Below are 54,378 nucleotides of genomic sequence, written 5' to 3'. Positions count from 1 at the left end.
TGCGCTGCTGGGCATATTCGGCGGCCGCGTCGCGCTTCTGCGCCGGCAGGTAATAGGAGCCGTCGACCACGACGATGTCGGGCGCGTCGAGCCGCTCGGCCAGCCATTGTGTGGAGACGAAGATGTCGTTGCGGGCCATGCGCGTGTCCTCGAAAGTGAGTCTGTTCTCAGGATGTTATGGCGGGAGGCTCAAGCGAGCGAGATACGCACGCGCCGGTTCTGCTTGCCCTTCTTCTCGACATCGGTGACCAAGACGGCGCCGATCTCCGAGGTATTGCGCACATGCGTACCGCCGCAAGGCTGCAGGTCGATGCCTTCGATCGAAACCAGCCGGACCCGGCCCGAGCCACGCGGCGGCTTGACCGACATGGTCTTGACCAGGCCAGGATTGGCGTCGAGTTCCTCGTCGGTGATCCAGCTTTCGCTGATCGCGGCGTTCTTCGCCACGAGCGCATTGAGCTTCTCGGTCAGCTCGGCCTTGTCGAGCCCGCCTTCGGGAATGTCGAAATCGAGCCTTCCGTCGCCGTCGCTGATCGCGCCACCGGTGACGGGGTAGGGCAGGACGACGCTGAGCAGGTGCAGCGCAGTGTGGATGCGCATGCGCTTCAGCCGGCGCTCCCAGTCGAGCCTGGCGACCAGGGCCTCGCCGACGGCCGGCGCCGCCTGGCCTTCGAGCGGGACATGCAGGATGCGGCTCTTGTCCTCGGGATTGTAGATCGCCGTGCCGATGGCGATTTCAGAACCATTGCTACGGACCAGGACGCCGGCATCGCCCGGCTGGCCGCCGCCGGTGGCGTAGAATACTGTCCGGTCGAGCTCGATGCCGCCGCGCTCGTTGATCGCGACGACGGTCGCGGGCGTTTCGCCAAGATAGGCATCGGCTCGGAACAGCAATTCGGTCGGCATTGCGATCTCCTTCTTCGCCTGAACTTATCGCAGGCAAGCCCGAGCCGGGAAAGACGGTGGAGGGCGAAGCAGGAGCGCCGCCGGCGGGGCTTCCGCTGCGGGCTTCGCATCACTAGGGTCCGGCGCAGGATTGCCATGGCATGGAGACCGCTCGCGATATGACCATGCCGCGTATGCAGCCGCAGGACGGCGTCGCCTGGGTGACCGGGGCGAGCTCTGGCATCGGCGCGGCCGTGGCGCTCGAGCTGGCGCGGCGCGGCTGGACGGTCGCTGCGACAGCGCGACGGCTCGACAAGCTCGAAGCACTGGCACTGGGTGCGGACGGGCTGCCGGGGCGGATCGTCGCCCATTGTGGCGACGTCGCCGATCCGATGGCGATGGCGGCCGTGGTCGAGGGCATCGAGAGCGTGCACGGGCCGATCGCACTCGCCTTCCTCAATGCCGGTATCGCTCCGCGCAACGGGCCGGGCCTTATCGATATTCCCGCCTTCGAGCAGGTCTTCGCCGTCAATCTCATGGGCGCGGTACGCGGCATGGCCGCGGTCGCCGAGCGCATGGCGGTGCGGGGCAAGGGCCAGATCGCGGTCAATGCCTCGCTGGCGGGCTATCGCGGCCTGCCGGGCGCTGCGGCTTACGGCGCCTCCAAGGCGGCGGCGATCCATCTCTGCGAAGCCTTGAAGTTCGATTGCGACCGGCACGGCATCCGGCTGCAGCTGGTCAATCCCGGCTTCGTCGATACGGCGATGACCCAGCGCAACAGCTTCCCGATGCCGTTCATGGTCTCTCTCGAGGAGGCGGCGGCCCGCATCGTCGACGGTTTCGGGCGCGGCGGCTTCGAGATCACCTTCCCCCGCCGCCTCGCCTGGCTGATGAAGGGGCTGCGATTGCTGCCCTATCCAGCCTATTTCTGGGCAATGCGCCGGATGGCCGGCGAGCATCGCGGCGGGCGACGGGACGGGGCGGTGTAGCCGGAGATGACTCTTTCCCAATGGCTTGGGTCATAGAGCTCAGAATCCGGGTGAGGATGATTCGAACCGCGCCTCGAGCCAGCTTACGCCGAAGCCAGTGATCGCCGCTGCATCGACCAGCACGGACGGGGCTGCGCCGACCAGACCTTGCCGCCCTCGGCCGCTGGCGAGGAACTCAGTCACGATTCCCGCAAAATAGTCCTCGGCCAGCCCTTCGACAATCGGGTCGCCGGTGTCGAATTCCTCGATCATGCGCCATTGCGTGCCGGTCGGTGTCGCAAGCGGAACCTCGATCCGCCTGATGCGCTTGCCGGGGATGTCAGCCAGATGCTCGGCATGGTGCAGCAAGGTCAGCGTGTCGAGCGGAGCGCCGAGCATCAGCACCTTGCCGTTGGCCTCGACCAGCTTGGCCAGCGGCGAGCCTTCGCCATAGCCGTAGTCGAGCGGGTGAGCGGCGGTGAACCAGTCGGCCTTCGCCCCGAGCGCGACGAGGGAGGCGCCGGGATTGCCACTGCGCCGCGCACCCGGCGTCGTCCGCAGGAATTCCGGCAGCACGCCGTTGTCGCGGATCGCGCGCGAGCGCTGCGGATCGAAGGGTGGGATGTGATCGCGCCATTGCGGCGGCACGCGCCCATCTGCGTCGACCAGATCCTCGTATCGCGCTTCCCAGTCGGCATAGGCGAGGACGGTGCCGCCCGGCCCCACTGCATCGGAGAGCGCAGCGATGATCGTGTCGGGGCCGTCGAGCAGGCGGCCGACCCTGCTGACGGCGGCATGGACCATGACGGCATCGCCGGAAACGAGGCCGAGCTTGGCGAGATTGGCGGCGAGCGCAGTGCGCGTGACGAAGGAGGCGGGAGGCAGCGTCATGGTGACCGGCTATTCCGAACGAAGGGCGGAGAAGGCATCGAGCGCCCGCCGGCGACCGAAGTCGAGCGCGATGATCGGTTTTGGATAGTCCCGGTCGAGGACGATCCCGGCCTGTTTCAACGCGCTTGCCGTCGCCTCCCATGGGCGATGGATGAACTTGTGGTCGAGCGCTGCCAGCTCCGGAACGAAGCGCCGGACGTAAACTCCATTGGGGTCGAATTTCTCGCCTTGGGTCACCGGGTTGAAGACGCGGAAATAGGGTGCTGCATCGGCGCCGGAACCGGCGACCCATTGCCAGCTCGCTGGATTATTCGCCGGATCGGCGTCGACCAGTGTGTCCCAGAACCAGGCCTCGCCGACGCGCCAATCGGTCAGCAGGTGCTTGATCAGGAAGGAAGCCGTGATCATCCGGACGCGGTTGTGCATCCAGCCGGTCTGCCAGAGTTGGCGCATGCCGGCATCGACGATCGGATAGCCGGTCTGCCCCTTCTGCCAGGCCGTCAGCGCGGCCTCATCCTTCTCCCACGACATCGCGTCGAAGCGGCGATTGAAGTTGGCTGTCGCGAGGCCCGGATTGTGGAACAGCAAGTGATAGGAAAACTCGCGCCAGCCAATCTCACTGAAGAATTTTTCGGCGTCGGCGGCCGAGCCCCGCGTATTACCCGTCTCCAGCGCCGCCTTGGTCGCATGCCAGATCTGACGCGGGCTGATCTCGCCGAAGCGCAGATGAGGCGACAGCCGCGAGGTCGAGGACCTGTCCGGTCGGTCTCGGCCGTTGCGGTAGTCCGCGATCGCGTCGTCGAGGAAGCTGCTTAGCCGATCATGCGCCCCGTCCTCGCCCGGCGTCCAGGCGTCGCGCAATCCGCCAGCCCAGTCGGGTGCGCTCGGCTCGAGGGCAAGGTCCGCGACCGTTAGCATCTGCTTGCGAAGCGCTGCCGGCAGCTTCGCCTTGCTCAGCTTGCCTGGCGTCGGAAGCGGCGCCGACGGCTCGCCGCGTTCGCGCGCGGCGCGCCAATAGGGCGTGAACACCTTGAACGGTCCGTCGGCCTTCGTTGTGACCTGCCAGGGTTCGTTGAGCAGATTGGCGTTGAAGCTCTCGACCGCGACTCCCGCCTCGCTGAGCGTGGCCTTGAGTTCTTTGTCGAGCGCGATCGCGGCGCCCTCGTAACGGCGATTCCAGGCGACGAAGCCGATATCGGCTTCTTGCACGATGCGTGGCAGCAGCTCGGCTGGATCGCCACGCAGGATCAGCGATTCGCCGCCCTTCGCCGTGATGGCGTCAGACAACACGGTCAACGAGCGTGACAACCACCAGCGGGCGGCGGCGCCGATCGGCCGGCGCCCTGCCGACGTGTCGAAGATGTAGAGGCAGATCAGCGGGCCGTGTTCGATCGCCGCTCTCAGGGCTGGATTGTCGGACAGGCGCAGATCGTCGCGGAACCAGAGCAGGGCAGGGCGTTCGGTCACTCGATGAGGCCTTCTCGATGCGATGCTCTGATACGCCGTTGGAGTCGGATTGGTTGCATGGCGCAAAGGGATAGTGGCGCCGCGAGCCGCCGCGGTCGTGATAGATTGTGTCGGCTGCGCGCAACAGAAGGGGGATGGGCTCATGGCGACGCCGGAAGTAGAGGCCTTAAACCGGCGCATCGCCGCGCTCGAAGCGCAGCTTGCAGCCTTGCTGCAGGCGGTCAATGTCGGCCGTGGCGGTACGGTCGCGATCACGGCCCCGGCCGGGCTGTCGATCACCGTCGGTGGCACCTGCACGATCAGTGTCGGCGCCGAGCTGGCCCTGACGGTCGGAAGCAATTTCCGGACGGCGGTGGGCTCGGCCTATGTCGTCAATGTCGGCGCCGGCATGCGAACGACGGCTGGCACCGGCATCGCCCTCGTTGCAGGCACCGCTCTCAGCATGAACGCCAATCGCGAGATCAGCCTGGCGACCCGCGCTTTCGAGGTCGCGGCGGCGGTCAGCATCGATCTCGACAGCAGCAAGGATTTCGAGATCGCCAGCGGCAAGGCGCTCGTGATGAAAGCTGCCGACAGCATCCTGCTCGATGCGGGGTCGGCGGAGCTCAACCTGAAGAAGGACGGCTCGGTTGATCTCAAGGGCAAGGATGTGACGATCCGGGCGAGCGGCAAGATCAACGCTACCGCGAGCTCGGACGTCGTGATCAAGGGTTCGAAGATCAAGCAGAACTGAGCCGCGGCTCAGTCGCCTCCGCCTCCGCCGCAACCACCGCCATCGCCCCCGCCACCGTCAGAGCTACCAGCGTCGGAAGAACTGCTGCTGTCTCCAAATCCGCTGGTGCTGCCGTCGAAGGAGGAGCTCGAGAAGTCGCCGCCACATTGCGTGCCGCGATCGCCGTTTCGCCGCAGTGCCTCGCAATCCGGGGCGTAGACGAAGCCGTTGGCGATCTTGAGCTTGGTGTCGAGCGCGAAGAGCAGGGGAAGCCTGCTCGGCTGGCGTGGGTCGATGTTCTCGTCCTGGCAGCACTGCCACCAGACGCGGCGTAGCGCAGAATTGTCGCGTGGCGCGCCCTCGCGCAAGGCGACAGCTGGCGTGTGATGCAGGAAGCGCCCGAAGGCTCCGTCGCAGAACCGACCGTAATCGCGGGTGTAGAGGATGAACTCGTGCCAGAGGTCGTCAGCGACCTGCGACGGCATCGCGACGTCGCGCCGTCCGGAGTTGAGATAGGCCAGGAAGAACTGCCTGAGGCCCTCGGAAACCAGTGCGGTTTCCTTGCGCGTGAAGCTCCGGTGGTGAGTCGCGAGCTTGTCGAGCAACCCGCGCGGCCACGCATAACGGCGGATGAACTCGGCCCTGCGCAGTCGCCGATATGAAGCGTAGGTCTTGCCCGCGACGATCAGGAGGACGACCCCCACCACCACGCTAATGATGATGGCGGGGGGCGTCATGATATCGATGCTCGCGTCAGTGCGCTTGCGGTGCGGTCTGTTTAGGCTCGGCCGCCTTCTTCTTGCTGCCGAGCGAGGCGAGCCAGCGCACCACGACGTAGAACACCGGGGTGAACAGCAGGCCGAAGGCGGTGACGCCGATCATGCCCGAGAACACTGCGACGCCGAGCACCTGGCGCATCTCCGCGCCGGCGCCGATCGAGATGGTCAGCGGCAACACGCCCAGGATGAAGGCGAGCGAGGTCATCAGGATCGGCCGCAACCGGGTCTTGGCCGCCGCGATCGCGGCATCGCGCCGGCTCATGCCCTCGTCTTCGGCCTGTCTGGCGAACTCGACGATCAGGATCGCGTTCTTTGCTGCGAGGCCGACGAGCACGACGAGGCCGATATCGACCAGCACGTTGCGGTCGAAGTCCATGTAGCCGACGCCGACCATCGCCGCGAGGATACACATCGGCACGATCAGGATGACGGCGAGCGGCAAGGTCCAGCTCTCGTACAGCGCCGCCAACAGCAGGAAGACGAACACCACTGCGAGGCCGAAGGCGATGATCGCGGTGTTGCCGGCGAGCTTCTCCTGCAGCGCGATCTCAGTCCATTCGAAGCCAAAGCCGGCCGGCAGCACCTGGGCTGCGATCTTCTCCACCGCCGCGATGCCCTGGCCGGTCGAGTAGCCGCGCGCCATCGACATTTGCACCTCAGCCGCCGGATAGAGATTGTAGCGCGGCACGCGATAGGCACCGGTCGTGTCGGAGAAGGTCGCGACCGAGCCGATCGGCACCATCTCGCCATCGGCATTGCGCGTCTTCAGATCGGCGACGTCGCGGATGTCGAGCCGCTGGGGATTGTCGGCCTGCGCCGTCACGCGGAAGGTGCGGCCGAGGATGTTGAAGTCGTTGACATAGGCGGAGCCCATATAAACCGACAATGTCTCGAACACGCGCGTCACCGGGACGCCGAGCATCTCGGCCTTGGTGCGGTCGATATCGGCGTAGATCTGCGGCGTCCTGGTCGAGAACAGGGTGAAGGGCTGCTGGATGCCGGGAGACTGCCCGGCGGTTCCAGCCACGGCCCAGGTCGCGCCTTCCAGCGCTGCCAGGCCCTTGCCACCGCGATCCTGGACATAGCCCTTGAGACCGCCGCCATTGCCGATGCCGGGAACCGCCGGCGGCTCGATGATCAGCGCGAAAGCCTCGCCGATCGAGAACAGCTGGGTGCGCAGGTCGTTGAGGATGCCCTGCGTGGTCAGGCCGGCCTTGGCCCGTTCCTTGAAGTCGGTGAGGGTGACGAAGGCGACGCCGGCATTGGGCGCCAACGTGAACGTCGCGCCGTCGAGGCCGGCGAAGGCGACGGCATGGGCGACGCCCGGCCGCGACAGCAGCACATCGGTTGCCTTGCGGATGACCGCATCGGTCCGCGGCAATGAGGAGCCGGGCGGCAACTGGAAGACGGCGATGAAGTAGCCGCGGTCGAGCTGTGGCACCAGCCCGGTCGGAATCGCAGCCAAGCGGTTGCCGGCGACCGCGATCAACGCGGCATAGATCAGCAGCATCACGACGCCGAAGCGGATCAGGCGCGAGGTCAACGCGCCATAGGCGCGCGAGAGCCAGTCGAAGCCCTTGTTGAAGTACTTGAAGAACCAGCGCAGCGGCGCGCTGAGGGCCGCGAGGAACCCCTTCGGCTCCTCGTGGCTGTGCGGCTTCAACAGGATCGCCGCCAGGGCCGGCGACAGGGTCAGCGAGACAAAGCACGAGATCGCCGTCGAGGCTGCGATCGTCACCGCGAACTGCTGGTAGAACGTGCCTTGCAGGCCGGTGATGAAGGCGGTCGGGATGAACACGGCGCAGAGCACGAGCGCGATTGCGAGCAGGGCGCCGCCGACCTCGTCCATGGTCTTATGCGCCGCGTCGACCGCGCTCATCCCTTGCGCAAGGTAGCGTTCGACGTTCTCGACGACGACGATCGCGTCGTCGACGACGATGCCGATCGCCAGCACGAGCGCCAGCAGCGAGATCGTGTTGAAGGAGATTCCGACGGCGCTCATCACCAGGAAGGTGCCGACCAGCGAAACCGGGATCGCGATGATCGGGATGATCGCAGCGCGCCAGGTTTGCAGGAACAGGATCACGACGATCACGACGAGCGCGATCGCCTCGAGCAGCGTCGTGACCACGGCCGAAACGGATTCCCTGATGAACTCCGTCGGGTTGTAGACGATGGTGTGCTCGACGCCGGCCGGGAAGCTCTTCGACAGGTCCTGCATCGTCTTGATGAGGGCTTCCGAAGCCGCCAGCGCGTTCGTACCCGGGCGCTGGAAGACGCCGATCGCGACGGCTTCCTTGTTGTCGAGATAGGAGTTGGAGAGGTAGTCCTGCGCGCCGAGCTCGACGCGGGCGATGTCGCGAACACGGATCGTGCCGCCAACGGCATCGGCGCGTACGACGATGTTGTAGAACTCGTCGATGCTGGTCAGGCGCCCGAGCGTGTTGACCGAGAGCTGGAAGGCGCCGTCCGAGGTTGCCGGTGGCTGGTTGATAGCGCCGGCCGCGACCTGGATGTTGGCGGCACGGATCGCGGCGACGACGTCGCCCGCGGTCAGGTTGCGCGCCGCGACCTTGGCCGGATCGAGCCAGACGCGCATCGCATAGTCGCGTGCGCCAAAGACCTGGACGTCGCCGACGCCCTCGACGCGGGTCAGTACGTCCTTGACGTTGAGGGTGGTGTAGTTCGAGACGTATTGCTGGTCACGCGAGCCGTCGGGCGACAGCATGTGGATGACCATCAGGAAGTCTGGCGAGGCCTTGCGGACCTGCAGGCCGAGCGTGCGCACTTCCTGCGGCAGGCGCGGCTCGGCGGCCGAAACGCGGTTCTGAACGAGAACCTGGGCCTGGTCGACGTCGGTGCCGGCCTTGAAGACGACATTGATCGTCACGCGCCCGTCGCCGGTCGACTGCGACGAGATGTAGAGCATGTCGTCGACGCCGTTGACCTCCTGCTCGATGGGCGCGGCGACCGTCGAGGCGACGACCTCCGCCGAGGCGCCGGGATAGTTGGCAGTGATCGTTACGGTCGGCGGCGCGATCTCGGGATATTCTGCGATCGGCAGCGTGCGCAGGGTGATGGCGCCGGCGATCGTCAGCAGCACCGAGAGCACGGTCGCGAAGATCGGCCGGTCGATGAAGAAATGGGCGAAGCGGAACATGCTTTGGTCCTGGCCAAAGAGGGCAGGGCGGACGGAAAATACCGTCCACGCTTGGCGCGGCCTGTCGAGGCCGTCAGTTGGCGGCGGCGGCCTTGATCTCGGTCGGCTGCGGCGTCACCGCGACGCCCGGACGCACCATTGGATTGGCGATGCCGTTGACGATCACCTTGTCGCTCGCGGTGAGACCCTTGGTGATGACGCGCAGTCCGTCGCTGATCGCGCCGAGCTGAACCGGCTTCGGCACGACCTTGTTGTCCGCGCCGACGGTCAGCACGATCTTGTTGGCCTGGTCGGAGACGATGACGGCGTCAGGCACCAGCAAGGCGTCGCCCTCGCCGGCGAAGAGCCGCAGGCGCCCGAAGGTTCCCGGCGTCAGCTGCCCGTCGGCATTTGGGAAGACAGCGCGGGTGCGGATCGTCGCCGAACGCGCGTTCAGCGCGTTGTCGACGAAGTCGATCTTGCCTTCCCGGTCCCATTTGGTTTCGCTCGAAAGCCGCACGCGCACCGGCGTGCCGGGCTTCCGCAAATCCTGCGACTTCGCATAGCGAAGATAGTCGGCCTCGGAGGTGTCGAAGACGAACTTGATCGGATCGACCGCCACGATCGTCGTCAGCAGCGTTGCGCCCGACTGGCCGCCGGCGATCAGGTTGCCCTGGTCGACGCGCTTATTCGAGACGCGGCCGGCGAGCGGAGCGCGCACCTGCGTCCATTCGAGATTGAGCTCGGCCGTCTTCAGGTTGGCTTCGGCCGCCTGCTGGCCGGCGATAGCGCCGTTGAGGTTGGCGCGGCGCTGGTCGATGTCGCGGGCGGTGATCGTGCGGTTCTGCGTCAGCGCCTCAGCGCGCTCGACCTCGTTCTGCGAGAGGTCGACCTGGGCCTTGGCGCGCGCGACTTCGGCCCTGGAGGCGTCGACGGCGAGCTTGTAGGGCCGCTGGTCGATGGTGAACAGCAGGTCGCCGGTCTTGACCAGATCGCCGTCGCGGAAATGGACCGAATCGAGGAAGCCGGAGACGCGAGCCCGGACCTCGACCTGTTCGCTGGCCTCGAACCGGCCGGTGAACTCGTCCCAGTTGGTGACGCGCTTGGCGAGCGGAGTGGCGACCGTGACCGGCGGAGCCGGCGGTGCGCCTTGAGCGAGCGCCCCGGCGGACAGGGCCGGAAGCAGGACCGCCAGGGCGGCGAGGGCCCGGCTGGAGCGGCGGATCATGTGAAACTCCGAAAATGCGGGCGCGGCGCAACCTTCACGGTTTCCGGCCGATTGCGCAACAACCCCATCGGACTGACGATTGTCAAGTTTCTTCACTCGACAATTTTGGCGTTATTTTCATCTGCCACCGGTCATTGCCGCTTTCGGGAGCCGCAAAGCCGAGCAACGGATGCTTGATGGCGGCGGGCCGAAGCTCTACCTGAGGGACGCGCGCGCCTGCGTCAGTAGCAACACCTCGTGGAAGTCGTCTCATGAATGCGCATGTCCGCCCCGCCGACCCGAAGAAGCTGATCAAGGGCGCGACCGGCGACTGGGAGATCGTGATCGGTCTCGAGATCCATGCTCAGGTCACCTCGAACGCCAAGCTGTTCTCCGGCTCCTCGACCGCCTTCGGCGGCGAGCCGAACGCCCATGTCAGCCTGGTCGACGCGGCGATGCCGGGCATGCTGCCGGTGATCAACGAGGAATGTGTGCGCCAGGCGGTCCGCACCGGACTCGGCCTCAATGCCGCGATCAACAAGCGCTCGGTCTTCGACCGCAAGAATTACTTCTATCCCGACCTGCCGCAGGGCTACCAGATCAGCCAGTTCAAGCATCCGATTGTCGGTGAGGGCGAGATCGCGGTCGATCTCTCGCCGACCGAGCAGATCAGCGTCGGCATCGAGCGCCTGCATCTCGAGCAGGACGCGGGCAAGTCGATGCACGACCAGCACCCGACCATGAGCTTCGTCGACCTCAACCGCTCGGGCGTCGCGCTGATGGAGATCGTCTCCAGGCCCGATCTGCGCTCGGCCGACGAGGCCAAGGCCTATGTCTCCAAGCTGCGCACTATCCTGCGCTATATCGGCTCCTGCGACGGCGACATGGAGAAGGGCAACCTGCGCGCCGACGTCAACGTCTCCGTCCGCAAGGTCGGCGCGCCGCTCGGCACGCGCTGCGAGATCAAGAACGTCAACTCGATCCGCTTCATCGGCCAGGCGATCGAGGTCGAGGCCCGCCGCCAGATCGGCATCATCGAGGATGGCGGCACGATCGACCAGGAGACGCGGCTCTACGATCCCGGCAAGGGCGAGACCCGTTCGCTGCGTTCCAAGGAGGAGGCGCACGACTATCGCTACTTCCCGGATCCCGATTTGCTGCCGCTCGAATTCGACGATGCCTTCATCGCCGAGCTGAAGGCGCAGCTGCCCGAGCTGCCGGACGCCAAGAAGGACCGCTTCATCACCCAGTATGGCCTCTCGCCCTACGACGCCTCGGTGCTCGTCGCCGAGCGCGAGCAGGCTGACTATTTCGAGGCGGTTGCAAAGGGACGCGACGGCAAGGCCGCCGCCAACTGGGTGATCAACGAGCTGTTCGGCCGCCTCAACAAGGAGAGCAAGGACGTCGTGGCCTCGCCGGTCTCGGCAGCGCAGCTTGGCGGCCTCGTCGACCTGATCGGCGAAGGCGTGATCTCCGGCAAGATCGGCAAGGACCTGTTCGAGATCCTTTGGACCGAAGCAGGAAGCGGCCCTTTGGATCCGCGTGAGATCGTCGAGACCCGCGGCATGAAGCAGGTCACCGACACCGGCGCGATCGAGAAGGCGGTCGACGAGATCATCGCGGCCAATCCGGACAAGGTCGAGCAGGTCAAGGCGAAGCCGACCATGCTCGGCTGGTTCGTCGGCCAGGCGATGAAGGCCTCGGGCGGCAAGGCCAATCCGCAGGCCCTGAACGAGATCCTGAAGAAGAAGCTCGGCATCGAGTGACGCAACCCGGTCTCATCATCCGCGACGCGACTGCGGCCGATCTGCCGGCCGTGCGTGGACTTTTGGTCGAGACCTGGCACGCCACCTATGACGGCATCTATGGCTGGCAACGTGTCGCCGAGATCACCAATGCCTGGCACTCGCTCGATGCGCTCTCCGCCCAGCTCGGCCGCGACAGCGGCATCTTCCTGATCGCGCTGCTGGGCGAGGAGATCGTCGGCACAGCTTCGGCGCGGCGGGAGCCGGACCGGGCCGCGATGCTGACGCGGCTCTATGTCTCGCCGGCCCGGCAGGGCGCGGGCATCGGACGCACGCTCCTGCAGGTCGCGCTCGCCTGTTTTCCCGAGGCGCCGGTGGCGCGGCTGGAGGTCGAGAGCCAGAACGAGCTCGCCATCGCCTTCTACGAGCGAATGGGCTTCTTCCTGCAGCGCCAGGCCCGCTTCGACGGGCGCGAGGACACGCCCAACACGCTGATCATGGCCAAGCGTCTGGTGACGATCTGAGGCCGCCTGGCGAATTCCCCGACGGAGACGACGATGACTGAGACTGCTGCGCTTGCCGGCGTCACCATGCGCGAGGCGCGCCGTGAGGATACCGCGCGGATCGCCACCCTGATCATGCAGGGCGCGGCCGAGCAATCGCGCAGCGGCGAGGAAATCGCCACGGAGGCGAGCCATCCATTCTATCTCGATGCCTTCGACGAGGTCGCAGCCAGCCCGTACAACACGCTCTTCGTCGCCGAACTCGACGGCGAGGTGGTCGGCACTCTCCAGGTCACGGTGATCCCCGGCTTGATCAATCGCGGTCGCAAGCGCGCCAAGCTCGAAAGCGTCCATGTCGATCCGGCTTTGCGCGGCCGCCGCATCGGCGAGGCGATGGTCGCTCACGCGGTCGAGTTCGCCCGCCAGAGCGGAGCGGGCCTGGTCGAACTCACCTCGAACAAGTCGCGCGAGGCGGCGCACCGCTTCTACCGGCGTCTCGGCTTCGACCAGAGCCATGAGGGCTTCAAGCTGGAGCTGTGACGGCGCAGCCTGCATGCCGCGTCCGCGTGGAGCGCGCGGGCGCGGTTCTTACAGGAGCGCCGGTCGAGACCTAGATGTCCCGTCGACCCGTAATAACCCGCGAGGACTGGGACATGTCAGCAGTGCAGGGCAAGCCGATCGATCTCCATTACTGGCCGACACCGAACGGCTGGAAGATCACCATCATGCTCGAGGAAGCCGGGCTGCCCTACACCATCATCCCGGTGAACATCGGCAAAGGCGAGCAGTTCAAGCCGGAGTTCCTGGCGATCTCGCCGAACAACCGCATGCCGGCGATCGTCGATCCCGATGGGCCGGACGGCAAGCCGATCTCGGTTTTCGAATCCGGCGCGATCCTGCAATATCTCGGCCGCAAGACCGGGAAGTTCTATCCGGCCGCCGAGCGCGGCCGTGTCGCGGTCGACGAATGGCTGTTCTGGCAGATGGGCGGATTCGGCCCGATGCTCGGCCAGACCCACCACTTCCGCATCTATGCGCCGGAGAAGGTGCCCTATGCGATCGATCGCTACACCAACGAGGCGAACCGCCTCTACGGCGTGCTGAACAGGCGCCTCGAGGGCCGCGACTACATCTGCGACGACTATTCGATCGCCGACATGGCCTGCGTCGGCTGGGCCCGGGGCTGGGAGCGCCAGGGCCAGGACATCACGCAGTTCCCGAATGTCGGCCGCTGGCTCGACACCGTTCTGGCGCGGCCCGCAGTCCAGCGCGGGCTCAAGGTCGCCGAGGAACTGCGCAACCCGGCCGGAATCTCGACGCCGGAGGAAAAGGCTGTTCTGTTCGGCCAGAAGGCGCGCTGAAGCGCCGACTGGGCACTGCCGTCATGCTCGCCCTTGTGGCGAGCATCCACGTCTTGAACACCGAATTTCGTCGTCGAGGCAAAGACGTGGGTGGTCGGGACAAGCCCGACCATGACGCGGGGAGCGCGGTGCGATCAGTTCGACCGCGACCACTTCACAGAACGGCAGATCAGCCCGCCGAGCACACAGCCGGCGGTGGTCAGGGTGTCGCCCGAGAGCGACATCGTGCCCGAATAGGTCTTGCCGTCCTCGGGGTTGAAGGCGCTGCCGTTCCATTTGCCACCGGCCGCCGGCTTCATATCGTAGAAGATGCGCTGGCCGAGCTTGGCCGGTCCGCTGGCGTCCTTGAGCCAGGAGATCGTGCCGCATACCGCCTCGCCGCATTTGGTGAAGCGCACCTTGGACGCGCCGGTATCGCGCAGCCAGGTGCCGGTGACGTCCTGGGCTGAAGCGGGGATGGCGAAAGCGAGCAGCAGGCCGGCGGCAGTCATAGTCAGGCGAATGGCCATGGCGTTCCTCCTCGGTTGCGGCGATCTCCGTCGCCATATGGTTCAGATGTAAACTATATCTGAGCCCGCGCCGGCTTCAAGATGCCTTCTCACATGACCTCGGCAACCGCGATGACCTTGGGGCAAGGTGAATCCGAAGTTGACGCCTCCGCCGGGGCCGAATTTGGAGCCCATTGTAATCATTGAAAAATTCGACGCGCGAACCTGAATCGAATCTTGCTTTAACCGCTCGTTTGCGACTCGTTGAGCTTCGATTCATCGCAAATTTTAGCGGAGTCTTTTACCGGCCGGAACGAACCTCTCCTCACAAGCCGCGGCCTCCAAACGGGCCGGCATCGAAGGAAAACAGGGGTATTTGTCATGGCACGCATGGAAATGAGCGCGATCCCGGCCTCGCTGGCGATCCCGATGGAAGCATCCGCCGACGCCTATTACGAGCTTGGCCTGATGCATGCGTCCGGCCGCTCCGGCCCGGTCGATTTCGTCGCCGCGCAGACCTGGTTCAACGTCGCCTTCGCCAAGGGCTGCGCCCGCGCCGCAACGCATCGCAGCGAGCTGGCACTGGAGATGAATCGCGACGAGGTCGCCGAGGCCTTACGCGAGGCGCGTAGGTTCCTGACCCGGCACTGAGCTTCAGGCACGCAGCCGCGCCATCGTCAGCGCATCGACGTAAGCGCCGGCGCGGAAAGCGAAGGCGCGCAGGAGCCCTTCGGGTTCGAAGCCGAACTTGCGGTAGAGCGCGATCGCCGCCGCATTGTCGGCATAGACCGTCAATTCGAGCCGCTTCAGGCCGAACCAGTTGTCGGCAGCATCGACAAGTTCGCCGAGCAGCGCCGTGCCGACGCCGGTACCGTGATGATCGTCATGCACGCCGATGCCGATATAGGCGACATGTGCCCGCCGGCCGCGATAACGTTCGAATCCGGCCTGGCCGATTAGCTCGCCATCGCGCAGCGCGACGATGTTGAGCCCTTCAGTATCCGGATTCTCCAGCCAACGCCGCGTCACTTCGGCCCGTTGATAGGGCAGGCGCAAGGTCCCGGCGCGAAAGCCCGGCAGATTGACCAGCGCTGTCAGCGCGTCCAGATCATCGCTGTGCGCAGCCCGGATCAGCAGCCGGCTGGAGCCGGGCGGCTGTTCCGCTTCATTGGCTTGATTGGTTCTTCCAAGGGGCATGTCTGCTCTCCGAGACAACCGTGAGAGCCGAATTCCACCGAACCCTGCTCGCCATGGCAGGGTTTGTGGGGATGATCGCGGCGCGCTTAGCGCAATGCCGATCCCGCACACCCTTCCAGGTGCGTCGACATCAGGATTACGAGGGCGGTTGCGGCGATCATGTCGCTGATCATAACGGTAGATCGTGCGCCGACAAGGCCGTCGCAGCCTTGTGGCACGGGGAGGGCGCCGCTATAAGCGCGCCGCATTCCCTGATTTTCCCGCAAGGATAATAACGATGGCTGTCCAGCGTACCTTCTCCATTCTCAAGCCCGATGCGACGAAGCGCAATCTCACCGGCGCGGTCAACGCGGTCATCGAGAAGGCCGGCCTGCGGATCGTCGCGCAGAAGCGCATTCAGATGACCACGGCGCAGGCGCAGACCTTCTACGCCGTTCACAGCGCTCGGCCCTTCTTCGGCGAGCTCGTCGAGTTCATGACCTCCGGCCCGGTCGTCGTGCAGGTCCTCGAGGGCGAGGACGCGATCGCCAAGTACCGTGAGGTCATGGGCGCGACCAACCCGGCCAATGCCGCCGACGGCACCGTCCGCAAGCTCTTCGCTCAGTCGGTCGGCGAGAACACCGTGCATGGCTCGGATGCGCCAGAGACCGCGGCGATCGAGATCGCGCAGTTCTTCGCGGGCAACGAGATCGTCGGCTGAGCCGGCTTTCAGTCCCCTGAAACGAGAAGGGCGGGTCCGATGGACCCGCCCTTTTTTGTTTCGCCAATGAGGCGTCTCAGAACCCCAGGTCGAAGGCGTAGCTCGCCGAGATGCCGAAGGTTACGGAGTCGCGGTCGCCGAAAGCCTTGACGATCGGTGCCTTGGCGGCGTCGCCCATCAGGCGCTTGTACTCGACATAGGCGGTGGTCTGCAGCTTGTCGGACCAGTGATAGGTCGCCTGCGCAATCGCGCCGACCGAATGGACGCCGGCATTGTAACGCTGCAGGAGGCCGCCATTGCCGGCGGTGACGCCGCCGAAATAGGTGCGGACATAGTCGGCGCCGACGATCGTCATGCGCGGGCCGACGCCGAGCGACCAGGCGCCGATGCGCTGGAAAACGTCGACCTTGGCCTCGGCTACCATCGCATCATGCGCGACGATGCCGCGGCGCAGGTCGACGCGGGTGCGCAGCCAGGAGGTCGGGTAGAACTCGATGAAGGCGCCGGCCTCGGCGCCGAACTTGGTGTCCGGCACGCCCATGGCGCGCAGGGCAACATTGGTGTCGGCCTTGCGCTCCCAGAGCAGGTTGCCGGAGAAGCCGACGCGCCAGGCCTGGCCCGAGAAGAAGCCGATGCTGATCGCATCATCCTCGGAGGTCCACCAGGTGCTCTTGGTGCCGCGGCCCAGCGAGATCACCGGCCGCGGCCGGAAGACGTAGTCGTTCGAACCGCTATAATCGGGCTGGTAGCGCAGGCCGGCGCCGAGCGTCAGGTGCCAGTTCTGCACCGGCTCAGGCGATGTGTACTGGCTGTACTGCGAGGATTGTGCCTTCGCCGGGGCGCTCAGCGCCAAGGAAAGACAGGCGGCCGCAAGGCCGGCAAGGAACGCAACGCAACGCATCGTCAGAACTCCGGCGCCTGAGCGCCTTGGACTACTCGGATATGTGCAACTTGAATCATTAGTCTTAACCCGGAGTTGACGAGCGCCTGCCTGCGACAACGCTGCTCGTATGGCTGATGGCCCGGCCGAATCCCCAGCCGCCGGAGACTGGCACCTTGCCCGGTTGCAGGCTGGCAATGCAACCGCCCCGCTTCCGCAGACACTGGACCTGTTCTAGGAAGGGGGCATGACAGAGCTTCCTCGCATCGCACGCCTGCCCTCGGTCTGCCCGCATGACTGCCCCTCGGCCTGTTCGCTCGAGGTCGAGGTTATCGACGGCAAGACGATCGGCCGCGTCCGCGGCAACAAGCGCCAGAGCTACACCGACGGCGTGATCTGCGCGAAGGTCGCCCGCTACGCCGAGCGCATCCATCATCCGGACCGGCTGCTCCATCCTCTGCGGCGGGTCGGGCCGAAGGGCTCCGGCGCCTTCGAGCGCATCTCCTGGGGCGAGGCGCTCGGTGAGATCGCCGAGCGTTTCCTGGCGATCGAGGCCGAGCACGGCAGCGAGGCGGTCTGGCCCTATTACTACGCCGGCACCATGGGGTTGGTGATGCGCGACGGCATCAATCGCCTGCGCCATGCCAAGCGCTATTCCGGCCAGTTCTCGACAATCTGCACCACCACCGCCTGGACCGGCTTCATCGCCGGTACCGGCAGGCTCGCCGGGCCGGACCCGCGCGAGATGGCGAAGTCGGACTGCGTCGTGATCTGGGGCACCAATGCTGTGCACACCCAAGTCAACGTCATGCACCACGCCATCAAGGCGCGGAAGGAGCGCGGAGCCAAGATCGTCGCGATCGACATCTACCGCAACGCCACGCTCGACCAGGCCGATCTTGCACTTGTGCTCAAGCCCGGCACGGATGGTGCGCTCGCCTGCGCCGTGATGCATGTGCTTTTCCGCGACGGCCACGCCGATCGCGACTATCTCGCTCGCTTCGCCGATGCACCCGACGAGCTCGAAGCGCATCTTGCCACCCGCACGCCGGAATGGGCGGCGGCGATCACCGGCCTCTCAGTCGCCGAGATCGAAGAGTTCGCCACGCTTGTCGGGACGCGCAAGAAGAGCTTCTTCCGACTCGGCTATGGCTTCGCCCGTCAGCGCAACGGCGCGGTCAACATCCACGCCGCCTCCTGCATCCCGACCGTGACCGGCGCCTGGCAGTACGAGGGCGGCGGCGCCTTCCACTCGAACAGCGGCATCTACAAATGGCGCAAGGGCCTGATCGAGGGGCTCGACAAGGTCGACCGCACTGTGCGCCAGCTCGACCAGTCGCAGATCGGCCGTGTGCTGACCGGCGATGCCGAGGCGCTGCGCCAGGGCGGACAGGTCAGGGCGCTGTTTATCCAGAACACCAATCCGGTCACAGTTGCCCCCGAGCAGGAGCTGGTGAAGCGCGGCTTTGCCCGCGATGACCTCTTCACCGTCGTGCACGAGCAGTTCATGACCGAGACCGCGCTGATGGCCGACATCGTGCTGCCGGCAACGCAGTTCATGGAGCATGACGACCTCTATCAGGGCGGCGGCCACCAGCACATCATGTGGGGCGGCAAGCTCGTCGATCCGCCGGGCGAATGCCGCTCGAACCATGAGGTTATCTGCGCTCTGTCTCAACGTCTCGGCGCCGAGCATCGCGGCTTTACGATGACGCCGCGCGAGATCGTCGATTGGACCTTGCAGGAGACTGGCCGCGGCACGCTCGAGGAGCTGGTCGCCAATGATTTCATCGACGTGCAGCCGGATTTCGAGACGGCACATTATCTGAACGGCTTCGGCTGGCGCGACGGCAAGTTCCGATTCAAGCCGGACTGGACCAACGTCCCGAACAGCAATGCCGGCCTCGTCGGCCCGCACGAGACGCTGCCCTCGCTGCCCGATCATTGGGGCGTGATCGAGCAGGCGGATGAGGAGCATCCGTTCCGGCTCGCCACCAGCCCGGCTCGCAACTTCCTGAACTCGAGCTTCACCGAAACGCCGACTGCCAGGAAGAAGGAGGGCACGCCGACGCTGATGCTGCACCCGGACGATGCGGGCGCGCTCGGTATCGCGGCTGGCGATCATGTCACCGTCGGCAACCAGCGCGGCACGGTCGAGCTCGACGCGGTCTTGTTCGACGGGTTGGTGCGCGGCGTCGTTATCGCCGAGTCGATCTGGCCGAACGGCGCTCATCGCGGCGGCCGAGGCATCAACACCATCACCGGCGCGGATTCACCGGCGCCCTATGGCGGCGCCGCCTTCCACGACAACAAGGTCTGGATTCGCAAGGCGGTGTGACCTTTGCGTCATTGCTTTTTCGCTGGTGCTGTGGACGATCCGCGCCGCGCGACGGCACAGCCTGTCGAGTGGGGATTCGGGAGTCTCCCGGGCTCAGCCGCGGAAACGGACAATGCAAGCGATGATGAAGCGGCGGGTTGGGGCGGTCGTCTGGGCCGCGGGATTGTCCTTGTTGATGTCTGCCGGTGCGGCAATGGCCGCCGGCAGCACGAGCGCGCTGCCGGCGCCGGATCCGACGGCGAAGAACCTGACGCCTTACATGATCCAGCTGCGCGCCTTCGATGCCTGCCTGGTCACCCAGTCGCGGCTGATGAGCACGACGCGCGAGGCGGTGCACACCCCGTGCAGCTGCTACGCGAAGGGCACGGTCAACGCCATGACCAAGGATGAGCTCCAGGCCTTCCGCGACACCGGCTATTTCAACGACTCGGCCCGCGAGAAGGGCTACGACTTCATCGACCGCTGCAAGCTGAAGCGGCCTTGAGCACAGCGCGGCTCATGCCGCGCTCGCTGCATCGGCGTTGAAGTAGCGCTCGCGCATCCGGCCGGCATAGGCGACCAGGTTGGCGTGGTCCTGCAGCGCGTCACGCAGGGGCGAGTCGAAGACCTCGCACAGCCCGGCGATCATGAAGGCACCGAGTGTCGCATCGGCGCCGCTCGGATCAGGGCCGGTGAGATAAGGGTTTCCGCCGAGAATGCCGGCGAGCGCCTCCAGCGCCCGCTTTGCCAGCGCGAGCCGCTCCGCGTCGCTGTGCCGGCCCATGCCGTGGCCATGCAGGCTGCGGCGGACCTGGCGCTTGATCATGGCGACGACCAGCGGCCGCAAGGGCGCCGGCACGGCGTCGAAGAAGCGCCGCGGCCCACGGTCGAAATTGGCGGGATTAGCCCAGCGCTCCTGCACCACCATCCAGTACATGTGGTCCTCGAGCATCTTCTCGACGGCCCAGGCGGTACCGCGCTGCTCGGCGGAGAGGCCCTTGTCGAAGTCGATCCCGTGCGCCTGTTCCAGATGCACGCGGATGAAGGTCGTGTCGGGGACGATCTTGTCGCCGTCGCGCAGCACCGGGAACTTGCCTTTCGGCGCCTTCTGCAGATTGCCGCGAACCCGCCGGTAGGGCAGGCCGGACATCTCCATCAGGATGATGCCCTTCATGCAGAACGGGCTGGGGTCCGGTTGACCGAAGGCGGGCCCGAACACGTGAAGCTCCAGCATTTGTCTTCCCCGGCCAATGCGTTTCGGTATGCAGCATGCGCTGCTGCCACACTCCTGACATTTGATGTCAGGGCGAGTAGAGCAAGATCACCTTACGCCATCTCTCTCTAAGCGGAACCTCGCCATGCAGCGCGCTGAACGCTTGCTCGATCTGATCCAGGGGCTGCGCCGCAGGCGTCGACCCGTCACCGCCGAGACGCTTGCCTCCGAGCTCGATGTCTCGGTCCGCACCGTCTATCGCGACATTGCCGCCCTGCTGCGCCAGGGCGTTCCCGTGCGCGGCGAGGCCGGCATCGGCTATGTCCTCGACGCCGGCTTCGATCTGCCACCGCTGATGTTCTCGCCCGACGAGATCGAAGCCGTGCTGATCGGCATGCGCTGGCTGTCCGAGCGCGCCGACCCGACGCTGGCGCGTGCCGCCGAGGACGTGGTCGCCAAGGTCGCGGCGGTGCTGCCGCCGCACTTACGCCCGATCCTGCTCGACGGCGCCTTGTTCGCGCCGGCCTATTGCAAGGATTCCGCGATCGTCGACCAGGTCGATGCCGCGGCGATCCGTGCCGCCATCCGCAATGGCCGCAAGCTCGACATCAGCTATCGCGACGAGGCTGGCGCGCAATCGCAGCGGATGATCTGGCCGATCGGCATGACCTTCTTCGACCGGGTCCGCGTCGTCATTGCCTGGTGCGAGCTCAGGCAGGCCTTCCGCCATTTCCGCACGGACCGCATCGCCGAGCTCACCGCTCGCGAGGAGCGCTACCCGGCCCGCCGCGCCGACCTGTTCCGGCGCTGGCAGAAGGAAGAGCAGGAGGCCGCGGCGAGGCGGGCAATGGAGCAGCCGAATCTCCGAGGCGAGCCGACAGCGGTGGCGTAGTCGGACAGCCACGCGTCGAAGCGGGGCTTTACGGCGCTTTCCGTTCGTCCAGTGCGCGCAGGCTTTCCGCGGCGGGTGCAAGGCCGGCCTGTGCGGCCTGCTCATACCAACGCCGGGCTTGCGCCAGGTCTTGTGCGCCACCTTGGCCCTTCTCCAGCAAGATGCCGAGATTATACATCGCGGTCCTCTCGCCGCCTTGTGCGGCCTTCTCGAACCAGCGCCGCGCTTCCGGCAGGTCCTGCTGGCCGCCCAGGCCGCCCTCCAGCATGGCGCCGAAGTTGCTCATCGCCCTTATCTCGCCGGCCCGTGCTCCCGCCTCGTACCAGCGTCGCGCCTGCGGCAGATCCTCCGGCCCGCCCGCGCCCATGCGCAGCATGTCGGCGAGATTGTTCATCGCGCCCGAATGGCCGGCTTGAGCACTTCGCTCGAGCCAGAGCCGGGCTTGAGGTCGGTCCTGCGGCCCGCCGCGCCCCTGTGCCAGCATGATGGCAAAGTTGTTCATGGCCTCGGGAGCGGTATCCTTGAAGAGCTCGGCGATCCAGCGCCGGGCACTTGGCAGGTCGCGGGGCATGTCCGGGCTCTTGATGCGGTCGAACTGAAGCATCACGCTTCGTTCGCCCTCTTGGGCGGCCTTTTCGAGCCAGCGCCGGGCTTCCACTTCGCTCTGCGGCCCGCCCAGCCCGCTTTCGAGCAGCCGCGCCGAATGATACATGGCGTCGTCGTTGCCGGCCTTCGCTGCGGCGTCATACCAGTGCCGTGCATCCGGCAAGCTCGAAGGGCCGCCGAGCCCACCCTCCAGCATCCGGGCGAAGTCGTACATCGCCCAGGCATATCCGGCTTTCGCTGCCTGCTCGTACCAATGCCGCGCCTGCGGCAGGTCTTGTGGCCCTCCCTGGCTCCTGTCGAGCATGAGGGCGAAGAAATACATCGCCTCCGGATTGCCTGCCTGTGCGCCCTTCTCGAACCAACGCCGAGCCTCCGGCCGGTCCTCCACGCCATCAAACCCAAGCCTCAGCGACTTGCCGGCCTTGACCATGGCCGTGACATGACCTGCATCGGCCGCTTGGCGATAGGCTGCGAGCGCCTCTTCACGGCGCCGTGCACGATCATAGGCGCGGCCGAGTTGATAACGCAGTCGGCGAAGGTCCGGCCGTTCCTCGACGGCAGCCCGGCAAGCGACGATGGCGTGATCATCGCGGCGCGAAAATGCTCGGCCTATGGTGCTCGCAATGTCCGGGACCGCGTGAACTCGTTCTGTATCATCCGGATCGCCGGCGAGCGCGTCGCAGCTGCGCACATTCGCGTTGTCCTCAGCGGACGAACCGTGGGGCGATCCTTGCGCCAGCACCGCGCTGGCATAGTCGGAGAGTGGCTCCCGCAGCGTATACGCCAGCAGGCACGCGCTGATTGCGAATGATATCCAGGATACTGCACCTGAAATCCGAGGAGATATCGCCAAGTCCGCCCCCCGATACAACGCTCGGTTGCGGTGATTGCATCGCTACATGCCGGCTGTCGAGGCGACTTTGCCGGGATAGTTAGCGGCGGAGCTATGAGGTCGGGTCTATCCGCTCAGTTCAAATTAATCTGGCGGTAACGGGCCTCTAGGCGCTCAAGGCCGCCCCGTCTTCCAGCCTGGCCGCCCCGGACGCCACAAGCGCGAGCCCCTCCGGATAGATCTTGTGCTCCTGCTCCAGCACCCGCGCTGACAGGCTCGCCTCGTCGTCGCCGGGCAGGACAGGCACCTTCGCCTGCAGGATGGTCGGCCCGGCATCGAGCTCGGGCACGACGAAGTGAACCGTGCAGCCATGCTCGGCGACGCCTGCCTCGAGTGCCCGGGCATGGGTGTGCGTGCCGCGGAAGTCCGGCAGCAGGGACGGGTGGATATTGATCAGCCGGCCCTGCCAGCGCGTCACGAACCAGGGCGTCAGCACCCGCATGAAGCCGGCGAGCGCGATGAGCTCGACCTGGCCCGCTCGCAGCACGTCGTCGAGCGCACGCTCGAAGGCTTCGCGATCTTTGCCGAAGAGGCGGTGGTCAACACTGGCCGTGGCGATACCGGCGGCGGCAGCTCGCTCCAATCCGCCGGCATCCGGCAGGTTGGCGGCGACGAGCACGATCTCGGCCGGGAAATCGGCGGCCTTGGCCGCTTCGATCAGCGCGACCATGTTGGAGCCGCGCCCGGAGATCAGGATCGCGGTCCGTGCCCGCCTCGTCGCCTTGCTCACAGGGCGAGCTTGCCGCGATAGATAACGGCTTCGTCGGCACCGCGCGCCGTGACCTCGCCGAGCCGGACCGGCTTTTCGCCGGCCTCGGTCAGCGCCGCCATGACGGCCTCCGCCTGCGCGGCTTCGGCGACGACGATCATGCCGATGCCGCAGTTGAAGGTGCGCAGCATCTCGCGCTCGGCGACGCCGCCGACCTTGGCGAGCCAGCCGAACACCGGCGGCACGGCGATCGCCGGCAGATCGATCGCGACGCCGAGTTCATCGGGCAGGACGCGCGGGATGTTGTCGGGGAAGCCGCCGCCGGTGATGTGCGCCAGTGCCTTGATGCCGGGCGCCGCCTTCAGCGCCTGCAGCAGGCTCTTCACATAGATCCGGGTCGGCTCCAGCAGCGCCTCGGCCAGCGTCTTGTCCGATGCGAACGGGGCGGGGGCCTCCCAGGCGAGGCCCGACAGAGCGACGATACGGCGGACCAGCGAGTAGCCGTTCGAATGCACGCCCGAAGAAGGCAGGCCGAGCACGACGTCGCCGACGGCGAGATCGGCGCGCGGTAGAAGCGTACCGCGCTCGGCCGCGCCGACGGCAAAGCCGGCGAGATCGTAGTCGTTGCCGGCATACATGCCCGGCATTTCGGCGGTCTCGCCGCCGATCAGGGCGCAGCCGGCCTGGCGGCAGCCCTCGGCGATGCCGCGGACGATCTCGACGCCGGCCTTCGGGTCGAGCTTGCCGGTGGCATAGTAGTCGAGGAAGAGCAGCGGCTCGGCGCCCTGCACGACGAGGTCGTTGACGCACATGGCGACGAGGTCGATGCCGATGGTCGAATGCCGGCCGCTCTCGATCGCGATCTTGACCTTGGTGCCGACGCCATCATTGGCCGCGACCAGGATCGGGTCGGTGAAGCCGGCGGCCTTCAGGTCGAACAACCCGCCGAAGCCACCGATCTCGGCGTCGGCGCCGGGCCGGCGCGTCGAGCGCACCAGCGGCTTGATCGCGTCGACCATGGCATTGCCGGCATCGATGTCGACGCCCGCCTGCGCATAGGTCAGCCCGTTGGCGCCCGGTTTGGTCATCGGCTTCGCTCCTTGGAGCCCGCTTTACCGATCACGTCGCTTCGACCTGATCGGATCCGGCTCATGCTGCGCGAGCGAATAGGCAAGGCCAGGGCCGCGGGCAAGCCCTTCCGCGAAAGCGTTTCGCACTTCTCCCGCCCATGTTCTACCCTGAGCTGCGATTCCGTCGGCAGGTTTCCCGCGATGACGCTTCCGAACCTGATCACGATCGGCCGCCTGATCCTGGTGCCGCTGGTGATCGTCATGATCGTCAATGCCCGCTGGGACGAGGCCTTCTTCCTCTTCGTCGCGGCCGGCGTTTCCGACGCCATTGACGGTTTGATCGCCAAGCGCTTCGACATGCGGAGCGAGCTCGGCGCCTATCTCGACCCGCTCGCCGACAAGGCCCTGATCGTCTCGATCTACATCACGCTCGCCATCGTCGGCATCATCCCGGTCTGGCTGGTGATCGTCGTCGTCTCACGCGATCTGATGATCGTCACCGCGGTGATCCTGTCCTGGCTGATGGCGAGGCCGGTGACGATCGCGCCGATCGTCGTCAGCAAGCTCAACACCGCCGCCCAGCTCGTCTTCGCGGCGTTGGTGCTCGGCTCGAAATCCTTCGGCATCGACGCCGGCGCCGTGATGCCGGCGGCACAGATCATCGTCGCAACCTTGACGCTGGCCTCTATGGGCGCCTACCTCGCCCTCTGGCTGCGGCACATGGCAGGCTGATCCAGCACCTTGGATGATCCGGGACGGATCACCATAATCAGGGCGCCGCGAGGCGGCCCCGTAGAGGCGAGTGCATGAGTCTTCAGCGTCAACTGCTCTTCTGGGCGCTCGCCCTGGCCATCCTCGTGCTTGGGCTGATGCTGTTCAGGGACGTGCTCCTGCCCTTCATCGCGGCGCTGGCGCTGGCCTATCTGCTCGATCCGCTCGCCGACCGGCTCGAGCGCTGGGGGCTCAGCCGGCTCACTGCCACGATCGCGATCCTCTGCCTCTTTCTGCTCGTCTTCGTCGTCGGGCTGGTGCTGCTGGCGCCGCTGCTCAGCCAGCAGCTCGCCGGCCTGGTGGCGCGCTTGCCGAGCGATGCCGCCAAGCTGCAGGCGCTGATCATGGAGCGCGGCGCGCCGCTGATCGAACGGTTCGGCGGCGCCAAGCTCGCGCAGGACGCCCAGAGCTCGCTCGGCAATCTCGTCGGCGAGGCGACGAACTGGGTCGGCAAGCTGCTGGGATCGCTCTGGTCGGGCGGCACCGCGATCCTCGGCGTGTTCTCGCTTTTGGTGCTGACCCCGGTCATCGCCTTCTACCTGCTCGCCGACTGGGACCGCATGGTCGCGACGGTCGACAGCTGGCTGCCGCTCGATCATCGCGACACGATCCGCGGCCTGCTGCACGAGATGGACACAGCCATCGCCGGCTTCCTGCGCGGCCAGGCACTGGTCTGCCTGCTGCTCGGGACTTTCTATGCGATCGGGCTATCGCTGGTCGGCGTCAATTTCGGCGCGCTGATCGGCATCATCAGCGGCTTTCTCTCCTTCATCCCCTATGTCGGCTCGCTGACTGGGCTCGTACTCTCGGTCGGCGTTGCGACGGTGCAGTTCTGGCCGGACTGGACGATGCCGCTGTTGACGCTCGCCGTCTTCGCCATCGGCCAGTTCATCGAAGGCAACATCCTGCAGCCCAAGCTCGTCGGCGACTCGATCGGCGTGCACCCGGTCTGGCTGATGTTCGCGCTGCTCGCCTTCGGCTCGCTCTTCGGCTTCGTCGGCCTGCTGCTCGCCGTTCCGCTGGCCGCGGTCATCGGCGTGCTGGCCCGCTTCGTGCTGCGGCAATACCTCGCCAGCCCGTATTATCGCGGTCACTCCGGCCAAGTTTCCGCGCCCCATGTCGAGCCCTGAGCCGCCGGTGAAGCCGCGCCAGCTCGCCTTCGACCTGCCGGTCGACAGCCGGCACGGCGTCGAGGATTTCCTCATCGGCCCGTCGAACGAGCAGGCCTATGGCCTGATCGAGAGCTGGCCGAACTGGCCGGCATCCTGGTTGCGCCTGGTCGGACCGGAAGGGGCGGGCAAGACCCATCTCGCTGCGATCTGGGCAGCGCGCGCCCATGCCTGGACGCTGTCCGCCGCAGAGCTCGACGAGGCCAAGGTGCCGCATCTGACCTCCGGCGGCGCCTTGGTGATCGAGGATTGCGACCGCGCTCCGCTTGATGAGCCGGCGCTGTTCCATCTGCTCAACGCCACCAAGGCACGCGGCGCCACCGTGCTGCTGACGGCGCGCACCGAGCCGGGACAATGGGGGCTGAAGGTGCCGGACCTGCTCTCGCGCCTGCGACTGGCCCCGCAGGCAGAGATCGCACCGCCCGATGACGCGCTGCTGCGCGCGCTGCTGGTCAAGCTCTTCGTCGACCGTCAGCTTATCGTCGATACTGGCACGATCGAGGCGCTGGCGCTCAGGATGGAGCGCTCGTTCGCCGCGGCGCGCGATCTCGTCGATGCGCTCGATCGGCTTTCGCTCGAGCGTGGCCGGCGCGTCACCCGCGCCATGGCCACCGAGGTCGTCGCCTCGCTTTTCCCGGACGAGTGACCGCTCAGGCCTTCGCCGTATTGGCCGTACCGGTTAGGCGGGCATGGATCGTCTCGATCAGAAGATCATGCGCCCGCGCCGCGATCGCATCGAGCGACGGTGTCTTGACGAACATGGCTGCAGCCTTCTCGGTCAGCTCCTCGCGGCTCGGCAGGGTCGGCATGTGCCACTGCGCAATCGCGTCCTGCGCCTGCGTCTGCATCGCATGCAATTGCTCGGTGGCCCGCGCCTGCAGCGCGACGAGTGCCTCGCGGAATTCGGGCAGCGTCAGCGTCGGCAGATGCAGCTCAGGCAGGCCGGGCACGTTGGCATAGGCGTCGCGCACGGACTGGACGATGCGCTCCACCGGGACGGAGGCGGCGAGCCGCTCGGCCGAGCGCTCGATCACGCGCGGCGGCAGTGCCTGCGAGCGCTCGACGACGGCCTGCGGCGGCGCCTTCAGATCCCAGACCAGGCGCAGCTTCGACAGGCCGAGGATGAGATAATAGGTCGGGTCCCACTGCCACCAGCGAAAACCCTGGCGGACGCTGTACTGGTAGGCGTGGTGGTTGTTGTGCCAGCCTTCGCCCATGGTGATGATCGCCAGCCACCAGTTGTTCCGGCTCTCATCGCCGGTGACATAGTCCTTGTCGCCATGCACATGCGCCAGCGAGTTGATGCAGAAGGTGCCGTGATGGACCGCGACCGTCGACCAGAAGAAGCCGACGAACAGCCCGGTCCAGCCGTCGATGGCGAAGCAGGCGATGGCGAGCAGCACCGCCGGAAGCAGCTCGAAGCGATGCAGGAAGCGCAGCTCCGGGAAACGGGTCAGGTCGGTGACGGTCGAGGTGTCGCAGCGATCATGGCCGTTACTGAAGATCCAGCCGACATGTGAATAGAAGAACGAGGTCAGCACCGGCGAATGCACGTCGTGCTCGGTGTCGGCGAAGCGGTGGTGGTGCCGATGCTTCGAGGCCCACCAGATCACGCTCTTCTGCGCCGTCGACTGGGCGAGGAAAGCGAGCACGAACTGGCCGATCCGGCTGGTCTTGTAGGTCCGGTGCGAGAAGTAGCGGTGGTAGCCGCCGGTCACCGCGAACATGCGCAGCCAGTACAGGCCGAAGGCGAGCCAGAGCGAAGTCGCGCTGACACCGCTCCAGAGCGCCCCGAAGCAGGCGAGATGAGCCAGCACGAAGGGAATGGCCGAAGGGTAGACGATATCGCCGTGGTCGTCGGCGTGCTGGAGCTGCTCTGACAAGTTCGTTCTCTAAAAGTGCGTCTGAAGGCATGCGAGATTCACATGCCGACCAAACAGCAGGGGCGTGACGGGCGCAAGCGCCGTCAGCGTCGCAGCACAGGAAATGGCAGGAAGTTGACGATCAGGCGCAACGCAAAGGCGCCGAGCAGCACGCCGATGAATGGCCAGTACGCCATGTCGATCTGGGCGCGTTTGCCGAAGCTGACCATGAAGCTCAGCCAGATGTACCAGGCGCCGAAGAGGTGCAGCCGGCGCCAGGCGACCCGGCCGATCAAAGCGGCCGTCCGGTCGAAGGAGGTCGCCACCATCGCCAAAATCACGAGATAGGCGCTGCCGCCGGCGAGCAGCATGCTCGACCCGCCAAGTTCAGCGAACAGCTTCGGATCGGTGACGGCGAGCGCGATGATGGCGATGGCGTGCAGGAAATGCGAGACGGCGAAGCCGAGGCCGAGCTGTCGCCGGTTGCGCAATTGCCAGCGCGTCCACGGGTTTGGGCAGGCGCGAAACAGGGCAGACGCGGTGAAGGCGAGCAGGAAGAGGGCGAGCGAGGTCCGCGCCGTCAACCGGATTGCCATCCGGATGCCGTCGCTGCCGCCGGCGGAGGCAAAGGCGGCGAGGGTCGCGATCGTCAGAATAGCGGCGAGCGTGCCCAAAAGGGGCCAGCCCTCCAGACCGGTCGGAAGAGCCGAGCTGCGCTTGTTTTCGTTCGACATAGCCGGTCTCCGCTTGAGTGCCTGTAATATGTAATCGGTGATTACATATCGGCGGCGGCGCGACAATGGATGTAATCGGCGATTACATAATCGTGATGAGTTAGAGTGACGCCTCTGCTCGGCTGCTGCGTGGCGGGAAACTGGTCTAGGCTCGCTGCGATGAGCACGACGAAGGCGAATCGGGTGGGAGCGGGCAAGGCCGCGGTGAGCGCTTCGGCCTATCATCACGGCAATCTGCGCGAGGCTCTGATCGCGCAGGCGCTCGCGCTGGCCGCCGAGGCCGGACTCGAAGCTGTCAGCATTCGGGAGGTAGCGCGCCGCGCTGGTGTCTCACCCGCCGCGCCATTCCGGCACTTTCCTGACAAGGTCGCGTTGATGACGGCGGTGGCTGAGGAGGCGATGGCGCGCTTCCGGGCCGAGATCGCCGCAGCGCTGGGGCGCGAGGTCAGCGACGATCCGATCCGGCGTATCCGCGCGATCGGCACGGCTTTCCTGGACTGGGCCCGGCGCAATCCGACGCATTTCGAGATCATCTCCTCGCGCCGCGCGATCGACTTCGCCGGGTCGGCGTCGCTGGGAGCGGACAACGCCGAAATCCAGGCGCAGATGGTGACGCTGCTCGAGGAGGCGGCTCAGCGCGGGCTCCTGCGCATCGATGACCCGCAGCTGATCCAGATCACCGGGCGCGCGTTGGTCTATGGCCTGGCACGCATGCTGATCGATGGTCAGTTTCCGAGCTGGGGCGTCGCGGAGGCCGAGGTCGAGAGGATGATGGAGCGATCGCTCGATCTCTTCCTCGCCGGCCTGCTGAAGGTCCCGGCGGCCGGAGACCCGGACCGTTCATGACGTTTCGGCCTCGCCTGTCATCGAACCGTCACGCTACGGTGGCTTCAAGGCGAAGGCGGTCGCAGCGGCTGCAAGCAAAACGACACAGAACACAGCTACAGGACCGGCAGTGACACGAGCGGCATCGACAGCGAGAGCGAAGCGAATGACCCAAGATGTGGCGGAAGCGCCGGTCCAGGCGGCTGCGGCCCCGGCTCCGACAGCAGCGGTCCTGCAGATCGATGAGGAGCTTCGGCAGTCACCGAAGCGCTTCATGAACCGGGAACTGTCCTGGCTGCAGTTCAATCGGCGGGTGATGGAGGAGGCCTCCAACCGCAATCATCCGCTGCTCGAGCAGCTGCGCTTCCTCTCGATTTCGGCGAACAATCTCGACGAGTTCTTCATGGTCCGCGTCTCCGGCCTGCGCGAGCAGCTCAAAGCCGGCGTGGTGACACCGAGCCAGGACGGGTTGAGCCCGGCCGAGCAGCTTGCCGCGTTGGGCGAGGGCGTTGCCGCCCTGACCGGCGACCAGCAGACCCGCTGGACCGAGCTCAAGCACGATCTGGAAGCGAATCGGATCGTGCTGCTGCGGCCGGCCGATATCGGCGCACAGGACCGCATCTGGCTGGAAGATCGCTTCCTGCACTATGTCTTCCCGGTGCTGACGCCGCTGGCGATCGACCCGGCCCACCCGTTCCCCTTCATTCCGAATCTCGGCTTCACCATCGCGCTGGCGCTCGAGCGCATCAGCGACGGGCGCGCGCTCGACGCGCTGATCCGCGTCCCGGTGAAGATCGACCGCTTCATCGAATTGCCCGATCTTGCCCGCGAGGGCATCCAGCGCTTCATCATGCTGGAGGATCTGGTCGCGCTCTTCATCGGTAAGCTCTTCCCCGGCTACGAGGTCAAGGGCACCGGCTCCTTCCGCATCATCCGCGACTCCGATCTCGACATCGAGGAGGAGGCGGAGGATCTGGTCCGCGTCTTCGAGACCATGCTGAAGCAGCGCCGCCGCGGCGTCGTCATTCGGCTTGAGCTCCATTCCGACATGCCGGCGCATCTGCGCAGCATGATCATCCGCGAACTCAAGGTCGACCCCGACGAGATCGTCGTCGTCGAGGGCATGATCGGCCTGAACGAACTCTCGCAGCTCGTCGGCGTCGACCGGCCGGACCTGAAGTTCAAGCCTTACAACGCCCGATTTCCCGAGCGCATCCGCGAGCATGGCGGCGACTGCTTCGCCGCCATCCGCCAGAAGGACCTGATCGTCCACCACCCCTATGAAAGCTTCGACGTCGTCGTGCAGTTCCTGCAGCAGGCGGCGCGCGATCCCAATGTCGTCGCGATCAAGCAGACGCTCTACCGCACCTCGTCGAACTCGCCGATCGTCCAGGCGCTGGCCGAGGCCGCCGAGGCCGGCAAGTCGGTGACCGCGCTGGTCGAGCTCAAGGCCCGCTTCGACGAGGAAGCCAACATCCGCTGGGCCAAGGATCTGGAGCGCGCCGGCGTCCAGGTCGTCTACGGCTTCATCGAGCTCAAGACCCACGCCAAGCTCTCGATGGTGGTGCGCCGCGAGGCCGGCCAGTTCGCGACCTATTGCCATATCGCCACCGGCAACTACCACCCGATCACCGCGCGCATCTATACCGACGTCTCCTTCTTCACCGCCGACCCGGTGATGGCTCAGGACGTCGCGCGGATCTTCAACTTCATCACCGGCTATGCCGAGCCTGCCGAGCTGGAACGCATGGCCGTCTCGCCGGTCAACCTGAAGAAGCGCCTGCTCGACGACATCGCCGAGGAGGTCGCGCATGCGAAGGCGGGCCGCAAGGGCGCGATCTGGGGCAAGTGCAACTCGCTGGTCGATCCCGAGATCATCGACGCGCTCTACGACGCGAGCCAGGCCGGCGTGCAGATCGATTTCGTGGTCCGGGGCATCTGTTGCCTCAGGCCGGGCGTGCCGGGCCTCTCCGACAACATCCGCGTCAAGTCGATCGTCGGGCGTTTCCTCGAGCACACCCGCGTCTATGCCTTCGGCGCCGGCCATGGCATGCCCTCGGCCAAGGCCAAGCTCTACATCTCCTCGGCCGACCTGATGCCGCGCAATCTCGACCGCCGCGTCGAGGCGCTGACGCCGATTCTGAACGCGACGGTCCACCAGCAGATGCTCGAGCAGATCATGCTGGCGAACTTTCTCGACAACGAACAGAGCTGGACCATCTTGCCCGACGGCGGCTCGCGACGCATTGTCCCGCCGTCGGCCGAAGAGTCGTTCAACGCCCACAAGTATTTTATGACGAATCCGAGTCTGTCTGGTCGTGGAAAATCTCTCTCGAGTTCGAGCCCGCGCAGCCTCTCCCGCCGCGCCAGCAAGAAGGCCTGAGCGGGCGCCGGGCCGGCTGAGCGTCGGCGACACCGTCGCGATCATCGACATCGGCTCGAACTCGGTCCGTCTCGTCGTTTACGAGAACCTGTCGCGGGCTCCCGCGCAGGTCTTCAACGAGAAGGAGATGGCGGGGCTCGCTCGGCAGGTCGCGTCGACCGGCATGCTGGCGGCGGACGCGATCGACAAGGCTTTGTCGGCGCTCGTGCGCTTCCGCATCCTGTGCGAAGCGATGCATGTCGGACAGTTGCGGGTCATCGCCACGGCAGCGGCCCGCTATGCCTCGAATGGTCCTGACTTCATTAAGCGCGCCGAAGCGGCGGTCGGCCAGCCGATCGAGCTGATCTCAGGCGACCGCGAGGCCTATCTCTCGGCGCTCGGCGTGATCTCCGGCTTCGACCAGCCGCATGGCGTCGTCGGCGATCTCGGCGGCGGTTCGCTTGAGCTCATCTCGGTGGATGGCGATAAGGTCGGGGCCGGGATCAGCCTGCCGCTCGGTGGCCTCGCGCTGATCGACCGCTCCGGGAACTCGATGAAGGCGGCCGAGAAGATCGTCCGCGACGATCTCGACCATCACCCGCAGCTGGCGGCCATGCGTGGCCGCGATTTCTACGCCGTCGGCGGCACCTGGCGCGCGCTCGCGACCCTGCATCAGCGCCAGTCGGGCTATCCGCTCAACGTCATGCACGGCTATATCGTGCCGGCGCGCGAGGCGAGCGACTTCGTCCGCCTGGTCGAGCGTGCCGACGCCTCGATGCTCGAAGCGATCGAGGCCGTGTCCTCCGCCCGGCGCCCGCTGCTCGCCTATGGCGCGCTGGTGCTCGACCAGATCATCAAGCGCGGACGCCCCCGCAATGTGGTGATCTCGGCCAACGGCGTGCGCGAAGGCCTGCTGCACGAGCAGCTCGACAAGGGCGAGCGCTCTGCCGATGCGCTGCTGCGCGGGGCCGAGGATTACAACCGGCTGCGCGCCCGCGATCCGCGTCACGCCGAAGATCTGATCGCCTGGACCAATCAGCTCGTCGCCGGCGCCTATCCGCATGACGATCCGGCGCTGCAGCGGCTCCAACTCGCCGCCTGCCTGCTGTCCGATATCGGCTGGCGCGCTCATCCCGACTATCGCGGCGAGCAGACGCTCAACGTCATCGCCCATGCCTCGTTCAGCGGCGTCGACCATGCCGGCCGCGCCTTCCTCGCGCTGGCGGCGTTCTATCGCTATGCGGGCCTGAAGGCCTCGGCGCCCGCGGTCGAGGGGCTGCGGCGGCTGCTGACCACGCGCCTGCTCGAGCGCATCCATATCCTCGCCGCGGCTTTCCGGGTCGCCTACCTGATCTCCGCCGGTATGCCCGGCATCCTGTCGCGGGCGCCGCTGACATGCGTCGACAGCCGCCTCGTCCTGCGCCTGCCGGACGATCTGAAATCGCTGGCGAGCGAGCGCGTCACGGGGCGGCTGAAGCAGCTCGCGAAGCTGCTCGGACGCGAGATCGATATCCGCTGAGCGGCAGACCCGCTCTAGGTGTTTGATCCCGTCATTCGACGGTGCAGTCTTGTCGGGAACGGAAGGGAGCGCTGTGGGCCAGGTGCACCGGGGGAGCGCCACCACGGCAGCGGCTGTGCGTCGAGCGATGCGACATAGTCAGGAGAGCCTGAGAGACCTCGCCAAGCGGGACCGTGGAGCGGTATGGTGATCCTCGTCACGGGAGCCACGGGCCATGTCGGGCGCGCGGTCGTCGGCAGGCTGGCGTCACTCGGCCACGATGTCGTCGCTATGGTCCGGGGCCGCCAAATTGCCGCCGAATGCCTGCCATCCGAAATCGCCCTGCGCGTTGCCGATTACGAGGATGCCTCTGCCCTGAAGAGGGCTTTCGCGGGCATCGATGAGGTTGTCCTCATATCGAGCGACGGCGACGCGAGCGCGGTCATGCGTCATCACGCCAACGCCATCGAGGCGGCTGCTGCGGCCGGCGCAAGGCATATTATTTTCACCAGCATCGTCGATGTCGATGGTCGGTCGCCGTTCTACTTCGCGCCTGTATATCGCGACGCGGAGCGCCGCCTTGCGGCTTGCAGCGTGCCTTCGACCATCCTCAGATGTGGCCTGTATTGTGAGTTCATTCTCGAATATTGGCTTTTCTCAAGCCAAACGTCGGGAGAACTGGCGCTGCCCGCAGGGGACGGCCGGGTCGCGCCGATCTCGCGTGACGATGTGGCGGCCGCCATTGCGATGGTCGCAGCCGACTCTGACAAATCTCCCAAAATCCATACGGTCACGGGAGATCTGGCGCTGGATTTCGGCGAGATCACCGCCTCTTATGGCGAAACGGTCGCGAGGCAGGTCGGCTATCGTCCCTGCTCCATCGACGAATACCAGGCGTTGGCATCGGCGCAATTTGACGATCCCTGGCCTTGCGCCTTCTCCACCCTGTGCGCTTCGATCGCCGAAGGTCGCTACAGCCGGGTCTCTGACGACTTTGCTGTCCTTACGGGCCGCGGGCCGGAGAGCTTCCAAGACTTCCTCCGTCGCGCGACGTCCGCGACGGAGGCGTAGCCTGCCTCTTGGCCTCTTATCGATGCATCAGGCCTTGAAACGCGGTCGGCTGGATCGATATCCGGCCGATGAACGGGCGATCATGCGCCAGGATGACGAAATAGGCGGCCGAGACCACCACCACATAGAGATGTGCGGCCACGATCTGCATGCGGAAAGCATGGCTGTTGCAGATGATGATCGAGAGCATCGTCGCCGTCGAGATCAGCCACATGGCGCACCATTGCGCCCAGGTGATGCCCGCTACGGAGGCGGCCAGCCGCGCCAGCCGGGCATGACGAATCTCCAGAAGCTGGTTGAGCAGCGGCGCATAGGCCGCCACCTCATTCTGTCGGGACACTAGATGGATCGCGCCGAGCAGGTGCTTTTCCGATTTATCGAAGATTACGTCACTGAGCGGCGTGCTTTTGGCCATGGCCGGCCAATCGACTGCGACGACCTCGCGCAGATAGGTCTGCAGCCCGTTCGTCAGCGCGGATCGTGTGTCCTCGGGCAACACCACCGCGAGAGTTAGCGCGGTCTCCACCGCATCAGCCTCGCGCTGGACTGCGGTACGGGCCGAAACGGCATCGTTCCAGATGCCGGCGGCGGAGAAGGCGACGATCAGGGCGAACAGCCCCCCGCAGGTGTTGATGATGGAATCACGGATCGGCAGCGGCTCGTCCAGCCGGTAGCCGAGGCGCGGGATAGCGAAGCGGACGAGGCCGATCAGAATCCAGCAGGCCGCGATGCTGAGCACCAGCACGGCGAGGAACATCGCCGCCAGTGGCAGTTGATGGAACAGGATGAACACGTCGCCCCCGGAATCTGTCAGCGCTCAGACGACAGCAGCAGACCTCATGGCAGCCTTAGCCGACCGTGACCCGCCCGCGCACGATTCTCAGCGACAGCGAGCCGTTCTTCAGCGCCAGCGCCTTCTCGCCGAAAAGCTCGCGGCGCCAGCCCTTCAGTGCCGGCACGTCGGCCTCGTCGTTGCTGGCAATCTCCTCGAGGTCGTCGCTGGAGGCGATGATCTTCGGCGCGACGCGTTCGGTGTCGGCGGTCGCCTTGAGCAGCACCTTGAGCAGGTCGAGCACGGCGCCGTTGCTCGGCCGGCCGCGCTCGCGCTCGAGCCGGGGCAGGCTGTGCGGATCGAGCGCCAGAGCGCGTTCGACCGCCGCCAGCACCTCGCCGCCGGAGCGCGAGCGCTCGAAGCCGTTCGGCACGGAGCGCAACTCGCCCAGCGCCTCGGCCGAGCGCGGGGCGCGCTGGACGATATCCATCAGCGCATCGTCCTTGAGCACGCGCTGGCGCGGCACGTCGCGATGCTGGGCCTCACGCTCGCGCCAGGCGGCGAGCTCCATCAGCACCGCCAGCTCCTTCGGCTTGCGCAGGCGCCCTTTGAGCCGCTGCCAGGCGTTCTCCGGCTTGACCTCGTAGGTTCCCGGCGAGTTGAGCACCGCCATCTCCTCGGCGACCCAGCTCTCGCGGCCGCTCGCGGCGAGGTCGGCCTGCAGCGCCAGATAGACGTCGCGCAGATGGGTGACGTCGGATTCGGCATAGACCAGTTGCGCCTCGCTGAGCGGGCGGCGTGACCAGTCGGTGAAGCGCGAGGATTTGTCGACGCGCGCCTTGGCCAGGTCGTTGACGAGCTGCTCATAGCCGACCGAGTCGCCATAGCCGCAGACCATCGCCGCGACCTGGGTATCGAACAGCGGCGTCGGCAGCACGCGACCGAGCATCCAGACGATTTCGAGGTCCTGCCGGGCGGCATGGAAGACCTTGACCACGTTCTGGTCGGTCATCAGCGCCATCAGCGGCGCAAGATCGAGACCCTCAGCCAGCGGATCGACCATCACGGCCTCGTCCGGCGAGGCCATCTGGACCAGGCAGAGCTTCGGATAATAGGTCGTCTCGCGCAGGAACTCCGTGTCGACGGTGACGAAGGGGTGCGCGGCGAGGCGGGAGCAGGCGGAGGCGAGCTCGTCGGTGGTGTTGATCAGGTTCATGGCCGGCGCTCATAGCAGATCAGCGCGCGCCATGTCGCGGGCGTTCTTGACAAGCGAGCCGCGCGCGTGTGGTTACGGCGCCAAATCGCTTGCGTGCCCACTACCGGCCGCATGGACGCCCCGGAAAGCTGAACCCGTGACTTTGCACCGTTACCGTTCCCACACCTGCGGCGCGCTCCGCGAGAGCGACATCGGCGCCTCCGTGCGCCTGTCCGGCTGGTGCCATCGCATCCGCGACCATGGCGGCGTGCTGTTCATCGATCTGCGCGACCATTACGGCCTGACCCAGGTCGTGGTCGACCCGGATTCGCCCGCTTTCGCCGATGCCGAGAAGGCGCGCGCCGAATGGGTCATCCGCATCGACGGCAAGGTCAAGCCGCGCCTCGCCGGCACCGAGAACGCCAACCTCGCCACCGGCGCGGTCGAGGTCTTCGCCACGGCGATCGAAGTGCTCGGGCCGTCGGCCGAGCTGCCGCTGCCGGTCTTCGGCGATCTCGAATATCCGGAGGACACGCGCCTCAAATACCGTTTCCTCGACCTGCGCCGCGAGAAGCTGCACAACAACATCGTACTGCGCGGCAAGGTGATCGACTCGCTGCGCCAGCGCATGAAGACATCAGGCTTCTCCGAGTTCCAGACGCCGATCCTGACGGCGTCCTCGCCCGAGGGCGCGCGCGACTTCCTGGTGCCGAGCCGCCTGCATCCGGGCAAGTTCTACGCCCTGCCGCAGGCGCCGCAGCAGTACAAGCAGCTCCTGATGATGGCGGGCTTCGATCGCTACTTCCAGATCGCGCCCTGCTTCCGCGACGAGGATCCGCGCGCCGACCGGCTGCCCGGCGAGTTCTATCAGCTCGACGTCGAGATGAGCTTCGTCGAGCAGGAAGACGTGTTCGCCACGATGGAGCCGGTGATCGCCGGCGTCTTCGAGGAGTTCGGAGAGGGCAAGTCGGTCACGCGCAACTGGCCGCGCATCCCCTATGCCGAGGCGCTGCGCAAATACGGCTCCGACAAGCCCGATCTGCGCAACCCGATCGAGATGCAGGACGTCTCCGAGCAGTTCCGCGGCTCGGGCTTCAAGGTCTTCGCCCGCATCCTCGAAGGCGAGAAGAACCGCGTCTGGGCGATCCCCGCGCCGGGCGGCGGCTCGCGCGCCTTCTGCGACCGGATGAACTCCTGGGCGCAGGGAGAGGGGCAACCTGGCCTCGGCTACCTGATGGTCAAGGAAGACGGCGAGGGGCAGGGGCCGATCGCCAACAACATCGGTCCCGAGCGCGTCGCCGCGATCGTCGCCCAGATGGGGCTGAAGGGCGGAGACGCCTGCTTCTTCGTCGCCGGCGATCCGGACAAGTTCTACAAGTTCGCCGGCAGCGCGCGGAACAAGGTCGGCTCGGAGCTCGGGCTGATCGACGAGAACGCCTTCGCCTTCGCCTGGATCGTCGACTTCCCGATGTTCGAATACAACGAGGACGAGAAGAAGGTCGACTTCTCGCACAACCCGTTCTCGATGCCGCAGGGTGGTCTCAAGTCGCTGCTCGAGGACGATCCGATTTCGATCAAGGCGTTCCAGTACGACATCGCCTGCAATGGCTACGAGCTCGCCTCCGGCGGCATCCGCAACCACAAGCCGGAAGCGATGGTGAAGGCCTTCGAGATCGCCGGCTATGGCGAGGAGACGGTGATCGAGCGCTTCGGCGGCATGTACCGGGCCTTCCAGTACGGCGCGCCGCCGCATGGCGGCATGGCCGCCGGTGTCGACCGCATCATCATGCTGCTTGCCGGTGCGACCAACCTGCGCGAGGTCGCGCTGTTCCCGATGAACCAGCAGGCCGTCGACCTCCTGATGGGCGCGCCATCGCCGGCGAGCCCGAAGCAGCTGCGCGAGGCAAATCTGCGCATCAATCTGCCCGAGAAGGACGCCTGAGCGACCATGGCCTATCTGCCTGCCGGGCGAGCGTTGCTGCTTGCCTGCCTCGTCGCGCTGCCGCTTGGCGCCTGCGTCGCCGGTCATGCCGATTCCACTGCGGGCCGCGCTTCTGCGCTGGCGACGACGGTCTCGCGCGCCGTCGCCTGCAGGGCCGGTTCGCCCCAGCGCACGACGCTGGACCGCTTCATCGCGGCCGAGAAGGCACGCGGCGCGAGCGACGAGCAGCTCGCAGCGGCCCGTTCGGCCTATGTCGGCGTTTCCGAGGCCGAGACGATCAACCAGGATGTCCGTCCGGAACCCTGCACGGCCGAGGAGCGAGCGACGTTGCGGGGCAAGATGAAAGATGTCCGTGCTGGCCGCTTCGAGGCGCTCTGACCGTCCATGACTGCGTCCAAGCCCGGCCTCGCCGCACTCGCGGCCTTGAGTCTTGCCGGCTGCACGATGGCCGGGCCGATGCCCGGCACGCCCGAGTTCACGGCAGTCCAGGTCTCGCGTGCCTATGATTGCGGGCTGAGCGTCGACCGCAGCCGCATCATCGCGCGGCTGCCGGCCGAGCAACGCGGCCGCTTCGTCGCCGCTAATGCGAGCTATGCGGTGAAATCCTACAATGCGCCGCGTCGCTGCGATGCGACCGAGCGCGAACGGCTTCAGCAGGAGCTGCGTCTGGGGGCTCGGCGCTGATCGCCTCTTGCCTCGCGCCGCTCATCCCGCGCAGATGCGGGCCATGAGCTTTTCCGCCGCCGACGTCACCGCCATCGTCGTCAGTTTCGACAGCGCTGAGGTGTTGCCGTCCTGCCTCGCCGCGCTGGCGGGAGAGGGCGTCGCGGCCATAGTCGTCGACAATGCCAGCGACGATGCCTCGGCCGAGGTCGCGGCGCAGCACGGCGCGCAGGTCCTGCGCAACGCCTGCAACGAAGGCTATGGCCGCGCCAACAACCGTGGCGCGCGCGCGGCGGCGACGCCCTTCGTCCTGATCGTCAACCCCGATCTGGAACTGCAGTCGGGCGCGGTTTCGGCCCTGCTGGCGGCGGCGGAGGCTTATCCGGATGCGGCCGCCTTTGCGCCGCGCCTCATCGAGCCTTCCGGCCGTGTCTTCCTGCAGCCGCGCTCGCTGCTCTCGCCTGATCATCTCAATCGGGCTGCCCGAATCACATTGCCCGAGGGCGATGCCTGCCTGCCGTTCCTGTCGGGGGCCTGCCTGCTGCTGCGGCGCGAGGTCTTCCTGGCGCTCGGCGGCTTCGATCCGGCGATCTTCCTGTTCTACGAGGACGACGATCTCTGCCGGCGCCTGCGCGAGGCCGGGCACGCGCTGGTCCATGTCGATGGCGCCAGCGCCCACCATGGCCGCGGCCGTTCCAGTGCGCCGTCGCGGCAGCGGCGCTTCACCGCGCGCTGGCACCTCGCCTGGTCGGAATATCACATGGCGCGCAAGTGGGGCCTGCCTGTGCCCGGTCTGGGCAAGACCATCGAAAATGCAGCCAAGGCAATCGGTTACGGCCTGCTCTTGAATCAGGACAAGATGTACGCGCATGCCGGCTCGGTCGCCGGTGCGCTCGCCGCCCGCGCCGGCCACAGCGCGCTCGCCCGGCAGGGGCTGAACGAGGCGGAGGTCATCGCGTGACGGGTTTCTTGCGTGCCGCCAGCGCCGCCGATGGGCTCATCCTGCCGCACAATCATTTCGGCCTGCTGCGTCTGTTGCTGGCGCTCGCCGTCGTGGTCTCGCATGGCCTCAGCGTCACCACCGGCAAGGTCGAGGACGAGTTGCTGGCCCATTCGACCGGCTTCACGCTCGGCGAGCACGCGGTCAACGGCTTCTTCGCCATCTCCGGTTTCCTGGTGACGATGAGCTATGAGCAGCGCGGCTGGCGCGACTATCTCGTAGCCCGCACCCTGCGCATCGCGCCCGGGCTGATCGCGGCGACGCTCGTCGTCTCGCTGCTGCTCGGCAGCGCGCTGACCAAGCTCGAATTGCGCGCCTATCTCACCGACCCGCAGCTCTGGCGCTTCATCTACGCCACGCTGACCAGCTTCAAGAGCTCGGCGCCGCTTCCGGGCGTCTTCTCGGACAACCCGCTGACGTTCCCGATGGGGACGGTCTGGACCCTGAAATACGAGACCCTGTGCTATCTCGGCGTTCTGGTCATCGGGCTCGTCGGCCTGCTGGCCCATCGCCGGATCGTGCTCGGTCTCTGGGCGGTACTCGTCGTCGCGACGGTGCTGCGCGAGATTCTCGCGCCGGACGGGTCGAAAGGCCTTGAGACGGCGCTGCGCCTGCCGCTGATCTTCCTGACCGGCGGGCTCGTCTATCTCTGGCGCGAGCGCGTGCCGCTGTCGCTGCCCGGCCTTGTCGTCGCGCTCCTGGTCGTGGCGCTTGCCCAGGGTACGCCGGCCTACAAGGCGCTGCTCTATCTCGTCACCGCCTGGGGCGTTCTGGTGCTGGCGCTGGCGCCGTCGCTGACCCGCTGGCGCAGCGAGCCGCCCGCCGACCTGTCCTATGGCGTCTATCTCTATGGCTGGCCGGTGCAGCAAGCCTTCGTCGCGGTCTTTCCAACGGTCGGGGCGTTGACGCTGTTCGGGCCGTCGCTCGTGGTGACGCTGCTCGTCGCAGCATTGTCCTGGTACCTGGTCGAAAAGCCGGCGCTTAGGCTCAAGCGCCGCCTGCTGAAGCCTGCCTGATCGCCGCCGCAAGCTCGTCGACGCGCTCTGACATCAGCAGCGGCAGCAGCTGCGAAACCTTTTCCGGCGGCAGATCCCACCAGCGGCTCGCCAGCAATGTCTCGACCTGTGCTTCAGGCAGGCGCAGCCGCACCACCCTGGCCGGGTTGCCGGCGACGATCGCATAGGGCGGCACATCGCGGGTCACCACGGCCCGTGCGGCGACGACGGCGCCATGGCCGATCGTTACCCCCGACATGATCATCGCCTGCGAGCCGAGCCAGACATCATGGCCGATGGCGACATCGCCGCGCGTCGCGTCATGGCCGCTCATCTCGCGGGCCGCCGGCCACAGGCCGGGCAGGGCGGGGAAGGGATAGGTCGTCGCCCAGTCGGTGCGATGATTGCCACCGAGAAAGATCTCGACACCGTCGGCGATCGAGCCGTAGCGGCCGATCGAAAGCCGCGCCCCGCTCTCCGGAAACCGGACCTTGGGCCGGCCATAGGTGAAGGCGCCGATCGTGATCTGCCCTGGCCGGCGCGCCAGCAGCTTGGCGAGATGGATGCGCGTCTGGTTGTCGGGGTTGACCCAGCGACGCAGGAAGCTGCGCGGGCCCGCGGGCAGGCCGGCCCACCAGATCGCAACCGTGCCCGGGCGCCAATCGGCGTCCGGGCTGGAGAGGTCGTGCGGGGTCAAGCCGTCCGCCTCACTCGGCGGTGGCCTGGACGTCGATCTTGTCGAAGATCTCGGTCGGGTCGCCGAGCGTGATGACGTCGGCGAGGCCGAGCCCGCTCGCGGTCTTGGCGTTCGCCTTGACGGTCAGCGTGCCGGGCTTGGCGACGAAGCGGGCGATCGCATTCGCCAGCACCTTGGCGCCGTCCGAGGGGCCGAGGATGGCAGCGAGGCCGAGGCTCGCCATCATGCCGTATTCGCGGCGCACGTCCTCGACCTTGCGCTTCGACTTCTTCGCCTCGTTCTCGATCAGCTTCTCGGCGAGGCCGAGATTCTGCAGCTTGAGCTCGACATTCTTGGCGGTCGCGCCGAGCAGCGCCACCTGGGCCAAGGCGAGATCGCCGGAGAAGACCTCCTTGCCGACATTGCCGAGCATGCCGGTGGCATCGAGTCTGGCCATGCCGACCCCGCCGAGCGAGAGCGTGCGGATGGCGAACTCCTTGCTCGCCTCCTGCCAGGCAAGCGCAAGCTTCGCCGAGAGGTCGATGTTGCGGTAGCCCATCGCCAGCAGGTCCTTGGCGGCGGGGTTGTCGGCGCTCTCGACGATCGGGAAGGTGATCTTGTCGAGCGTCAGCGCCATGTCGGTTGGAATGCCGTTGACCTGTTCGCCGGCCTTGAGCTCGAAGCTGCCGAGGCCGACCTGAATCGGCGCACCAGCCGGGCGACCGCGCTTGCCGTCCTGCGGCACGCTCATCTGCACGCCATTCATCTTGACCGTGCCGAGTTTCGGGATGAAGCGGCGGAGGTCGAGCGTCTTGAGGTCGACGGCGGCATCGCCGAGCGCCTTGACCTCACGCACCACGCTCTCGAACGAGAAGCCGGAATAGCCGAGCGAGGCGATCGTCCCCTTGGCTCCGCTGCCCTCGAACTGCAGCCCCTCGATCACCACGCCGGACTTTTCCGGCGTGGCCGCGCCAAAGGCCATGCGCGCGATGCGCATATCGACGGGCTCGGCCTTAGCGCCGGGCTTTGGCGGTGTCTTCAGCGCCATCACGAGGTCGCGGAGTTCGCCGCTGCCATAGTCGACGGCGTCGACGATCTCGGCCATGGCGAGCAGCAGCTTGCGGCTACGCGCCTCGCTGATCGCCGGGTCTTCCTTGCTGTTGAGATCGCGCGAGGCTTTCTCCGATTCCTCGCTCAGCACGGCGATGCGCGTCATCAGCTCGCCCATCGGCTCGGAGGCGACACGCGCCTTGAAGCCATGCAGCGAGGCCTTGCCGGCCGTCATCTTGCCCTGTTCGCCGAGGTCGAGCGAGTAGCCGTCCTGCTCGAGCTTGCCGAGGACCGGCAGCAGCGGCGCCGTTTCGCCGGGCTTGGCCTTCTCGGCGAAGACGCGCGCGATCTGCATCAGGTCGAGCGTCTCGAAGCTGGTGCGCTTGATCTCGCCGTTGATCGGGCCGGTGCTGCCACCCTCGACCTTGATTGTGCCGTCGCTCGATTCGCCACGCCCGATCCGGCCTTCGCGAATGTCGGCAAACTTGATGTTGCGATAGGTCGTGACCTGCTTCTGCGGGCCGAAATTCTGCTCCATCACCAGCGTCGGCGCGTTGATCTCGCTGGCATCGAGCTTGCCGAGCCTGGCGATCGCGCTGTCGCCGCTGCCCTGGAAGATGGCGAGGAAGCCGTCGCGGTCGAGCGAGGTGCCCTTCACCTCGAGCTTCGGGATCGAGAGCACGAACTTGCCGAGATCGAGCTTGATGTTGTCGAGCTGGAGATCGGCAGCTGAGGCGGGACTGGCCAGGAGGACAAGCAGCAATGCTGTCGCGGACAGCGGCCGATAGCTGGCAAGGCGGCGGCCGGGCGAAATCGTCATGGTGGTCTCCTGAAGCATGCGTCGAGGCCCGCGGGCGCGTAGCTGGGGCCGAGCCCCGATTGGCAGCGCCAGAGACGGATTCGCGGGCACAGCAGCCCATCCGTCTTCGGCAGGAAGTCGGCAGCGACCCTGCCGCAAGGCGATGACGAAAGAAAGATGGCGCAGCCGCGAGTTGGGCGAAATGCTTGACGAAACGGCATCGCTTCGTGCCATTGGCCGCAGAACCGCCACGAGGCCGCGGCAAGGCTTGCGTCAGGGTGGTTTGTCTGGCGCGAGGCGCGATGATGTCTGTTATGGAACGTTTGCTGCGCCTGGCCTCTGTGCTCGCGCTGACCCTGGGCGTCCTTATGGTCCTGCCGAAGCCGGCGGAGGCGCAGAACGCGCCCGTCGCGGGTATCGAGCCGCTGACCATCGTCACGGCTTCGGGCCGCCATGCTTTCCAAGTGGAGGTCATGCGCACGCCGGACCAGCGCGCGCGGGGGCTGATGCATCGCCAGTTCATGCCGGCCGATCGCGGCATGCTCTTCGACTTCGCCCGCACCGAGCCGGTCGCGATGTGGATGCAGAACACCTACATCTCGCTCGACATGCTCTTCATCCGCGCCGACGGCACGGTCGCCCGCATCGCCGAGCGGGCGGAACCGCTCTCGACCCGGACCATCCCCTCGGGCGAGCCGGTGCTCTCGGTGCTCGAGATCAATGCCGGCATCGCGGAGAAGCTGGGCATCAAGCCCGGCGACAAGGTCGAGCATCCGCTGTTCAAGCGCTAGAGCTGGTCGGCCCTGCCATCCGTCACATCACAGCCGTAATTGCTTCGGACAACCGCTATCCTGACGTCGTCAAGATGATCGCTCTCGGAGGCTGCAATGGCGGACTGGACGAGGCCGCTCTTGCGACGTTCGGTCGTGCTGGCTTTGCTCGCCCTCTCCGCTTGCCGCCATGGCGACATCGTTCTCGATGCCGGCGAGCCGCTCGTCAGTGCCGGGCGCTACGCTTCCACTGCCTCGACGCCGGCTGAACCGGCCAGGCGGACGCCGGTCCGCAATGTCCTGGTCCTGACCAGTGGCGGCGCCGACGGCGCCTTCGGAGCCGGCGTGCTCCAGGCCTGGTCTCAGAGCGGCAAGCGCCCGGTCTTCGATGTCGTCACCGGGACCTCGACCGGCGCGCTGCAGGCGACTGCGGCGTTCCTCGGACCAGCCTCGGACCATCTGCTGGAGCGGGTCTACACCACGACACGAACGCGCGACGTCTTTCGCCCCAATGGTTTGAAGACGCTGGTCGGCACCGGCCTTTACGATCCGGCTCCATTGCGGCGCCTGCTGCTTGAGCTGATCAGCGATGACATGCTGGATCAGGTAGCCGCCGAGCACCGCAAGGGCCGCCGGCTCTTTGTCGCGACCACCGATATGACGGCGGGCAAGACCATGTTCTGGGACATGGGCGCGATCGCCGCCTCCGATGAGGACCGGCGCAGCCACTACGTCGACATTCTCGTCGCTTCGGCGGCGGTGCCCGGCCTCGTCGAGCCGGTGCGGATTCGCGACCGGCGAAGCGGTGCCGTTTCGATCCACAGCGACGGCGGCGTCAAGGCCCCGGTGCCGTTCGAGAGCTTCATGCTTGGCAGGGCCGGGCGCGGCAGCACGATATGGGTTCTCGCCAACGGCCATGTCAGCCGCGACGCCGCCGTCAGCAGTCCGGCTGCGTCGACGTTGGCGCTGGCTCGCCGCGGCGTCTCTCAGCTCATCAGACAATTGCTCTACAGCTCTGTGCGCGAGGCGCAGAGCAAAGCTGCGGCGGCCGGAGCGCATTTTCGGCTGATCTCCCTGCCTGAGACGGTATCCGAGACGAAGGATCCGCTGCGCTTCGATCCTGATGAAATGCGCCCCTTGTTCGAGGCGGGGCAGGCCGCAGGCACGCGAATCTTCGGGGCGCCACCTTTGTCGCCAGATGATTCCTTGTTGCGGTCCTCCAGCGTGGCCGCACGCGCGGCATCGGCCAGTCCCGCGGAACCGGCGCTCTGACCGGACGTCGCTATCATGAGCGGTCGTCTTGCCACTGGCCGGTCGGCGCTCACGGCCGGTCGCCTGGCGCCTTCGATCCGTCTATCATCGCCCGGCATAGGAGTGGGACGGAGACTGGAACATGCCCGGGAATTCTGAGCGGACGGATCTGGACGACCGAATCGCAATCGTCCGCAGGAACATCTCGGAGCTGATGGAGCAGGCGACCGGAGCATCCGGCGCAGCGGTCGAGGAGAGTCTCGCCAACCGGCTCAACGAGCAGCAGGATTTGCTCACCGAACTTCTCCGGCAGCGCGAGGCGCTGGGCTGAGCTGGCTAGAATCGTCGCTTTGGCCGGTTGCCGGCCCGGAGATGGCGATACAACGAGTGCGCAGGAGTCTGCCCAGCGACCCCGTGGGAACTGCGTGTTCCCAAAGCGAGCAGTTGGTGATATTGCGTTCCGCATCCGCCGGCTTCGAGATGGGCCGATGGAACTGATTTGCGAGTGATTGATTACACTTGCAGGACGGCGGGGTATAGCGCAGCCCGGTAGCGCATCTGCTTTGGGAGCAGAGGGTCCCAGGTTCGAATCCTGGTGCCCCGACCAATCTCGACAGGCTTTGCCGGAAGGCGAGGGGAAGCATGACGGCACGCATCTACTCGCCGACACGCAATGCGATGCAGTCCGGCACGGCCAAGACTGGCCGCTGGCTGCTGGAGTATGAGCCGGAGCGGCCGCGCGAGATCGAGCCGCTGATGGGCTGGACCTCGTCAGGCGACATGAAGAGCCAGCTCAGGCTCTGGTTCGACACGGCCGAGGAGGCTGTTGCCTACGCCACGCGCAACGGCATCGCCTATCGTCTGGAGCAGCCGCATCAGGCCAAGCGCCGCGCCATGACCTACTCGGACAATTTCAAGTTCAACCGCGTCGGCCAGTGGACGCATTGAAACTAGACTGAACCGGCGGGGCCCATGCCCGCCGTTTCTTTCAGGGCCCGTAGCTCAGCTGGATAGAGCAGCAGCCTTCTAAGCTGCTGGTCACAGGTTCGAATCCTGTCGGGCTCGCCACTTTTCTCACTCCTGCGCTTCGTCGCGGCGCAGCTCGAAGGCCAGCATCGCTTCGGCGAGCGCCTCCAGCTCGCGCTCCTTATCCCTGCTGTCCGGCGCGGCGTTGAGTTCGGCCACGCGCTGCTGCGCCTGTTCGTAGTCCTCGTCGGTGTGAACCGCGATGGGACTCTTCATGATTCTGCTCCTTTCGGTCTGCACCGACGTTTCCGCGCGACCAGAGGGTCAACCCTTCATCAGAGATGGAGTTCCGCGCGCCCGGCTGCCATAGGCGCCGCAGACCTCTCGGCCCTCAATCCTCGCGTCCCCAATTGCGCAGCTGGCGGATCGTCGGCAGTGGCGGGCGCCGGCGCCAGAGCATCAACGCGAGATATCCGACGCTGCCCATGACAAAACCGGGGATGGCCGCGCCGAGTGTCACGGTGACCAGCCCCATGGCGCAGCCACCGGAATCGCCCGGGCCGCATTTCGGATCGAACAGCAGCATCGCCATGACGATGGCGAAGCCTATGAACATCGCCAGCAGCATGCCGAGACAACCGATCCAGATCGCCCGCAGCAATATCCTCAGCATGGTGATCTCCTGGCCCGCCTGGGTGGCAAACGCCGCCCCTGCGTCGCCGCAGGTGATGAGTCCATCTTGCCGCGATCGGCGCGAAGTCGTAAACGCCCCGCGGCCGGATCGGCCATGATCGCGCCCGAAAGGCGGGGCATGGCCCGGACGCATCCGGTTGGTGAAGCGTCTGATCTCTGATCGTTACCCGCAACCTCCAAGCTCCAGCCCCTGCCGCGGCTGCAAGGAGTATCGATGATCTCGCTCGGCTCCGGCCTGGACCGGCTCGCCAATTTCGCTTCCGCGAGTCATTGGCGCGCCTGCGTGCTGCTCGTCCTGTTGTCGCTCGCTGCCTTCCTGCCCGGCTTCACCAGCCTGCAGCCTTTCGATCGCGACGAGCCGCGCTTCGCCCAGGCCAGCAAGCAGATGCTGGAGACGCGCGACTTCGTCGACATCCGCTTCCAGGACGAGGCCAGGCACAAGAAGCCGGTCGGCATCTACTGGCTGCAGGCGGGAAGCGTCGCGATCGGCGAGGCGCTCGGCGTGCCGCAGGCCCGGACCACCATGTGGCTCTACCGGCTGCCGTCGCTGATCGGCGCGATCGCGACCGTGCTCCTGACCTATTGGGCGCTGCTCGCTTTCGTCGGCGCGCGCTTGGCCTTGCTCGGTGGCGCCTTGATGGCGGCAGCCGTGCTGCTCGGCGTCGAGGCGCGCTTCGCCAAGACCGACGCCCTGCTCGCCGCCTGCGCGGTCGCGACCATGGGCGCGCTTGCCCGCGCCTGGCTCGACTGGACGCGCTCGCTCGCCTTCGTGCCGAGCCGCCACAACTGGCTGGTGTTCTGGTCGGCGACGGCGCTCGGCCTGCTGCTCAAGGGCCCGATCGTGCCGATGGTCTGGGGTCTGGCGGTGCTCGTCCTCGCCATCCGTGAGCGCTCGCTGCGCTGGTTAGCCCCGCTGCGGCCCGGGCTCGGCCTGTTGCTCTGCCTCGTCGTGGTGCTGCCCTGGTTTATCGCCATCGCGGTGAAGACCGGCGGCAACTTTTTCGCCGAGAGTGTCGGCAAGGACATGCTCGCCAAGGTCGGGGAGGGGCAGGAAAAGCATTGGGGGCCGCCCGGCCTTTATCTGCTGCTGTTCTTCGGCACCTACTGGCCATCGGCGGCGCTTGCAGCGATGGCGATCCCGTTCGCCTGGGTCAAGCGCCGCGAGCCGCAGATCCTGTTCCTGCTCGCCTGGATCGTGCCGTCCTGGCTCGTCTTCGAGGCGGTGCCGACCAAGCTGCCGCATTATGTGCTGCCGCTCTATCCGGCGATCACGGCGCTGCTTCTGCTCGCGCTCGTCAACGGCGGCATCAACCGCTTCCGCCGCGGCTCGACCCTGACGGCGCTGCTTGTCGTGCTGGTGCCGGCGGTGCTCGTCGGCGTACTGCTCTACGGCACCTGGACGCTCGACCGGACCTTGCCCTGGCTGGCTCTGCCGGTTCTGGCGCTCGCGCTCTTCGTTGCCTTCCGCGGCTTCCTCGCCTTCCGCCAGGGGGCGTTCGAGGGTGCGCTCTGGCGCGGCGTGGTCGCGAGCCTCCTGCTCAGCCTGGGCGTGTTCGGCCTGGCATCGCCAAGCCTGCGCGGCTTGAAGCTGTCGCCGCGGCTGGCGGAGGCGGTGCAGGCGGTGACCTGCCCGAATCCGCAGGTCATCACCGTCGGCTACCGCGAGCCGAGCCTCGTCTTCCTCGTCGGCACCGATCTGCGCATGGGCGCAGACGGGACGATGGCGGCGACGTTCCTGCGCGAGCCGGGTTGCCGGGTGGCGCTGGTCGAGGGCCGTTTCCTCGACGGCTTCCGCCAGACGCTCGCCGCGTCGGGGCAGTCGCCTCGGCTCCTGACCACGATATCTGGCTTCAACCTGAACGGCGGCAAGCACCTCGACATCAGCGTATTCGTCCGCGAGTGATCGACGCTTGCTCCGCCGTGGCGGTTGACGCAGTTTGCGCGCCGCAATGCAGAAAGACTTGGAATCCGTGACCGAACCTGCGCCTTCACCCGGCCAGCCCCGCCTCAGCATCGTCGTGCCGGTGCGCAACGAACAGGGCAATATCACGCCGCTCGTCCGCGATATCGAGGCCGCTTGTGCCGATATCGGCGTCTTCGAGCTGATCTATGTCGATGACGGTTCGAGCGACGGCACGGCCGCCGCGCTCGCCGGTCTCGCTGCGACCCGGCCATGGCTGCGGGTCGTCCGCCATGCGCAATCCTGCGGCCAATCGGCCGCGGTGCGCAGCGGGGTGAGGGCGGCGGCGGCCCCGATCGTCGCGACCCTCGACGGCGACGGCCAGAACGATCCCTCCTTCATCCCGGCGATGCTGGCCCAGCTCGAGGCGGCGGGTGCCTCGGCCGGCATGGTCCAGGGACAGCGCGTCGGCCGCAAGGACACAGGCTTTAAGCGCATGCAATCGCGCATTGCCAACAAGGTTCGTGGCTCGATCCTCAAGGACGGAACGCGCGACACCGGTTGTGGCCTGAAATGCTTCCGGCGCGAGGCGTATCTGGCGCTGCCCTATTTCGATGCACTGCACCGCTTCATGCCGGCTCTCATCGTGCGCGAAGGCTTCGCGGTCCTGCATCACGACGTGCGTGACCGGCAGCGCCTGACCGGGGTTTCCAACTACGGCTTCTTCGACCGGCTCTGGGTTGGCATCCTCGACCTCGCCGGCGTCTGGTGGTTGATCCGGCGCCGCAAGCGCGTGCCGCAGATCGCGACGGAGGCGCGCTGATGCTCATCGACCTGCAGAACATGATCGGGAATTATTTCCACGACGTCTTCGTCAACAATGTCGACTGGTGGGTCCTGCTCGGCGTCGTCGCGCAAGGCCTCTTCACCATGCGCTTCGTGGTGCAGTGGCTCGCCAGCGAGAAGGCGCAGCGCTCGGTCGTGCCGATGACCTTCTGGTGGTTCTCGATCGGCGGCGGCATGCTGCTTTTGATCTACGCGCTCTATCGCCGTGATCCGGTTTTCATCATCGGCCAGGGTTTCGGCGTGTTCGTCTACCTGCGCAACCTGCAATTCGTGCTGCGCGCGAAGGCGCGCGGCGAGGACACGAATTCCGCGCCGGGCTGAAGCGGGATCTCAGTATTCACCGGCAGGGAAGCCGTGGCGCGCCATCATGGCGCGATGCCAGGGGCTGCCGATCAGGTCGGTGAGCGCTCGATCGAACCGCTCCCGGAAGCTGGCGTGCTGCTTGCCGAAAGCGAAGGCTCCCGCGGCCGGGCTGCCCTCGTCGACCGCGACGGTGACGACCGCCAGGCTATCGTTGGGCTGACGAGCAAGGTAGCCGCGATGCGCCATGGCGACGCTGGCATAGGCATCGGCGTCGCCGTCCCTGACAGCCGCCACGGCCTCCTCTTGGGTCGCGACACGAACGACGCGCTCGGGAGCAATGCCGGCTGCGAGCCCGGCCTGTTCCTGGACTTGCCCGCCCACGACCACCAAACGGGCGGCAGCGACGGCGACGGCGCGATAGCCGCTCAGTCGCTCGCGATCGGCGGCCCGCACCAGAAGACCGTCGGCGAGTGCCCACACCGGCCGGCTGAAGTCGACGAGCTTTTGCCGCTCTGCCGTGACGAAGAGAGGTGTGGTGAGCGTCCAGCGCCCGGAGGCGAGGCCCGGCAGCAATTCGGCGAAAGTCGTCAGCCGCTGCTCGAATTCCGTGATGCTGAGCGCCTGCAAGGCTGCGCTCGCCAGTTCGACATCGCAGCCCTGCGCGGCTCCGCCGGCTGCCGGCCAGCAGAAGGGCGGCTCGTCGAGATAGGCGAAGACGATCGGTCCTTCCGGCACCATGACGCGCTCAGCTCGCCGCTCTCAGCCGAGCGAAGCCGGCGTCGAGATCCTCCTTGAGGTCCTCCAAGTCCTCGAGGCCGATATGAAACCGGATCGTCGGTCCCTTGAAGCCGGGCTTGGTCGCGGTGCGATAGCGGGTGCAGTCGAAAGGCAGGACGAGGCTCTCATAGCCGCCCCAGGACGCGCCCATGCCGAACAGCGTGAGCCCATCGAGCATGGCCGCGACCGCCTTCATCGAGACCGGCTCGAGCTCGATCGAAAACAGCGAGCAGGTCCCGCTGAAGTCCCGCTTCCAGATGGCATGGCCGGGATCATCAGGCAGGGCCGGGTGCAGCACGCGGGCGACCTCGGGCCGCGCGGCCAGCCAGTTCGCCATCTCCAGTCCCGCCGGCTGCAACTCCTTGAGCCTGATGGCGAGGGTGCGGATGCCGCGCAACGTCAGATAGGCGTCCTCGGGCGCGATGATCACGCCGAGCGCGTCCCAGGTTCGCTGGAGCTGGCTGTAGAGTTCCGGCGTGCGGGCCGAGACCGTGCCGATCAGCACGTCTGAATGGCCGGCATAGTACTTCGTCCCGGCCTGAACCGAGACGTCGACGCCGAATTTATGAGCATCGAAAAAGAGCGGCGTCGCCCAGGTATTGTCCATCATCACCATGATGTCGCGGGCATGCGCGGCGGCGACGATCGCGGGGATGTCCTGGACCTCCAGGGTCTGCGATCCCGGCGACTCGGTCCAGACGGCCCGGGTGTTCGGCTTGAACAGCTCGGCGATGCCCTCGCCGATGAGTGGGTCGTAATAGGTGACCTCGACGCCGTAGCGCGGCAGCATCCGTTCGCAGAAATTGCGCATCGGATGATAGACGCTGTCGGTCACGAGAAAGTGGTCGCCGGCGGTCAGGAAGGCGAGAGTGGGCAGGGTGCAGGCGAGCAGGCCGGACGAGCAGGCGAGCACGCCGGCGCCGCCCTCCATCGTGTGGGCTGCGGCAAGCAGCGCGTCGATCGTCGGGCTGCCGGAGGTGCCGTAGCTGTAACGCGCCTTGCGGACCAGGAAATCCTCGGTGCTCGGATAGATCACCGTCGAGCCGCGCACGATCGGCGGATTGACGAAGCCGTAGCTGTCGGTGGAGTCGCGGCCGGCGAGGACGAGACGGGTTTTTTCGCGCAGGCGCGCGAATTCAGGCTTCGACAGCTTTTTCATGGACCGGAATGATAGGTGCGGGACGGGGCGGGTTGTGGTCGCACTTGACCACCTCCGGAAAGTCGCATGTGATGCTTGCAGTGAAAAGAGGCAGGCGCACGGGGGAGCCCTTGCTTGACGCTCATGAACGGCTCTGGCAATCGACCCGAGCCGTGTTTCGCTTAAATTTTCGGCATCGAAACGGGACATCAAGTCACGACGATGCGGTGACCGGCAGGTTCCGGCCGGCAGACGCCGGCGGGGCAACATTGGGAGAGATCAGAATGAAGAAATTCATGGCAGCCGCTGTCGCCGGCCTCGGCTTCACGCTGGCGGCGGCGAGCGCGCAGGCGCAGGCGCCTCAAACGCTTACTCAGGTCAAGAGCCGCGGCATCCTGAACTGCGGCTCCAACACCGGCCTCGCCGGCTTCGGCGTGCCGGATGGGCAGGGCAACTGGGCCGGCCTCGACGTCGATTACTGCCGCGCCATCGCGGCCACGATCTTCAACGACCCGACCAAGGTGAAGTTCATCCCGCTCTCGGCCAAGGACCGCTTCACGGCCCTGCAGTCGGGCGAAGTCGACGTGCTCGTGCGCAACTCGACCTGGACGATGTCACGCGACACCGCGCTCGGCCTGCTGTTCACCGGCGTGAACTACTATGACGGCCAGGGCTTTCTGGTCCGCAAGAAGCTCGGCGTGAATTCCGCGCTGCAGCTCAACGGCGCCTCGGTCTGCACCCAGCAGGGCACCACCACCGAGCTCAACCTCGCCGACTTCTTCCGCGCCAACAATCTGAAGTACGAAGTCGTCGCCTTTGCGAGCTCGGACGAGACCGTCAAGGCCTATGATTCCGGCCGTTGCGACGCCTTCACCACCGACGCTTCCGGCCTCTATGCCGAGCGCCTGAAGCTGACCGCGCCGGATGATCACATGGTCTTGCCCGAGATCATCTCGAAGGAGCCGCTTGGCCCGGCAACCCGCAACAATGACGGGCAGTGGTTCGGCCTGATCAAGTGGGTGCACTACGCCATGCTCAACGCTGAGGAGCTCGGCGTGACCAAGGCGAATGTCGACGAGATGCTGAAGTCGAGCAACCCCGAGATCAAGCGTCTGCTCGGGACCGAGGGCAAGTTCGGCGAGAGCGTCGGCCTGACCGCGGATTGGGCCTACCGGATCGTCAAGCACGTCGGCAATTACGGCGAGAGCTTCGAGAAGAATGTCGGCCAGGGCTCGCTGCTGAAGATCGCTCGCGGCCAGAACGCGTTGTGGACCAAGGGCGGCCTGCAATACGCCCCGCCGGTGCGCTAAGGGACCATGCGGGGCGGGCGCTTCTGGCGTCCGCCCCGATTCTTTCCAGGTTACTGGAAAAAGTGGCTTTTCCGGCCGCGCTTGGCCCGGGATTTGCCAACCTATCGAGAATGGGATGAACCCGTTCCACCGGACAGGGGAAGTATATGATCAGAGTGATCAGCGCGGCGTTGCTCGTCGTCGCCGCTGCCTTTGGCGTCGCTAGTGCGCAGGCGCAACAGACCCTCGCTCAGGTCAAGAGCCGCGGGATCCTGAACTGTGGCTCCAATACCGGCCTGATCGGCTTCGGCGCCCCCGATGCCCAGGGCAACTGGAACGGCCTCGACGTCGAATATTGCCGCGCCATCGCTGCGACGATCTTCAATGATCCCGCCAAGGTAAAGTTCATTCCGCTCTCGGCCAACGATCGCTTCAAGGCG

At 66.4% G+C, this 54,378-nt stretch carries 56 protein-coding genes and 2 tRNA genes (2 of these 58 running past the window's edge); 34 read left to right on the top strand and 24 right to left on the bottom strand.

The features are described from left to right. On the bottom strand, positions 1-139 hold the beginning of the coding sequence (sseA, locus tag ACSQ3M_RS05805; protein WP_436149096.1) for a 3-mercaptopyruvate sulfurtransferase. The gene continues 716 nt to the left of window position 1, outside the view; 139 of the gene's 855 nt are visible here — the first part of the coding sequence; the start codon lies at positions 137-139; its stop codon lies off the left edge, out of view. 50 nt (positions 140-189) lie between these two features. Then, complete coding sequence (locus tag ACSQ3M_RS05800; protein WP_436149095.1) at positions 190-906, bottom strand: alanyl-tRNA editing protein; 717 nt, start codon at positions 904-906, stop codon at positions 190-192. A 158-nt stretch (positions 907-1,064) separates the two neighbouring features. On the opposite strand from ACSQ3M_RS05800, the gene ACSQ3M_RS05795 reads away from it, so the two are divergent. Continuing rightward, the gene (locus tag ACSQ3M_RS05795) at positions 1,065-1,874 is read left to right on the top strand and encodes an SDR family NAD(P)-dependent oxidoreductase (RefSeq protein ID WP_436149094.1); all 810 of its coding nucleotides are present in this window, start codon (positions 1,065-1,067) and stop codon (positions 1,872-1,874) included. Positions 1,875-1,913: 39 nt separating this feature from the next. Here ACSQ3M_RS05795 and aac(3) read toward each other — a convergent pair whose 3' ends face one another. Together aac(3) and ACSQ3M_RS05785 are read right to left on the bottom strand one after the other, a co-directional pair. Continuing rightward, complete coding sequence (aac(3), locus tag ACSQ3M_RS05790) at positions 1,914-2,744, bottom strand: aminoglycoside 3-N-acetyltransferase (protein ID WP_436149093.1); 831 nt, start codon at positions 2,742-2,744, stop codon at positions 1,914-1,916. 9 nt (positions 2,745-2,753) lie between these two features. Continuing rightward, positions 2,754-4,211 (bottom strand): cryptochrome/photolyase family protein, encoded by a 1,458-nt coding sequence (locus tag ACSQ3M_RS05785; RefSeq protein WP_436149092.1) that lies wholly within the window; start codon positions 4,209-4,211, stop codon positions 2,754-2,756. A 142-nt stretch (positions 4,212-4,353) separates the two neighbouring features. On the opposite strand from ACSQ3M_RS05785, the gene ACSQ3M_RS05780 reads away from it, so the two are divergent. Then, positions 4,354-4,944: a DUF2345 domain-containing protein gene (locus ACSQ3M_RS05780; RefSeq protein ID WP_436149091.1), complete on the top strand. Its 591-nt coding sequence runs from the start codon at positions 4,354-4,356 to the stop codon at positions 4,942-4,944. Positions 4,945-4,952: 8 nt separating this feature from the next. On the opposite strand, the gene ACSQ3M_RS05775 is transcribed toward ACSQ3M_RS05780, so the two are convergent. The 3 genes from ACSQ3M_RS05775 to ACSQ3M_RS05765 form a co-directional block, all read right to left on the bottom strand. Then, the gene (locus ACSQ3M_RS05775) at positions 4,953-5,660 is read right to left on the bottom strand and encodes a glycine-rich domain-containing protein (RefSeq protein ID WP_436149090.1); all 708 of its coding nucleotides are present in this window, start codon (positions 5,658-5,660) and stop codon (positions 4,953-4,955) included. Positions 5,661-5,676: 16 nt separating this feature from the next. Then, on the bottom strand, positions 5,677-8,862 hold the full coding sequence (locus ACSQ3M_RS05770) for an efflux RND transporter permease subunit (RefSeq protein WP_436149089.1): 3,186 nt from the start codon (positions 8,860-8,862) through the stop codon (positions 5,677-5,679). Between the two features lie 73 nt (positions 8,863-8,935). Then, complete coding sequence (locus tag ACSQ3M_RS05765; RefSeq protein ID WP_436149088.1) at positions 8,936-10,069, bottom strand: efflux RND transporter periplasmic adaptor subunit; 1,134 nt, start codon at positions 10,067-10,069, stop codon at positions 8,936-8,938. 251 nt (positions 10,070-10,320) lie between these two features. Here ACSQ3M_RS05765 and gatB point away from each other — a divergent pair, with 251 nt between their 5' ends. From gatB to ACSQ3M_RS05745, 4 genes are all read left to right on the top strand, one after another. Next, positions 10,321-11,814, top strand: coding sequence for an Asp-tRNA(Asn)/Glu-tRNA(Gln) amidotransferase subunit GatB (gatB, locus tag ACSQ3M_RS05760; RefSeq protein WP_436149087.1), 1,494 nt, complete (start codon positions 10,321-10,323; stop codon positions 11,812-11,814). Next, positions 11,811-12,317 (top strand): N-acetyltransferase family protein, encoded by a 507-nt coding sequence (locus ACSQ3M_RS05755; protein ID WP_436149086.1) that lies wholly within the window; start codon positions 11,811-11,813, stop codon positions 12,315-12,317. The genes gatB and ACSQ3M_RS05755 overlap by 4 nt, the downstream gene beginning before the upstream one ends. Positions 12,318-12,350: 33 nt before the next feature. Further along, positions 12,351-12,836 carry a GNAT family N-acetyltransferase gene (locus ACSQ3M_RS05750; protein WP_436149085.1) on the top strand — a complete coding sequence of 162 codons (486 nt, stop codon included), beginning with the start codon at positions 12,351-12,353 and terminating at the stop codon, positions 12,834-12,836. Positions 12,837-12,949: 113 nt separating this feature from the next. Next, positions 12,950-13,657, top strand: a complete 708-nt coding sequence (locus ACSQ3M_RS05745; RefSeq protein ID WP_436149084.1) for a glutathione S-transferase N-terminal domain-containing protein — start codon at positions 12,950-12,952, stop codon at positions 13,655-13,657. A gap of 134 nt (positions 13,658-13,791) precedes the next feature. On the opposite strand, the gene ACSQ3M_RS05740 is transcribed toward ACSQ3M_RS05745, so the two are convergent. Then, positions 13,792-14,166, bottom strand: coding sequence for a DUF2147 domain-containing protein (locus ACSQ3M_RS05740; RefSeq protein WP_436149083.1), 375 nt, complete (start codon positions 14,164-14,166; stop codon positions 13,792-13,794). Positions 14,167-14,526: 360 nt separating this feature from the next. Here ACSQ3M_RS05740 and ACSQ3M_RS05735 point away from each other — a divergent pair, with 360 nt between their 5' ends. Beyond that, positions 14,527-14,796 carry a sel1 repeat family protein gene (locus tag ACSQ3M_RS05735; RefSeq protein ID WP_436149082.1) on the top strand — a complete coding sequence of 90 codons (270 nt, stop codon included), beginning with the start codon at positions 14,527-14,529 and terminating at the stop codon, positions 14,794-14,796. Between the two features lie 3 nt (positions 14,797-14,799). Here ACSQ3M_RS05735 and ACSQ3M_RS05730 read toward each other — a convergent pair whose 3' ends face one another. Then, entirely contained in the window at positions 14,800-15,342 is a 543-nt protein-coding gene (locus ACSQ3M_RS05730) for a GNAT family N-acetyltransferase (protein ID WP_436149081.1), read from the bottom strand. A 277-nt stretch (positions 15,343-15,619) separates the two neighbouring features. Here ACSQ3M_RS05730 and ndk point away from each other — a divergent pair, with 277 nt between their 5' ends. After that, entirely contained in the window at positions 15,620-16,042 is a 423-nt protein-coding gene (ndk, locus tag ACSQ3M_RS05725; protein WP_436149080.1) for a nucleoside-diphosphate kinase, read from the top strand. A 76-nt stretch (positions 16,043-16,118) separates the two neighbouring features. On the opposite strand, the gene ACSQ3M_RS05720 is transcribed toward ndk, so the two are convergent. Beyond that, on the bottom strand, positions 16,119-16,943 hold the full coding sequence (locus tag ACSQ3M_RS05720) for a MipA/OmpV family protein (protein WP_436149079.1): 825 nt from the start codon (positions 16,941-16,943) through the stop codon (positions 16,119-16,121). A gap of 226 nt (positions 16,944-17,169) precedes the next feature. On the opposite strand from ACSQ3M_RS05720, the gene ACSQ3M_RS05715 reads away from it, so the two are divergent. Both ACSQ3M_RS05715 and ACSQ3M_RS05710 read left to right on the top strand, forming a co-directional pair. After that, the gene (locus ACSQ3M_RS05715) at positions 17,170-19,260 is read left to right on the top strand and encodes a molybdopterin-containing oxidoreductase family protein (protein ID WP_436149078.1); all 2,091 of its coding nucleotides are present in this window, start codon (positions 17,170-17,172) and stop codon (positions 19,258-19,260) included. 112 nt (positions 19,261-19,372) lie between these two features. Beyond that, positions 19,373-19,744: a hypothetical protein gene (locus ACSQ3M_RS05710; protein WP_436149077.1), complete on the top strand. Its 372-nt coding sequence runs from the start codon at positions 19,373-19,375 to the stop codon at positions 19,742-19,744. 12 nt (positions 19,745-19,756) lie between these two features. On the opposite strand, the gene ACSQ3M_RS05705 is transcribed toward ACSQ3M_RS05710, so the two are convergent. Then, positions 19,757-20,473 (bottom strand): glutathione S-transferase family protein, encoded by a 717-nt coding sequence (locus ACSQ3M_RS05705; protein ID WP_436149076.1) that lies wholly within the window; start codon positions 20,471-20,473, stop codon positions 19,757-19,759. Positions 20,474-20,597: 124 nt separating this feature from the next. Here ACSQ3M_RS05705 and ACSQ3M_RS05700 point away from each other — a divergent pair, with 124 nt between their 5' ends. Further along, positions 20,598-21,344: a helix-turn-helix transcriptional regulator gene (locus ACSQ3M_RS05700; protein ID WP_436149075.1), complete on the top strand. Its 747-nt coding sequence runs from the start codon at positions 20,598-20,600 to the stop codon at positions 21,342-21,344. Positions 21,345-21,372: 28 nt separating this feature from the next. Here ACSQ3M_RS05700 and ACSQ3M_RS05695 read toward each other — a convergent pair whose 3' ends face one another. From ACSQ3M_RS05695 to purM, 3 genes are all read right to left on the bottom strand, one after another. After that, the gene (locus ACSQ3M_RS05695) at positions 21,373-22,821 is read right to left on the bottom strand and encodes a hypothetical protein (RefSeq protein WP_436149074.1); all 1,449 of its coding nucleotides are present in this window, start codon (positions 22,819-22,821) and stop codon (positions 21,373-21,375) included. A 127-nt stretch (positions 22,822-22,948) separates the two neighbouring features. Beyond that, complete coding sequence (gene purN, locus ACSQ3M_RS05690; RefSeq protein ID WP_436149073.1) at positions 22,949-23,572, bottom strand: phosphoribosylglycinamide formyltransferase; 624 nt, start codon at positions 23,570-23,572, stop codon at positions 22,949-22,951. Beyond that, positions 23,569-24,639, bottom strand: coding sequence for a phosphoribosylformylglycinamidine cyclo-ligase (gene purM, locus ACSQ3M_RS05685; RefSeq protein WP_436149072.1), 1,071 nt, complete (start codon positions 24,637-24,639; stop codon positions 23,569-23,571). Before purM ends, purN begins: the two co-directional genes overlap by 4 nt. A 183-nt stretch (positions 24,640-24,822) precedes the next feature. Between purM and ACSQ3M_RS05680 the strand changes: the two genes are divergently transcribed. The 3 genes from ACSQ3M_RS05680 (at position 24,823) to ACSQ3M_RS05670 (ending at position 27,207) form a co-directional block, all read left to right on the top strand. Beyond that, positions 24,823-25,353, top strand: a complete 531-nt coding sequence (locus ACSQ3M_RS05680; RefSeq protein ID WP_436149071.1) for a CDP-alcohol phosphatidyltransferase family protein — start codon at positions 24,823-24,825, stop codon at positions 25,351-25,353. A 74-nt stretch (positions 25,354-25,427) separates the two neighbouring features. Continuing rightward, a complete protein-coding gene (locus tag ACSQ3M_RS05675; RefSeq protein WP_436149070.1) occupies positions 25,428-26,522 on the top strand; it encodes an AI-2E family transporter in 1,095 nt (364 codons plus the stop codon). After that, positions 26,509-27,207, top strand: coding sequence for a hypothetical protein (locus tag ACSQ3M_RS05670; protein WP_436149069.1), 699 nt, complete (start codon positions 26,509-26,511; stop codon positions 27,205-27,207). The genes ACSQ3M_RS05675 and ACSQ3M_RS05670 overlap by 14 nt, the downstream gene beginning before the upstream one ends. 4 nt (positions 27,208-27,211) lie before the next feature. On the opposite strand, the gene ACSQ3M_RS05665 is transcribed toward ACSQ3M_RS05670, so the two are convergent. After that, positions 27,212-28,444: an acyl-CoA desaturase gene (locus tag ACSQ3M_RS05665; protein ID WP_436149068.1), complete on the bottom strand. Its 1,233-nt coding sequence runs from the start codon at positions 28,442-28,444 to the stop codon at positions 27,212-27,214. A gap of 83 nt (positions 28,445-28,527) precedes the next feature. Next, positions 28,528-29,157, bottom strand: a complete 630-nt coding sequence (locus ACSQ3M_RS05660) for a hypothetical protein (RefSeq protein WP_436149067.1) — start codon at positions 29,155-29,157, stop codon at positions 28,528-28,530. 159 nt (positions 29,158-29,316) lie between these two features. On the opposite strand from ACSQ3M_RS05660, the gene ACSQ3M_RS05655 reads away from it, so the two are divergent. From ACSQ3M_RS05655 to ACSQ3M_RS05640, 4 genes are all read left to right on the top strand, one after another. Further along, positions 29,317-30,003: a TetR/AcrR family transcriptional regulator gene (locus tag ACSQ3M_RS05655; RefSeq protein ID WP_436149066.1), complete on the top strand. Its 687-nt coding sequence runs from the start codon at positions 29,317-29,319 to the stop codon at positions 30,001-30,003. A gap of 145 nt (positions 30,004-30,148) precedes the next feature. Beyond that, the gene (locus tag ACSQ3M_RS05650; RefSeq protein WP_436149065.1) at positions 30,149-32,365 is read left to right on the top strand and encodes an RNA degradosome polyphosphate kinase; all 2,217 of its coding nucleotides are present in this window, start codon (positions 30,149-30,151) and stop codon (positions 32,363-32,365) included. Next, on the top strand, positions 32,301-33,863 hold the full coding sequence (ppx, locus tag ACSQ3M_RS05645) for an exopolyphosphatase (RefSeq protein ID WP_436149064.1): 1,563 nt from the start codon (positions 32,301-32,303) through the stop codon (positions 33,861-33,863). The genes ACSQ3M_RS05650 and ppx overlap by 65 nt, the downstream gene beginning before the upstream one ends. A gap of 186 nt (positions 33,864-34,049) precedes the next feature. After that, entirely contained in the window at positions 34,050-34,913 is an 864-nt protein-coding gene (locus ACSQ3M_RS05640; RefSeq protein ID WP_436149063.1) for an NAD(P)H-binding protein, read from the top strand. Positions 34,914-34,929: 16 nt separating this feature from the next. Here ACSQ3M_RS05640 and ACSQ3M_RS05635 read toward each other — a convergent pair whose 3' ends face one another. Together ACSQ3M_RS05635 and rnd are read right to left on the bottom strand one after the other, a co-directional pair. Then, positions 34,930-35,706 carry a hypothetical protein gene (locus ACSQ3M_RS05635; RefSeq protein ID WP_436149062.1) on the bottom strand — a complete coding sequence of 259 codons (777 nt, stop codon included), beginning with the start codon at positions 35,704-35,706 and terminating at the stop codon, positions 34,930-34,932. Positions 35,707-35,761: 55 nt separating this feature from the next. After that, entirely contained in the window at positions 35,762-36,901 is a 1,140-nt protein-coding gene (rnd, locus tag ACSQ3M_RS05630) for a ribonuclease D (RefSeq protein ID WP_436149061.1), read from the bottom strand. A gap of 142 nt (positions 36,902-37,043) precedes the next feature. On the opposite strand from rnd, the gene aspS reads away from it, so the two are divergent. Genes aspS through ACSQ3M_RS05605 form a run of 5 tightly spaced genes read left to right on the top strand, consistent with a single transcriptional unit; the run spans position 37,044 to position 41,501 of the window. Then, a complete protein-coding gene (gene aspS / locus ACSQ3M_RS05625; protein ID WP_436149297.1) occupies positions 37,044-38,822 on the top strand; it encodes an aspartate--tRNA ligase in 1,779 nt (592 codons plus the stop codon). 6 nt (positions 38,823-38,828) lie between these two features. Further along, positions 38,829-39,200: a hypothetical protein gene (locus ACSQ3M_RS05620; protein ID WP_436149060.1), complete on the top strand. Its 372-nt coding sequence runs from the start codon at positions 38,829-38,831 to the stop codon at positions 39,198-39,200. A 6-nt stretch (positions 39,201-39,206) separates the two neighbouring features. Further along, positions 39,207-39,506: a hypothetical protein gene (locus ACSQ3M_RS05615; protein ID WP_436149059.1), complete on the top strand. Its 300-nt coding sequence runs from the start codon at positions 39,207-39,209 to the stop codon at positions 39,504-39,506. Between the two features lie 43 nt (positions 39,507-39,549). After that, positions 39,550-40,446 carry a glycosyltransferase gene (locus tag ACSQ3M_RS05610; protein ID WP_436149058.1) on the top strand — a complete coding sequence of 299 codons (897 nt, stop codon included), beginning with the start codon at positions 39,550-39,552 and terminating at the stop codon, positions 40,444-40,446. Then, positions 40,443-41,501: an acyltransferase family protein gene (locus ACSQ3M_RS05605; protein WP_436149057.1), complete on the top strand. Its 1,059-nt coding sequence runs from the start codon at positions 40,443-40,445 to the stop codon at positions 41,499-41,501. The genes ACSQ3M_RS05610 and ACSQ3M_RS05605 overlap by 4 nt, the downstream gene beginning before the upstream one ends. On the opposite strand, the gene ACSQ3M_RS05600 is transcribed toward ACSQ3M_RS05605, so the two are convergent. After that, complete coding sequence (locus ACSQ3M_RS05600; protein WP_436149296.1) at positions 41,473-42,081, bottom strand: CatB-related O-acetyltransferase; 609 nt, start codon at positions 42,079-42,081, stop codon at positions 41,473-41,475. The genes ACSQ3M_RS05605 and ACSQ3M_RS05600 overlap by 29 nt on opposite strands. A gap of 106 nt (positions 42,082-42,187) precedes the next feature. Further along, on the bottom strand, positions 42,188-44,026 hold the full coding sequence (locus tag ACSQ3M_RS05595; RefSeq protein WP_436149056.1) for a hypothetical protein: 1,839 nt from the start codon (positions 44,024-44,026) through the stop codon (positions 42,188-42,190). 284 nt (positions 44,027-44,310) lie between these two features. Here ACSQ3M_RS05595 and ACSQ3M_RS05590 point away from each other — a divergent pair, with 284 nt between their 5' ends. The 6 genes from ACSQ3M_RS05590 to ACSQ3M_RS05565 all read left to right on the top strand — a co-directional run bounded on the left by ACSQ3M_RS05590 (position 44,311) and on the right by ACSQ3M_RS05565 (position 47,094). After that, a complete protein-coding gene (locus ACSQ3M_RS05590; protein WP_436149055.1) occupies positions 44,311-44,796 on the top strand; it encodes a DUF192 domain-containing protein in 486 nt (161 codons plus the stop codon). Positions 44,797-44,892: 96 nt separating this feature from the next. Next, complete coding sequence (locus ACSQ3M_RS05585) at positions 44,893-46,047, top strand: patatin-like phospholipase family protein (protein ID WP_436149054.1); 1,155 nt, start codon at positions 44,893-44,895, stop codon at positions 46,045-46,047. Between the two features lie 121 nt (positions 46,048-46,168). Continuing rightward, positions 46,169-46,357, top strand: coding sequence for a hypothetical protein (locus ACSQ3M_RS05580; protein ID WP_436149053.1), 189 nt, complete (start codon positions 46,169-46,171; stop codon positions 46,355-46,357). 199 nt (positions 46,358-46,556) lie between these two features. After that, a tRNA-Pro gene (locus tag ACSQ3M_RS05575) sits at positions 46,557-46,633 on the top strand. 35 nt (positions 46,634-46,668) lie between these two features. Continuing rightward, complete coding sequence (locus tag ACSQ3M_RS05570; protein WP_436149052.1) at positions 46,669-46,974, top strand: ETC complex I subunit; 306 nt, start codon at positions 46,669-46,671, stop codon at positions 46,972-46,974. Between the two features lie 43 nt (positions 46,975-47,017). After that, positions 47,018-47,094: transfer RNA gene (locus tag ACSQ3M_RS05565), tRNA-Arg, on the top strand. Between the two features lie 6 nt (positions 47,095-47,100). Here ACSQ3M_RS05565 and ACSQ3M_RS05560 read toward each other — a convergent pair. Next, positions 47,101-47,268 (bottom strand): hypothetical protein, encoded by a 168-nt coding sequence (locus ACSQ3M_RS05560; protein ID WP_436095256.1) that lies wholly within the window; start codon positions 47,266-47,268, stop codon positions 47,101-47,103. A gap of 115 nt (positions 47,269-47,383) precedes the next feature. Beyond that, positions 47,384-47,665: a hypothetical protein gene (locus tag ACSQ3M_RS05555; protein ID WP_436149051.1), complete on the bottom strand. Its 282-nt coding sequence runs from the start codon at positions 47,663-47,665 to the stop codon at positions 47,384-47,386. 234 nt (positions 47,666-47,899) lie between these two features. Here ACSQ3M_RS05555 and ACSQ3M_RS05550 point away from each other — a divergent pair, with 234 nt between their 5' ends. The 3 genes from ACSQ3M_RS05550 to ACSQ3M_RS05540 are packed head-to-tail and all read left to right on the top strand — an operon-like array spanning position 47,900 to position 50,752. Further along, positions 47,900-49,588: an ArnT family glycosyltransferase gene (locus tag ACSQ3M_RS05550; RefSeq protein WP_436149050.1), complete on the top strand. Its 1,689-nt coding sequence runs from the start codon at positions 47,900-47,902 to the stop codon at positions 49,586-49,588. 46 nt (positions 49,589-49,634) lie between these two features. After that, on the top strand, positions 49,635-50,408 hold the full coding sequence (locus ACSQ3M_RS05545; RefSeq protein WP_436149049.1) for a glycosyltransferase family 2 protein: 774 nt from the start codon (positions 49,635-49,637) through the stop codon (positions 50,406-50,408). Continuing rightward, positions 50,408-50,752, top strand: coding sequence for a lipid-A-disaccharide synthase N-terminal domain-containing protein (locus ACSQ3M_RS05540; RefSeq protein WP_436149048.1), 345 nt, complete (start codon positions 50,408-50,410; stop codon positions 50,750-50,752). Before ACSQ3M_RS05545 ends, ACSQ3M_RS05540 begins: the two co-directional genes overlap by 1 nt. A 9-nt stretch (positions 50,753-50,761) precedes the next feature. On the opposite strand, the gene ACSQ3M_RS05535 is transcribed toward ACSQ3M_RS05540, so the two are convergent. Both ACSQ3M_RS05535 and metC read right to left on the bottom strand, forming a co-directional pair. Beyond that, positions 50,762-51,472, bottom strand: coding sequence for a transporter substrate-binding domain-containing protein (locus ACSQ3M_RS05535; RefSeq protein ID WP_436149047.1), 711 nt, complete (start codon positions 51,470-51,472; stop codon positions 50,762-50,764). Positions 51,473-51,479: 7 nt separating this feature from the next. Continuing rightward, positions 51,480-52,670: a cystathionine beta-lyase gene (gene metC / locus ACSQ3M_RS05530; protein WP_436149046.1), complete on the bottom strand. Its 1,191-nt coding sequence runs from the start codon at positions 52,668-52,670 to the stop codon at positions 51,480-51,482. Between the two features lie 263 nt (positions 52,671-52,933). Between metC and ACSQ3M_RS05525 the strand changes: the two genes are divergently transcribed. Next, positions 52,934-53,959, top strand: coding sequence for an amino acid ABC transporter substrate-binding protein (locus ACSQ3M_RS05525; protein WP_436149045.1), 1,026 nt, complete (start codon positions 52,934-52,936; stop codon positions 53,957-53,959). 146 nt (positions 53,960-54,105) lie between these two features. Then, positions 54,106-54,378: the 5' end (the start) of an amino acid ABC transporter substrate-binding protein gene (locus ACSQ3M_RS05520; RefSeq protein ID WP_436149044.1), read on the top strand. Its footprint extends 747 nt past the window's final position; 273 of the gene's 1,020 nt are visible here — the first part of the coding sequence; its start codon is at positions 54,106-54,108; its stop codon lies off the right edge, out of view.

The organism is Allobosea sp. LjRoot90 (assembly GCF_964254315.1).
Classification (GTDB): domain Bacteria; phylum Pseudomonadota; class Alphaproteobacteria; order Rhizobiales; family Beijerinckiaceae; genus Allobosea.
This window is presented reverse-complemented; position numbering and strand designations above follow the sequence as displayed.

Excerpts from the sequence above, each read along its gene's own strand:
- ACSQ3M_RS05590 (WP_436149055.1), top strand. The coding sequence starts at position 44,311 with ATGTCTGTTATGGAACGTTTGCTGCGCCTGGCCTCTGTGCTCGCGCTG.
- ACSQ3M_RS05615 (WP_436149059.1), top strand. The coding sequence starts at position 39,207 with ATGACTGCGTCCAAGCCCGGCCTCGCCGCACTCGCGGCCTTGAGTCTT.
- ACSQ3M_RS05545 (WP_436149049.1), top strand. The coding sequence starts at position 49,635 with ATGCAGAAAGACTTGGAATCCGTGACCGAACCTGCGCCTTCACCCGGC.
- ACSQ3M_RS05540 (WP_436149048.1), top strand. The coding sequence starts at position 50,408 with ATGCTCATCGACCTGCAGAACATGATCGGGAATTATTTCCACGACGTC.
- ACSQ3M_RS05555 (WP_436149051.1), bottom strand. The coding sequence starts at position 47,665 with ATGCTGAGGATATTGCTGCGGGCGATCTGGATCGGTTGTCTCGGCATG.
- metC (WP_436149046.1), bottom strand. The coding sequence starts at position 52,670 with ATGAAAAAGCTGTCGAAGCCTGAATTCGCGCGCCTGCGCGAAAAAACC.
- ACSQ3M_RS05595 (WP_436149056.1), bottom strand. The coding sequence starts at position 44,026 with ATGACGATTTCGCCCGGCCGCCGCCTTGCCAGCTATCGGCCGCTGTCC.
- ACSQ3M_RS05550 (WP_436149050.1), top strand. The coding sequence starts at position 47,900 with ATGATCTCGCTCGGCTCCGGCCTGGACCGGCTCGCCAATTTCGCTTCC.
- ACSQ3M_RS05770 (WP_436149089.1), bottom strand. The coding sequence starts at position 8,862 with ATGTTCCGCTTCGCCCATTTCTTCATCGACCGGCCGATCTTCGCGACC.
- ACSQ3M_RS05720 (WP_436149079.1), bottom strand. The coding sequence starts at position 16,943 with ATGCGTTGCGTTGCGTTCCTTGCCGGCCTTGCGGCCGCCTGTCTTTCC.
- ACSQ3M_RS05710 (WP_436149077.1), top strand. The coding sequence starts at position 19,373 with ATGCAAGCGATGATGAAGCGGCGGGTTGGGGCGGTCGTCTGGGCCGCG.
- ACSQ3M_RS05535 (WP_436149047.1), bottom strand. The coding sequence starts at position 51,472 with ATGGTGCCGGAAGGACCGATCGTCTTCGCCTATCTCGACGAGCCGCCC.
- ACSQ3M_RS05745 (WP_436149084.1), top strand. The coding sequence starts at position 12,950 with ATGTCAGCAGTGCAGGGCAAGCCGATCGATCTCCATTACTGGCCGACA.
- ACSQ3M_RS05680 (WP_436149071.1), top strand. The coding sequence starts at position 24,823 with ATGACGCTTCCGAACCTGATCACGATCGGCCGCCTGATCCTGGTGCCG.
- ACSQ3M_RS05705 (WP_436149076.1), bottom strand. The coding sequence starts at position 20,473 with ATGCTGGAGCTTCACGTGTTCGGGCCCGCCTTCGGTCAACCGGACCCC.
- ndk (WP_436149080.1), top strand. The coding sequence starts at position 15,620 with ATGGCTGTCCAGCGTACCTTCTCCATTCTCAAGCCCGATGCGACGAAG.
- ACSQ3M_RS05700 (WP_436149075.1), top strand. The coding sequence starts at position 20,598 with ATGCAGCGCGCTGAACGCTTGCTCGATCTGATCCAGGGGCTGCGCCGC.
- ACSQ3M_RS05655 (WP_436149066.1), top strand. The coding sequence starts at position 29,317 with ATGAGCACGACGAAGGCGAATCGGGTGGGAGCGGGCAAGGCCGCGGTG.
- ACSQ3M_RS05765 (WP_436149088.1), bottom strand. The coding sequence starts at position 10,069 with ATGATCCGCCGCTCCAGCCGGGCCCTCGCCGCCCTGGCGGTCCTGCTT.
- ACSQ3M_RS05735 (WP_436149082.1), top strand. The coding sequence starts at position 14,527 with ATGGCACGCATGGAAATGAGCGCGATCCCGGCCTCGCTGGCGATCCCG.
- ACSQ3M_RS05650 (WP_436149065.1), top strand. The coding sequence starts at position 30,149 with ATGACCCAAGATGTGGCGGAAGCGCCGGTCCAGGCGGCTGCGGCCCCG.
- ACSQ3M_RS05560 (WP_436095256.1), bottom strand. The coding sequence starts at position 47,268 with ATGAAGAGTCCCATCGCGGTTCACACCGACGAGGACTACGAACAGGCG.
- ACSQ3M_RS05740 (WP_436149083.1), bottom strand. The coding sequence starts at position 14,166 with ATGGCCATTCGCCTGACTATGACTGCCGCCGGCCTGCTGCTCGCTTTC.
- ACSQ3M_RS05715 (WP_436149078.1), top strand. The coding sequence starts at position 17,170 with ATGACAGAGCTTCCTCGCATCGCACGCCTGCCCTCGGTCTGCCCGCAT.
- ACSQ3M_RS05610 (WP_436149058.1), top strand. The coding sequence starts at position 39,550 with ATGAGCTTTTCCGCCGCCGACGTCACCGCCATCGTCGTCAGTTTCGAC.
- ACSQ3M_RS05675 (WP_436149070.1), top strand. The coding sequence starts at position 25,428 with ATGAGTCTTCAGCGTCAACTGCTCTTCTGGGCGCTCGCCCTGGCCATC.
- ACSQ3M_RS05580 (WP_436149053.1), top strand. The coding sequence starts at position 46,169 with ATGCCCGGGAATTCTGAGCGGACGGATCTGGACGACCGAATCGCAATC.
- gatB (WP_436149087.1), top strand. The coding sequence starts at position 10,321 with ATGAATGCGCATGTCCGCCCCGCCGACCCGAAGAAGCTGATCAAGGGC.
- ACSQ3M_RS05620 (WP_436149060.1), top strand. The coding sequence starts at position 38,829 with ATGGCCTATCTGCCTGCCGGGCGAGCGTTGCTGCTTGCCTGCCTCGTC.
- ACSQ3M_RS05750 (WP_436149085.1), top strand. The coding sequence starts at position 12,351 with ATGACTGAGACTGCTGCGCTTGCCGGCGTCACCATGCGCGAGGCGCGC.
- ACSQ3M_RS05775 (WP_436149090.1), bottom strand. The coding sequence starts at position 5,660 with ATGACGCCCCCCGCCATCATCATTAGCGTGGTGGTGGGGGTCGTCCTC.
- ACSQ3M_RS05780 (WP_436149091.1), top strand. The coding sequence starts at position 4,354 with ATGGCGACGCCGGAAGTAGAGGCCTTAAACCGGCGCATCGCCGCGCTC.
- ACSQ3M_RS05525 (WP_436149045.1), top strand. The coding sequence starts at position 52,934 with ATGAAGAAATTCATGGCAGCCGCTGTCGCCGGCCTCGGCTTCACGCTG.
- ACSQ3M_RS05800 (WP_436149095.1), bottom strand. The coding sequence starts at position 906 with ATGCCGACCGAATTGCTGTTCCGAGCCGATGCCTATCTTGGCGAAACG.
- ACSQ3M_RS05670 (WP_436149069.1), top strand. The coding sequence starts at position 26,509 with ATGTCGAGCCCTGAGCCGCCGGTGAAGCCGCGCCAGCTCGCCTTCGAC.
- ACSQ3M_RS05660 (WP_436149067.1), bottom strand. The coding sequence starts at position 29,157 with ATGTCGAACGAAAACAAGCGCAGCTCGGCTCTTCCGACCGGTCTGGAG.
- ACSQ3M_RS05730 (WP_436149081.1), bottom strand. The coding sequence starts at position 15,342 with ATGCCCCTTGGAAGAACCAATCAAGCCAATGAAGCGGAACAGCCGCCC.
- purM (WP_436149072.1), bottom strand. The coding sequence starts at position 24,639 with ATGACCAAACCGGGCGCCAACGGGCTGACCTATGCGCAGGCGGGCGTC.
- ACSQ3M_RS05570 (WP_436149052.1), top strand. The coding sequence starts at position 46,669 with ATGACGGCACGCATCTACTCGCCGACACGCAATGCGATGCAGTCCGGC.
- ACSQ3M_RS05795 (WP_436149094.1), top strand. The coding sequence starts at position 1,065 with ATGACCATGCCGCGTATGCAGCCGCAGGACGGCGTCGCCTGGGTGACC.
- ACSQ3M_RS05585 (WP_436149054.1), top strand. The coding sequence starts at position 44,893 with ATGGCGGACTGGACGAGGCCGCTCTTGCGACGTTCGGTCGTGCTGGCT.
- rnd (WP_436149061.1), bottom strand. The coding sequence starts at position 36,901 with ATGAACCTGATCAACACCACCGACGAGCTCGCCTCCGCCTGCTCCCGC.